Origin of the sequence: Flavihumibacter solisilvae, from assembly GCF_000814475.1 — a bacterium.
Lineage (GTDB): Bacteria > Bacteroidota > Bacteroidia > Chitinophagales > Chitinophagaceae > Flavihumibacter > Flavihumibacter solisilvae.
On sequence record NZ_JSVC01000012.1, the window covers coordinates 1 to 57,671 of the forward strand.

Here is a 57,671-nt window from a genome sequence, read left to right on the forward strand (position 1 = left end):
GACAAATTTGTCCTTATTAGATATATTTGTCCCGTTAATACTGCTTTATGGCAAAATGGGACTTTATAACCTACCTCCTGAATCCACGTAACTGGGGCCTGCCCCTGCTGGTCATTTTTGTGATCAGCATCGCCGGGGTTACATTCACCGGCGTTCATACTTATACAGAAGCGCCTCCAATCCCCTCTTTCATTGCAGCAAACAATGAAACCATTTTTTCAAAGGAAGAGATCCTGGACGGACAGGCTGTTTTCCAGCGATATGCGCTGATGGAATATGGCAGCATGTTCGGGGATGGCGCCAATCGCGGCCCGGACTTCACTGCTGAAGCATTGCACTTTGTTACCGAAAGGATGAACGATTATTACAGGGCACGGATCAATAGAAATGTCAACTCCAGCCTGGTGGAGAAAGGAATACCTGAACAGGTAAAAGCGGAAATCAAGCTTAACAACTTTAAAGAATCAGCTAACACGGTAACCCTCTCCGATGCGCAGACCTTTGCTGCAAAGGAGCTTGTTGCATATTACCACCAGAAATTCACGGATTCCTCGTTCCCGGGAGCGTTCAGTCCAGCCGGATATATAACCGACTCTGCATCTCTAAGATCATTGTCAGCCTTCTTTTACTGGGGTTCCTGGGTGTGCGGAGTATCAAGGCCGGGAGAAAAATACAGCTATACGCACAACTGGCCCTATGATCCGGAAGCGGGCAACACGCCTGGTTCCGCAATCATTCTCTGGAGCATCATCGGATCGCTCGCATTGATCTTTGGACTGGGCATCGTACTTTATTATTATGGCAAACTGGAAAAGCTGGAAGACAGCTCCTACACCAAAAAGGCACAGCCTTTCATGTCGCGGGATGACGTCCGGAACTTCCGGCCCGCTGCCATCCAGAAAGCCACCTATAAATTCTTCTATACGGCCATCCTACTATTTACAGTGCAGGTGCTTGCTGGCGTACTGACTGTACATGATTTTGTTGGCTTTGTCAGGTTTTTCGGAGTGGATATTTCAGAGACGCTCCCCATCACCGTTACGCGCAGCTGGCATGTACAGTTATCCCTGTTATGGATCTCCGCGTGCTGGATAGGCGCTTCATTTTTTATGATGTCACTTATTTCCCCAAACCAGTCCAGGTCGCAGGTGACGCTGGTCAATACCGTTTTCTGGCTCACCGTTCTTCTTGTCGCGGGCTCATTTGCAGGTATGCTGCTGGGTCCCAATGGCGTGCTTGGGAACTACTGGTACTGGCTTGGAAACCAAGGGTGGGAATATGTGGAGCCGGGCAAACTCTGGCAGGTAATTTTGGGTATAGTATTCGTAATCTGGGCAATAATCATTTACCGCGGCATCCGGCCGGTAATGAAACTGAAACAACCCTGGGCCTTACCTAACTGGCTGGTATATGCGACCTTCAGCATCATCCTGTTGCTGGTTTCCGGTTTTATTGCAACACCGAAAACTAATTTCGTAATCGCTGATTTCTGGCGCTGGATGGTAGTGCATATGTGGGCTGAAGCATTCTTCGAAGTATTTACAACCGTGCTGATAGGATATTTCATGGTGGTAATGGGGCTCGTCAGCAGGAATGCCGCCATTCGCGTTATATACCTGGCCACGTTGTTGTTCCTGGGTTCGGGATTGCTGGGCATCTCCCACAACTTCTACTGGAACGCGAAACCGGTATTTACTATGGCACTTGGGTCCGTGTTCTCGACTTTGCAGGTTATCCCGTTGATTTTACTTACCGTGGAAGCCTGGCGATTCAGCAAGCTGCCGCGAACGCTCGAAAACGGGAACGGGACCAACGGTAATCCGACCAAAAAATTCGGTTTCCAGGAGGTGATCCTGTTTCTTGTAGCAGTCAATTTCTGGAACTTTTTCGGTGCCGGCGTACTTGGCTTCATCATCAATCTCCCCATTGCCAATTACTATGAACATGGCACTTATCTCACTGTTAATCATGGGCACGCCGCACTGATGGGCGTGTACGGCAACCTCGCCCTCGCCGCAATTTTATTTTGTTGCCAGTTACTGTTCAAAGCCGAAACGTGGAAGCCTAAACTGGTCAGGACCGCTTTCTGGTCTATCAATATAGGGCTGGTGCTGATGGTCCTGCTTGATCTCTTCCCTGCTGGCATCTGGCAATTCAACACAGTTACAGAACATGGATTATGGTATGCGAGGAGTCACAATTTTATTGAAAGCACCGGCTTCCAGGCACTAACCTGGCTGCGCATCATAGGTGGCTCACTGTTTACTGTTGGCGGGGTGATCCCATTGACATGGTTCATAGTCAGCAATAGAAAGGGCCTGAAAAAAGATGAGGCCCCTGTAGTTACACCACAGGCCGGCAAACCACTGGTTTACTCATGTTCCGGCTGTTCCAGCGCTGCGCAGATGGCCAATCATTTAGCCATCCAGATGGACCGCGACGGCATTGCAGAAATGTCGTGTATTGCCGGGGTTGGAGGCAATGTGAAGAAACTGGTGCGCACTGCGACTTCAGGCAGAAGGATCATCGTGATAGATGGTTGTCCGCTCGCCTGCTCCAAAGCCTGCCTTGCCAATCACAATATTGTTCCGGACCAGCATTTTGAGCTCACGGGCTTCGGAGTAAGTAAAAAACAACAGGAGGACTTTGATCCAGTACAGGCAGCTGAAATTTCAATATTGATACGGGAGAAACTAAAAACCTATGACAACAGTCTATAAACTTCCATCAGATTCTGCAACGATCAAAACAGAGGTGGTTTGTCCTACCGATGCCAATCCAATGGGTATGCTACTTGGGGGGCGGCTGGTGGAATGGATGGACATAGCCGCAGCAATTACTTCCCAGACACATTCAGGAAGGGTTTGTGTAACGGCATCGATCAACAAGGTCGATTTCATAGCTGCGGCGAATATCGGGGATATCATTTCTATCCAGGCGAAGGTGACAAGGGCTTTTGTTACCTCGATGGAAGTTGTAGTATATGCATACTCAAAAAAAGTACTGACGGGACAAAAGTACCTGGTCAGTGAAGCGTACTTCACTTTCGTCGCACTCGATGATTCAGGCAAAGCTACTGCAGTCATTCCGCTGAAGCCGGTAACCCAGGAAGAGAAAACAGATTACCATGAGGCATTGAAAAGAAAGCAGAGATGAACACAACGATAATTGGTTTCCTGGAACAGCAGACCTGTGCAACGATCTGCTGCATTGATGAACATAACGCGCCCTACTGCTTCAATTGTTTTTATGTATTTGAACCGGCAGAGGGCCTGATCTATTTCAAGTCTTCGGAGCACGCATACCATACTACATTAATTGAAGCCAACCCGGTTGTCGCCGGAACCATACTTCCGGACAAACTGAATAAGCTGGCGACCAAAGGAGTTCAGTGGCAGGGAGAAATCCTGGATGTCACTAATGCATTGGCGCTGGATGCTGATACTATTTACCATCGCCGTATCCAGATAGCACGCGCCATCAAGGGAAAAGTTTACACTATCCAGCTCAATGAAATCAAAATGACAGACAGCCACCTCGGGTTAACCAGGAAACACATGTGGACGAGGGACAAAGTAAAATAATCAACATGCATACATTTCATATCCCGGTAATGGGATTGGCTTACACGGTCGACAGCCCTATCAAGGTAGCCCGTTTCGGAATCTCTTCAGTGATCTCAATAGTTGAGGACAGGCTGCTCGAAATGATGAGAAAGCACTACTATCCTACTATCGGACAGGAGTATACTCCAATAACAGTGCTGGAAGAAAACTACAGGGAGAAAAGGATCACCGACTATCTCAACCTGGTGAATACCATTGTGGCATCACAGGTTGAGAAGCTGAGGAATGCCGCTTTTGAGAAAGGTTCAGAAATAGTAAAGTATTTCGAAATGCTGCCGGAGGGTAGCCTGGTGAAGAACCTATACCGGAAAATGATCAATACAACAAATGCCATTGAGAAACTTGACCTGCAGGCTTTCCTGCGGAAACAGGTAAAGCCCGGCAGCATTGATGTGAACATCATGACAAAAACGGTGGACCCGATTACTGCGCTGAAGGGCTATGTGAACTGCAACTTAAACTGTTCGTCCCTGGTATTTTCTGCGGGTATGGATCCAAAGCTTTACAATTACCTCGAGAGCTGCAACCAGTTTGATGCTGATGATGAAGGCAACTTCAACAAGAAAGTGATCGTAAAGGTCAGTGACTATCGGTCTGCGTTGGTACAGGGAAAATACCTGGCGAAAAAAGGGATCTGGGTGAGTGAGTTCAGAATTGAATCAGGATTGAATTGTGGTGGACACGCATTTGCAACAGAAGGATACCTTTTAGGGCCCATTCTTGAAGAATTCAAGCGCAACAGGAAAGAACTGGTAGCTGCTTTGTTTGAATTGTACAAAGCTGCTGTTTTGAGAAAGCAGGGAAGGGAACTTACCAATCCGCCGCTACTCAGGTATTCTGTACAGGGCGGTATTGGTACAACCGAAGAAGATAAGTTACTACGCAACCATTACCAGTTCAAAGGCACTGGTTGGGGTACTCCTTTCCTGCTGGTACCGGAAGCTACAACCGTAGATGAAACTACCTTGAAGCAATTGTGCAATGCGACACAAAAAGAAATAGTGCTTAGCAACAGTTCTCCCCTGGGCGCAAGGTTTCACTACCTGAAAGGCACCAGTGGTGAAGCCGAAAGATTGTCGCGCATCGCGAAAGACAGACCCGGTAGTCCATGCACAGAAAAACACCTTGCTTTCAATACTGAGTTTACTACAGAGCCGATCTGTACTGCTTCACACAAATACCAAAAATTAAAACTGGCACAATTGCAATCACTCAATTTGCCCGAAGCAGAATATGAAAGGCAGCGAAGCAGCGTGGTGGAAAAGGAATGTTTGTGTGTGGGACTTAGCAATTCAGCTGCAATCAAATATGAGGAAAAATTCGTCAGGACATTAACTGCGGTAACTATTTGTCCTGGTCCGAATATTGTCAACTTTTCCCGGGTCGTCTCGCTTCAAACGATGACAGATCATATCTATGGCCGCACTGATATCCTGACCAATTCCGGCAGGCCGCACATGTTCATTGCTGAGCTGCGCCTATATATCGCATACCTGAAGGAACAACTGGAGAATGATAGTTACTCGGACCAACTTTCAAAAAGAATGAAGTATTATTCAGCTTTTATCCAGAACCTGAGAGAAGGGATTGAGTATTACAGGAAAATGTCGAATACAATCACTGAGTCGCAGGAAAAGTTTATGGATGATCTGCGGGAAGCGTCAGTGGAGCTGGATCTTCTTTCTCTGAAAGAACTTCAATAGTCTTCCTTGCTTTAGCCAATCTGGCTTTCCGGTTTTTCTCGACAAGAGTATCGCTTGTCCATTTTTCCAACTTGTGATGCAGGGGCACCAGCATTGACGCAATGGCAGCCAGTGCCAGTAACATCAGGACAGGGGAATGCTGCGTCATTTTGTCAAGGTAAGGATGAAGCAGCAGGTTAATAAATTCAAATACAAGCAATAGTCCAACAACACCAAGAAACTTTATAACCGCTGCACTCGTAATAAAACTACGGCTTAACAAAAGAAAGAGGACAGTACCTGTAACCAACACAACTGCTATCAACAGGTACTGAATATTGCGATCCCTCGCGGCCGCATTCTCTGCCATTTCAGCTTTGACCTGTTGTTGCCGCAACTGTTCGTTCAGGGAAAGCATTTGCATGCGGCTGATTCTTTCACTGTTGAATAGGCTGTCCTGCAGAATCACCATTTTCTTCTGGTATTTGTAAGCACTATCGGAGTTCCGTTTACTGTCATACAGTGCCGAGAGCAGTTTGCTTGCTGCAATCTGGTATACAAGGAAGTTGTTCGCCTGGTCGAGATTATATCCTTTGGTGGCATAATAAATTGCAGAGTCTGATTCATTGTAACGATCGAAATGCTCAGCATATTCCAAATAACTTCTTGCCAGCAGTCTGAAGTTTTTTGCTTCCGTATTGAGCTGGAACGCCTTCCTGAAGTATTCAGTTGCCAGGGCTTCTTCTCCCCGCTTCGAATAAACAATGGCCAGTGTGGCTTCACCACCCCCGCTTCCATCCGGCCTGGTGAAAGGGTCGGGTGTTTTTTCCATCGCCATTTTTGCTGTAAGCCACTTTTGAACATAGTCATATGCAGAATCAAGGATATCTAGTTGTTCATACGATTTGCCTTTGTCCATAACCGCGCTGAAATATTCACTCCTGTCGGGTAAATCTTTTGACACTTCCTCCGCTCTGGTAAAATAACCGATTGCCTCCCGGTATTGGCCCTGGTTGCGATAAACCATTGCAATACCATTGTATGCCCTGGCCATCCAAAACGGATCATTCAACTTTTCCGCCTTCGCCAAAGCTTTAAAATTTGTCTCCAGGGAAGAAGGATAGTCGCCTGCCCACCACAGAAGGTAAGCCAGGTTGACCATGTCAAGAATCAGAATGTCTTCAGGAAACTGTCCCATATTCATGCGCGTAAGTCGTAACCCTTCGCGACCATAGTACAACATGGAATCGAGCATGCCCCCCTGCTTTGCCTTGTCTGCCCTTGCCCAGCAATCCTGCACCTGGAACAACTGCGTAGTTATGGCTTCGTACCTGCTTTCCTGCCGGATATTGTTTAACCCTTCATCGAACCTCAAACTGTCCCAGATAAATCCTGACCGCAGGGCCTTATCCAGGTAGTCCAAAGCGACTTTTTTACTATTCTTAAGTGAAAAAATACGACTGAGATCGTACAGGAAATAGGCATTACTGGTTTCGAACAAAGTCCGGTATTTCGGTTTGTCGGCAGCTTTCAGATGCTGGTATGTCCGTTCAAAGTCCTGGAGGATAGCAGCATATTTATCGGAATTTTGCGACTTTGAGACTTCCTCTAGCAGGGCGGCCTGTTGAAGAAAATAAGTTTTGAAATCAGGTTCTTCCTGGGCATTTGTGATGAACCCACAAATCAGTAGGCCGAAAATGAATATGACTTTGAAGAGCATGAGGCTTCCGGATAGCAGCTTGGTATAAATTTAATCATAATGGACTTCTTTAACAATACATTAGCCGCGAATCCTTTAAAATGACCGAACGGTCATTTATCTTTGTGCAAGATTAGTGAAGGCGGAGAAAGAATTAACAGGCAGGCAAAGGACTAAAAGTATTCAACAAAATCTGCCGCTCTTCACTATTTTTCTATCCAATATATGACCGAACGGTCTGTTATGCAGAATCTCCCGCCCGCAGTTCTTTTTCTCGTTTAATACATAAAATATTTTCAAAATGGAAAACAATAATAGAATTGAGGTCCTGCTGTTCTCAAATGTTTACCTCTCTTACTCTTACAAACAGGAATTTATCAACTGGTTTAGTGAAACCGTACAGGTGGTCTTAGGGCAACAGGAGAAAACCACTCCGAAGCTAACTGTTCCTCTATTACAGGAACTGCCCGGCATTTATATGTCATAATGAGCAGAAAAATCCGAACTTCCTTCTTTCAGGGTTAGGCTCCGTGATTGTTTCAGATAATACTATTATATGAAAACAATAATTGTTGCCGTTGCCATCGTGTTGGCCAGTAGTTATAAGCCTGCCAAACCCGAACCGTCCTTAAAGGGCGCGTCTGGATGGATCAATTCACAACCGCTGCAGCTAAAAGATCTGCGGGGGAAAGTGGTGCTGGTTGACTTCTGGACTTTTACCTGCATCAACTGGCGGCGTACAATGCCGTACATCCGCGAATGGGAGGCAAAGTACCGGAAGGCAGGACTTGTAGTAATAGGTGTACACACACCTGAATTTAACTTTGAATACGATACAGGAAATGTTAGCAAGGCAGTCAGGGAAATTAACATTGTTTACCCCGTTGCTCTTGACAACAACTACGAGATCTGGAATTCGTTTTCCAATCAATATTGGCCTGCCTTGTACCTTCTGGACGCGAAGGGAAAGCTCAGGTACCAGAATTTCGGGGAAAGTGATTACCTGGAAGCTGAAAGGATGATTCAACGGCTCTTAAAAGAAGTATCGAAAACCGACGCGTTCGAAGAACCAAAGGAAGTGCAGGGCACGGGCATTGAAGTTGCTGCCGATTGGGCCAACCTTGCCTCACCAGAAAACTTTCTTGGCTATGAACGCACCCAGGGATTTGCATCGCCGGGAGGAATACGCGCGGATAAGGCTGCACAATATATGTTTCCCCGTATGCTTAATCTTAATTATTGGGCGCTGTCGGGCCAATGGATCATCGGAAAGGAACATGCGCGTTCTGTCAATGCACATGGAGTAGTGAAGTATCGCTTTCATGCGCGTGACCTGCATATGATCATGGCACCATCTGCACCTGGTTCAACTGTCCGCTTTCGCATTCTGATAAACGGTAAGCCTCCCGGAGAAGCGCATGGTCTGGATACAGATGCCGATGGCAATGGAGTAGTAACCGGCCAGGGTATGTACCAACTGATCCGTCAGCCAGGCGCCATCTCCGACGCAGAATTTGAAATTGAATTTGAAGATGCCGGTGTGGATGTTTTCGATTTCACATTTGGTTAAGGCAATACGATTGTGACACAGGTCACACAGTTCAGCCCTTTCAACGTTCCATCTTTGTGAAGCATTTGAGCAATAACACAATCAAAAAAAACTTCACAATGAAACAGAACAAAACCGCATTTGTAAATGCAATATGGTTGAGTGCCATGGTCTTGCTTGGCGCTACCACCTACGGACAGACTTCATCCCAGCCGGTGCCAGGACTTCCATATTCCAACATGCCGCAAATTCCGACAATCGGACAGCGGATTTCCAAATACCAGCCAATAAATGAATCAGCCAAAGGACCTGCACTTGAACCCAACAAAGGCTATCGGCTGCAGAAACTGGGCCGCGATCTTTACATGATCACTGACAATGTGTACCAGTCGATGTTCATGGTTTATGACAAAGGCGTTGTTGTAGTGGATGCTCCCCCACCTTACGAGCAGTACATTAAAAAAGCCATAGCTGAAGTGACAGATAAACCAATAACCCACGTTGTATATAGTCATTCGCACACTGACCATATCGGTGGAACGAAGAACCTGGAACTGGGTAAAGACGTGGCCATCATTGCCCACGACGAGACAAAACGATTACTGCAACGGGCGAAGGATCCGAACCGTCCTGTTCCGACCATCACATTCAGCGATAAATATCTCCTGAAAGCCGGCAACCAGACACTGGAGTTGTCATACCATGGGAATGGGCACGAACCCGGGAATATATTCATCTACGCCCCTGAACAAAAAACGCTGATGGTTGTAGATGTCGTTTTCCCTGGCTGGATGCCCTGGCGCAGGTTTGCGGTATCACAGGATGTTCCCGGATACTTCGCGCAGGTTGAAGAGATCAATTCAATGAAATGGGAAACACTGGTATCCGGTCACGTGCAACGAACTGGTTCGCACGCTGACGTCGCTCTTCAACTTGAGTTCATGAATGACCTGAAACGTGAAGCGCTCAAAGCATTACAATCAACGAAACCAGGTGAAGAAATAGATGAAGCTGATAAAAATAACGCCTGGGCGCTCTTCGACAATTACATCGACCGGGTTGCCATCCAGATCGTAAATGCGCTGACACCAAAGTGGTCTACAAAGCTCGCTGCCTTTGATGTCTACATCTGGGACCAGGCTTATGCAATGGAACAGAGTCTACGGATCGATCAACAATAATTTTAAGAAAGCAGGATTTAACATCCTGCTTTTTTAATAACTATCAACTTCGATCACGGCATCAGCAAAGGCTTTCGGAGCTTCCTGCGGCAGGTTGTGGCCAATACCACCTGTGATTGTTTTGTGATTATACTTCCCGGTAAATTTCTTTGCATATGAACCTTCAGGCGGATGCGGGGCTCCGTTCGCATCACCTTCAAGGGTAATACTGGGCACGGTGATCAACGGAGTTTCTGCCAAGCGCGCTTCCAGTTCATCATATTTCTTCTCCCCTTCTGCCAGTCCAAGCCGCCAACGATAATTATGAATCACAATGCTGACATGATCCGGATTGTTAAATGCAGCAGCACTACGTGTAAACGTGCTGTCATCGAAATTCCATTTTGGTGAGGCGATCTGCCAGATGAGTTTAGCAAATTCGCCTGTATACTTTTCATAACCGGCTTTTCCTCTTTCAGTTGCAAAATAGTACTGGTACCACCATTGCAATTCTGCAGAAGGCACCAAAGGAATATTGGCTTGTTTCCTGTTGGCAACCAGGTAACCACTTACGGACACCATGGCCTTTACCCTTTCCGGCCAAAGGATGGCAATTATGTTTGCGGTGCGGGCACCCCAGTCACAACCACCAACAATCGCTTTCCTGATTTTGAGTGCATCCATCAAAGCGATAATATCGGCAGCCAGCGCCGATTGTTGGCCATTGCGAATTGTTTCACTGGAAAGAAAACCGGTACTGCCATATCCCCGCAGGTAGGGTACAATTACCCTGTACCCTTTCGACACCAAAACAGGAGTAACATCAACATAAGTATGAATATCGTAGGGCCAGCCATGTAAGAGTAACACAACCGGGCCGTTAGCAGGTCCTTCCTCGGCGTAACCGACATTCAATACACCTGCATTAACCTGTTTGATTGCGGAGAACGAATTTTTTGTTGTTTCCGTAGACGGTTTTGTTTCGGAATTCGAATCGTGGTCAGGCAACGGATCAAGGCTGATCAATGCCAGTTCGGAGCCCGCAAGCAACTTAGCCGAGTTCAGCAAAAAATTGCGTCTGCCATATTTGGGATGTGCCGCCATATCTTTCTTGCTTAATGATTAAAGGAAGAATCCTGCGGCAAAGTTAACCCATACAATTTCAGTGATCCCCGACTTATTGCAGCGGAACAAAAGTAAACATCCATTTCACCGGATTCTGCCAGTCGCGGCCCTTGAAAGATCCAATTGGCAGCTTTATCCTCACGGTGTTCCATCCTTTCCTGAAAGGTACCAGTGCAGGATCCCGGTATTCATAACCTTCATCAATAAGTGGTGTTTCGGGGTTCCCTTTCATTCCACCCTGTTTCCAGTTTGGAGCGTTAACCGGGTTGTCATTCACCCAGATGGCAGAGTTTTTCTCATCCCATTGTCCAAGGGGTGGAGAATCGGTAGCTGGTGAACGGGAAAGATTATTGAAGCCGATCCAACAGGGCATAATTTTAGCCTCGTCGGACCAGAATCTTGAAGTTGCGTACCAGGTTGTATTTTCCTTCGCACAAGACAGCTGTCCCTGGACCAGCGGTGCCCACCAATGGCGCAGGATGATTGTACCTCCATAAACAGTGGAATCTTTACAACCGGCTTCATGCGGGCCCTCCAATTTCCATTCAATTGCAGCCTGCTGCCGGTATGGGAATGGCACATTTTTGAAGTAGGTCTCCTGGTGATCGGCCAGGCGTTTCTCGAAAGCTGCAAATTCCTGATACTCGCGACTACCTGGATTGCCTATTACCGTTGTCCATTGTCGCGAGCCACCGCCCCGCCAGCTTCTTTCAGCGAAAGCGAGAAGTCCCGGATAAACCGGATTCATGGTAAGAATATCCTGTTCCCTGTTCACCCTGCGATCGTGCCACACGCACAATATGGCGCCTTTATGACGGCTGTCGCCAGATTGCTTTCCCGCGAGCTCCCGGTGAAATATGGTGACCACAGATTCAAGCGGATCCATATGATTGAGATACAGGTGGCGGGAATCAATAAGAGTTGCATTCGTATCTGCAGGCTCTTCAGCCATCCACAATTGCCTGTACGTTTGGGCATCAAGGTTACCCCCGGGACTCCAGCCAATAGTTTCTATTCCCTTTGAATGAATGTAGGACGAAAGGGTTGGAATAAAATCCGGATTAACGATTTTCACCTCATCGCCACCAATGTGAATGAATTCAAGGTCGTAAGTATCTATGATCTCCCCCATTATCTCTTTCATGATCCGGATACCATCTTCCGTCTGCATATCAGTTTTCATGGCCCGGCGAAAAGCTCCGCTGTGTCCCGGCATATCAATCTCAGGTACCAGTGTTATATATCTTTCTTTACAATACTGAATGAGATCCTTCATTTCATCGGTGGAATAAAATAATCCCTTGTCGCGCTCCATATTTCCGGGTGCGGTCAGCTGCGGATACTTTTTTATCTGCAAACGCCAGGCAATGTCTTCCGTCAGGTGAAAATGAAAGATGTTCATTTTATAAGCAGCCATCACATCGATCTGCTGTTTGAGCATGCTTACTGATTGGAAATTTCTTGCGGCGTCTGTCATGAATCCACGCCATTCGAAAGCGGGGTAATCAGCGATCTCACAGGCGCTGGCGGACTTACCATCGACTAACAATTGCAATAGTGTACGGGTGCCATTGAAAATACCATGTTGATTCTCCGCTGTCACCACAATACCATTTTTATCTACACGCAACATGTATGCTTCCTCTACAGAAGGAAGACCCGTAGTTTGTTTCTGTAAAGTGATGAACTTTCCGCTGCGTTCTCCAGGCATGACTAATGGCAGCTTGTGACCGAACTTCCCGATTTCCGACTGAAGGCGTTTTGCTTCTTTCAGCAAAATCGTATCTGTGACCGCAATGCCTTTACAATGTTCCAGTGAAAAAGAATCCTGGTGCCACTGGATACTGCGAGGATAAGGTATCAATGAAACCTGTGCTGTACTCATCAAAAAACTACAAATACCGGCGATAAAAAAGAGTACTCTCATTTCCACTTTATGTTTTTGAAGACGATCTTACTGTAGTTGTCATTTTCGAACAGAACGCCTATTTCATTTTTGGAAATGCTGATGATATCTGAGTATGCGGCGTAATCTTTCGCACCAGTTGGCGACTTTGCAACGGTGATGTTTTTCTTCCAGGTGTTGCCATCGTCATAGCTGATCCGCAGGGTGAGGTTGTCCCTTTTCTTTTCATCTGCAGCGTTACAAAAAGCGAGAACACTTTTCCTTTTGCCATTGTCTATATTCAGGATACTTCCCTGGCAAACAGGATCCGGAAGATTCCGGTCGAAGTAAGTCGTGTCCCAACTTTGTCCGCCATTGGAACTCGTGGCCACGATCCGCGACCGCACATCACCTTTCTGGTTACGGATATTCATGATGAGACGACCATCAGAAGCAACTGCAGCCATAGCTTCATTACCGCCTTCAAATGAAACATCTTCTGAAAGCTGGAATGTTTTACCATGGTCGTCGGTGTAAAAACCATGCGCCTTGTAATCGGAAAATTGTTTCTGCGGATCTCCCGCATTATGATTGGCGGCTACATAGATCCGGCCCTTGTATTTCCCGGAACTGAACTGGAGGGCATGACCCGGAGTATTGGCATAACTGCGCCAGTCCTTAGCACTATTATATGCGGAATTGAATGAAGGTTGTTTGGGATGGTGAACCTGTGTAGTAATGTTCACTGGATCTGACCAGGTGTTACCGCCATCAGTGGAAGTCTTGTACCATACTTCCCGCACGCCACGTCCTTTGCGCACTTCACCTTCATGATTGTTGCCGGTGTTGTAAAACAGGAAGATCCGCCCGGATGGATACAAAGGGTCAGTGTAATCAACGACAGGTGCAGGGTTGCCCGCCTGTAATGTATCGTAGTCCACAACAGTCTCCATCCTTCCCCAGGTCCTGCCTTTATCGGTTGATTTTTTCAGCACAATATTAATATCGCCGAAATCGCCGGCGCCATGCACGCGACCTTCACAGAAGGCAAGCAGGGTTCCGTTCCTGAGTCCAATGACAGCCGGGATCCGGTAACTTTTATGTCCTTCGTTACCGGAAACAAATACAGCAGTTCCTTCCTGCTGGGAGTGGGCAGCAAATACAGTTGCGACAAGCATCAAAATCAATACGGCACGCTTCATCATCATAATAGTGAATTTATTGGTTGCTATTGAGGTAATCAATTTTTAGTTTGAAGGTGGAAGCAGGCAGCATTTCGTCATTGCATAAGTTAGCAGTGGTGAATGGCGACCAGCCATAACACACATATCCTGGTTTGCCGGTAAGCGGCATTTCGATCGTAGTGCCTTTGATGATGGCGGGCACATCTTTGCCTTCTACGGAAAAACCCCGGGGGAGTTGTGTATCGGTTGTGGTAAGTTGTCTACCCGCATAATTGAAAGTAATTCTAAGCATGCCATTCCGGGCTTCTGCTTTAACCGGCAGGGGACCAGAAGGAATGATATCCCTTCCATAAACATCGTGCAATGTCCATCTTGCGAGCCTTTGGCCGATATCACGTTTGTTGGTGGGATGCACGTCATTCTTAGCCCCGAGGTCTGAACTTACGGCCATCCCGACATTGGATAGCTCATTGAGCAGCAGGCGTTGTTCATTCCTGAATTCCGGCCAAAACTGCGACTGGTACTTTACTGTGTCGATTGACGAAAGCTGTACCCAATAAAAAGGCAGGTCTTGTTGCTTCCATAACTTGCGATAATCAGCGATAAGAACCGTCATCAGTTTCCTGTATTCCATTACGCGAGGAAGTTCGAGCGAATTGGATTCACCCTGGTAGAAAATAACACCCTTCACCTTATGTGATTGCAACAGTTCTATCCCGGCTTTATATGCAAAACCTGGTTTGTAGGCATGGTCAGGTCCTGAGCTATCCGAACCGTTATATTTGTCACCCAGGTTCTCCTTGCCCCTTTGCCTGGTCCACTCCGGCAGCTCATCATTTTCAAGCCAGTTGCCCCGCGTCTTTGATACAAATTCGTGTTGAAGCGATTCGTACGAGATAAATGTTTCAATGGGAGCGCCACCGATGGAGAGGTTGATGAGTCCAACAGGAATGTCCTCGCTTGCTGCAATTGCCTTGCCGAAATAATATGCCACCGCACTCATCGGGCGGACAGTATTGCTGTCGCATTGCTGCCAGGTTCCGCGGTAAAAGTCGTCTTTATTCAATCGCTTCTTAACAGAATCAGTATATAAGCTTTTATAAACGTATTTGCCTGCAAAATCAGCATTGAAGAACCGGAGCAGTGGCTGGTTGGTGAGTTGCTGTTCTTCACGGAAATGCATTTCGCGGGAGAAAGCCCATTCCATATTAGATTGCCCTGTGCAGATCCATACATCACCGATCAATACATTGTTCAATTCGATCCTTTCCCTGCCAGATGTAATGACAACCTGTTGCGGCTGCCTGTCAGCTTTCCTTTTTTTGAACAAAACATTCCAGCTTCCGTCGGGTTTTGCTGTTGTGCGTCGATGTTCCCTACCAAATGAAACATTAACACTATTACCGGGAATGCCAGTTCCACCGAAGCTGATGGCCTGGTCGCGTTGAAGCACCATGTTGTCACTAAAAAAACGATGCACCTGCAATTGTGCTTTCACCACAAGCGGGAACAAGAGTGCCAGCAATATTTTTATTCTCATGTTGTTCAAGATGATCTTTCAGGATTTGCATACAAAACCACTCCTGCCTCGGCAGGTGAAAGGGGCCTTTAAATAAATTTCCTTTTGCGCGTTGCGTAACAGAGCCGTCACGGTTCAGGTAACCAAACCATTCACCGTTTTTCATGTCGTGAAAATGGGCATAGGAATAATCATGTACCAGCTTGTGGCGTACGGCATATTTTTCATCGCCTGTAAGCAGGTAGGCAAGCAGTGTCGCAATTATCGTTTCATTATGGGGCCACCAGAATTTCATGTCGTGCCAGTATTCCTGTACAGGTTTGTTGTATACATCGCGGAAGTATAGGATACCGCCATATTGGTTGTCCCATCCCCGCTCCCACATATAATCAAGCATTTTGCAACCGATGGAAATAAGTTCCGGGTCATTGTCACGGTACCTTGCTTCTTCCAGGATAAACCAGGCGCCTTCAATCGCATGGCCAGGATTAAGCGTCCTGCCATCGATATGATCTATGATAGAACCATCGGGCGCTACCTGTTCCATTACGCAACGGATCTCATCCTTCACAAAATTGTCACGAATCTGGTGGATCCAACGCATTATCCATTCGTCGCATAATTCATCACCAATTGTTGCGCGAAGTTGTTGCGCCGTATTCATCATGATCATGGGAACACCAATTCCAATCGATGGACGGGTGTCCGTATATTTTGGATCCAGCAATCCAGGTTCGGTTGCATAGCGGATGCATTTCCTGAAGAGTTCAGTTGCCCTGCATGCTGCTTCCTTATCACCACTCGCCTTTGCATATGCGCCCATGGCAATCACGGCAAAGGTCTCGGAAAAGAAATAACGACGTTTCCGGATCGGACGACCGTCACGAGTTACGTGAAAGAACATCCTGCCATCCGTATCGAAACAATGATCAGTAAGGAACTTGTATCCAAGGCGCGCCCCTTCAAGCCACTCCGGTTTTTGTTCTACCGTATTATATAAAGTAGCCAGCAGCCAGGTTGCCCTGCCCTGGATCCATACAGCCTTGTCATCATCGATCAGGCTGCCATCTTCATCGCGCATCAGCAGGAAACCTCCGTGCTCGTGATCGAACGACCTCGGGAACCAGAATGGGATGGTATCGTTGAGCAACTGGCCTGAATAAAATTTCAGCAATGCTTCCAGTTCTTGAGTTGTATATGTCATGGTTGGAAATAAAAGGTTGGTTAATTGGTGTCTGCATATTCTTTTACAGAGGGACGGAGAAAATAGAGTTGAATGACCAGTGCGACAAGCACGATGGCAGCAAGCATGGAAAATCCTTTACCCAGTTCACCCATGTCGGTTGATTTTCCCAACAGGTTGGTGATAAATGCCCCTGAGAATACACCGGTCATATTCATGATTCCATACGCTGTGGCACGATAGCGTGGAGAAACGAACTGGCAAAGGATAGGCATATTGTTGGCATCGAACATGCCGAAGCCGATCCCGAAACAGCAGGCCGCGGTAATAATGTGAAACAGCGAATGGCCATAGCCGATCAGCACAAGGGATGGAATGGTCAGTGCTAGCCCGATAGCGCTGGTGTAGATCCGGCCACGCAGGTTCGATTGCACCCATTTGTCAGAGATTATTCCTCCTGCTATAACGCCAATGAAAGACGATGCAGCAACGGTAATGGTAGAAATCGGGCCAGCCATTGACATTTCGATTCCCAGGTTCTGGGCGAATAAAGTGGGAAGCCAGTTTTTCGTTGCCCAGCCAGGCAGACTTGGAATAGCGAAGTACAGCAGGATGATCCAGAAGTACAGGTTAGAAAAGAGGAATACGATGCCGTTGACCAGCGAGGGTTTTTCCTGGCTGATAGCCGATGCCTGTGTTGTTTCAGGCTCCTTTTTCTCTTTCAGAAAAAATACCAGCACCGCAGCATAACAGATGCCTGCCAGTCCGAATAGCTGGAAAGTATGCTGCCAGGAAAACTTATCGGCGATTGTCGCACCAAATCCTCCCAGTGCCTGGCCCATGTACAGGCCTGTCATGTGAATCCCGATCGCCAGCGATTTTGTACGGGCAGAGTGAAAATCAGCAATCAATGACAATGCCGCAGGAATGTAAATCGCCTCACTAACGCCCATGATTGCACGAAGCAAGTAGAGCGAACGGAAGCTATGAACATAGCCCATGGCAAACGTTACACCCGACCAGACGAACAGGCTGATAACGATCAGCCATTTCCTGTTCAACCGATCAGCAAGTACACCGGCCACGGGACTCATGAATCCGTAGATCCAAAGAAAGATGGCCATCAGGTATCCGAAGTTGGTGGCGGATTGCAGTTCAGCAATATCTGCCTGCATGGATGGCCTCATGGTGGCGAGCATTTGCCTGTCCAGGTAATTGAGCAAAGCCACGACCCATAACAGTGCTACCACCACCCAGGGATATCTTTTTGATTGCTGCATAACTCAGGATTATTTTTCAGTGATGGTTCCGAGGTAAATAGTTGGTGTTCTTACTCCCGCCCTTATTTCGCCACCGGGAATGATCACCTGGTTGCCTGTTAGTACTGCTGTAGTAGTTACCGGCGTCGGAAATTCGAGCGTGTCCGCACATGACCATTGCCCGGTGACGGCATCATAGATCTTCACCTGCCTGTTAAAGCCAGGATGGGTGGATTGCAACCTGTTTTTTTCAATGGCAAGCGATTCCCGCCTGGCCGAATCCGTTTCTTTAGTGATGGCAATAATCAGTTTTTCAGTCTTTGCGAAAGTATTTCCCTGGTCGCCGCCAAACAAAAACAGATAGCGTTCATTGATAACAGTACCGCAGCCGGCAGCCAATGCCTCCGGCATGTCGGATTTCTTTGACCACTTTCCTTTGACGGGGTCATAACTGATCAACGATTGATAAAAAGTACTCGTATTTCCCGCGTTACGTTTCCGGCCACCAGCAACAAAGAAGCAAAGCCTGCCATTTTCACGGACCATGCCACTGACTGCGTGTGACACTTCATAGGGAAGTGGCGCTTCCTGTTTCCAGCCGGCAGCCGGATTATTAAGGTCGAGCATGAGCAACCTGGCAGATACGGAAGTTGGCGTTTCACCCCCGGCCAGGTAAACCCGGGAACCTGTGCAACTGATGGCAGCATTGGCTAATGCTTCCGGCAATTGGGGTAGCTTACTGGTAAGCAATGAATCACCTGCCTTGTCCCATTTAACCAGCCAAACGTCTTTACTCAGGCCTTCGCCGGTTTCACCGCCGGCATAAATAATTCCGCCTGGTGTCGAACATGAAGCGCCATACGCTAGTGCGACCGGGAGCACGCCTTTCTTATGTAATACAAAACCTTCACCGCGTTTTGCATAAACGTAATAGTCCGCATGGTAAGCCTTCTTCCCTCCTTCCCATGGCATGCCAGCGGGAAAATTGGCCCCGCCGGCGATCACCAGGTGATCATTGTGCATACCAGACAAAGCGCCTGCCAGTCCAACCGCAACAGCATCACCTGCTGCCGGAGGCAGACCGGGCCCTTCCTTCCATTCAACAGCAGGCATCTTTTCACTACTGCCGCACATCTCCAGTTGCGAAGTCATTGAGATCATCATCATAAGTATCAGTATTCGTTGCATGGTATCATGCGTTTACCAGGGATGCCGGTTTGGAACAGTAGTCTTTGAAGCCAAGACTGGTTACATCCTTTTTGAAATTTTCAAATTCGGCGTCGCTCATATTTTTTACAGGAAGCCGGAATTTTCCGCAATCCAGGTTCACCAGTTTCATATATGCCTTCCCGGTTGCGATTCCGCCATATTTTCCCAACAGCCTGATCATATCGATCGCCTGTTGCTGTAATGTACGCGCCTGTGGCTGGTCGTTGGACTGATAAGCCGCGATGAGCCGGTTATACAAAGGCGCAGCATAATTGAAGGTGCTGCCGACAGCACCTCTTGTTCCCAGCGACAATGCCGCGAGCATATTTTCATCGCGTCCCCAAAGCATGTCGTACCGGCCATTTTCAAAATTCATACACGACAGGAAATCCATGAAGTCTTCGTGCGTGTATTTGATGCCTGCAAAGTTTTCCAACCTGCCATGCAAAGTCTTTAGCAGGTCGATCATTGGGAATCCAACACCTGTAAGGACGGGAATATGATAGTAATAGAATGGCATGTCCGGCACTTTCGACGCAACTTCAATACAACAAGCTGCAAGCATTTCAACCGATGCAGGTTTGAAATAAAATGGCGCGGTCATGGATACACCATAAAGTCCAACCGACCTTGCATGCACCGCCAGTTCACAGCAATCAGTAATGCTTGTGCCACCAACAAGTGTCATCACCTTAAACGCTTTGTCATGCCTGCTGCATTCAGCCCAGGCTTCTGCGACCTGCTTTTTTTCTTCGGTTGACAAAGACGCACCTTCGCCGGTTGAACCGCAGATGAAGGCTCCCTTGACGCCGTTTAATTTCAGTAGTTTATAGTAGTCGGGTATAACGCCGAGATTAAGGCTTCCATCAGGATGCATAGGCGTGAATGGTGCAGCTATCAATCCTTCCAGGTGTTGAAATTCCATTTGATCGTGAATTAGTATAGTAAAATAAATGGGGTACGGAAATAGTAATCAGAATAAAGGATACCCGGGCGTTTGTTTGAGTTCCCTGTTATTGGTAAGAGTGTTTCTATCAACGGGCCAGAGTAATTTGTACGACTCGGATGCAGGTACGGTTGTATTCGCATATACAAAATTGTCACCCATTCTTCTCAGGTCATGCCATCTCTTCCCTTCGAATACAAATTCGAAAAACCGTTCTTCCAGGATCGCTTCCAAAGGGTTTGCATCAATTGCCTTGTTGGGAAATCCATGCAGGTTCACATTGTAATTTACGCCGTATGCACGTTGCCTGACCTGGTTGATTTCAGCCGAAGGATCCTCGCCGAGTAACACTTTTGCTTCAGCAAGCAACAGTAAGAGATCCGCGTAACGATAAACCGGGAAGTCATTTGTGTATGCACGTGAGCCTGCATTCTGTTCGCCTTCAAATTTCTTAACGAATGCACCTGCGATCTGGTAAGTACCTGCAGCTGTTTTGTTATAGGCCGGCTGGATACTCGCCCACTTCCTTGTGTCCAGGTCATTGAAGCGCCTGAAAGTGGCGATCTTGATCGGGGCACGGAGAAGACCGTTCCAGTTGTCTGTGGTTGACGTGAATTTGCGGTTGCCTACAGAATCGTAATATGATGCCAGCAGTGAGGACTGTGGCAGGAACGTTCCTGAGATTGGCAGGGTGGCTTCATCCAGTTTGTTCCTAGCTGCAAAGATCATTTCGAGGTTGTCCTTGTTGCCGGATGTGAATACATTGCTGTAAACAGGTAGTAGACCTAAGGCCGCGTTAGACTGGATTTCAATAAGCGCATTTTTTGCAGTCGTGGCATCAGCAACCCCTCCACTCCTGTGGGCAGTCCACAGGCTCAGTTCTGCTTTCAGCATAAGTGTCGCGGGCTTTGACCAGAAGGCCTTGCTCCTGTTCCGGAAGCTATAATCAATTCCGAAGGCTGATTCCGATTTTGCAAGATCATCTTTCACCAGCTGCAAAACTTCCGCTTCAGGTGAGGCTGCTTTTGCAAGATTGGAAATATCGAAAGATGTGGAAGGCGTTGTCTGGATGATCACACTTCCCCATGAACGCAGCATCTGGAAATAATAGAATGCCCTCAGGCCGTGTGCCTGTCCCAGGAAATAATTCTTATCGGTCTCAGAAACGATATTAGTAGTGTTCAGTTTATCGATGAGCAGGTTAATCTGGTTGATATTGAAATAGAACCCGCCATAGTTGCTTACACCCGGGGCATCCATATCGAGATTGTTCAGCCAAAGCCTTTCCACACCTTGTGTTGCTTCACCGGTAAACACCGAGCTGGAACCCGGGTCCGTACCGAAGATATCTGCCCGCATTTCGCCGAGATAAATAAAAGACGTGGTTCCACTACGGAATGAGGCATGGATCCCGTTTACAAAGGCCTGGACCTGTTCCGGCGACTGCCAGTAACCAGATTCACCGATGGAACTGATGGGAGCAAGATCCAGTTTTTTGCTGCATGCACCTAAAGACGCGGCGAGCCAGCAACCTGCTACTATATTTAATATTCTGTTGTTCATTATAACTGAGTTTGTTTGTTAGAAAGTAACCTGTGCACCGAATACAAAAGTTTTAGGTGTAGGATATGTGCCGGTATACACCCCGGAGATCCTGCCATTGCTGATCGGTGGTTCAGGTGTAGGGCCAGTGAAATCCGTGACGTAGAAAAGGTTGTTACCGCTTACGAATAACCTTGCCTGTGACAGCACTTTGGTCCTGCCGAGCAATTGGCGCGGGAAATCATAAGAAAGCGTGATCTCCCTGCAGGCCAGGTAATCGCCTTTTTCGTAGAACCGGGAGTTATTACTGTTGAGGTTTGCATTCGCATTATTACTACGCGTGTAGTTCTTTTTCCCGAGTGGTGCAGAAACCTGGTCTGCATAATATACTTTCGGAATGTCCGTATCGGTGTTTTCGGGTGACCAGGCAGATTTCTGCAGGTCGAAATAATTGAACGTACCCTGGTAGTTGCCGAGCGTTCTTGCTACGAGGTCATTGTAGATGGTATGACCAAGTGCAAACTCGAAACGTGAGTAAAGCGAAAATCCTTTATATGAAACATTCGCAGTAAAACCACCGGTCCATTTTGGATTAATGTTGCCGATATACACCTGGTCCCTTGAATCGATGGTATCATTCCTGTCCACATCCATCCAGTTCACATCACCGGGGGTGATCTTTCCGGTACCATGCGTGCTGTTGGGGCCACTGATATTTGCTACCATGTCAACGCGGGAAGAAGCGAACTTGGCTATGTCTTCTTCGTTTTTAAAGATGCCAACCTGTTTGTAAGCATAGATGGCTCCTATCGGTTGTCCTTCCTGTAATCCACCAACCCATTCCACCCTGCCGGTTTTAGGGTCGTACACCTGAAGGCCGCCCTGGCGGTTATTCTGCTGGCCATTGTAAGGAAGCTCAAGGATCCTGTTCTTCACGAAGGAAGCATTTGCGCCAAGGTCCAGTTTAACACCATTCTGGTTATTCAATACATTGGCGGTTACAGTAACCTCATAACCCTTGTTCTGCAGCGTGCCGAGGTTTGTTTTAAATGTATTGAAACCGGTATAACCAGGAAGTGCAAGGTCAGTCAGGAGGTCAGAGTTTTTCCTGTCGTAATAATCGAACATGATGGTGATCCTGTTCTGAAGGAATGCCAGGTCGAGGCCAAGATCAATGGTCTTGCTTTTTTCCCAACGGAGGTCACCGTTAATCGGCGAAGTGTAAGAGATCGCGCCTGCACCGTTGTATAGACCGGGTGAGCTGTAGATCCCCTGTACATCATACCTGCCGATCACAGACACGTTCCCGTTCTCTCCATAGCTGAACCTGGGTTTGAAAGTGGTGATGACCCGGTCCAGTCCAAGGTTCTCAAAGAATTTTTCGCGGTGAAGGTTCCAGCCGGCTGACATGCCCGGGAAGAAACCGGCCCGGTTTTCTTTGGCCAGGCTGGAAACTGCATCCTGCCGGAAAACCAGTGACAACAGGTATTTCTGTGCATAGTCATAATTGAGGCGACCGAACGCAGAGATGATCCTGTATTCAGATTTATAACTGAAGTTATTATTCGGATTGTATGGATTGGTTGAGGTGTTAGGTGCAAAAACCGTTGACGCATTTACTGTAGTGATGTCGTCAGTAGGCGCCTTTGTTCCCATCACTTGCATATTTCTTTCGTTGGTTCCGAAATATTCTGTTCCAGCCATTACACTGATGTTGTGATCATCGCCGATGGTCTTCGTGTAATTGGCAATTGCATTATACTGTTGCTGGAAATCGCGGAACATATTTGAATAAGCCGGCCTGCTAACATCATTGAATGATGGCTGGGTGGCAGAAAAAATATTGATATAGGTCTGGTTCGCCCTGGAGAATGACTCGTTTAACTCTTCTGCCATATAAGCATTGGCGCTTGCTTTAATGAAAAGACCGGGCAAAAGGTCCCACTTCACCGATGCGTTGGCGGTAACCCTGTTGACCTGGTTGTTCCGGTCAACTTTTCCCAGCCAGTAAAGCGGGTTTCCATCGCTTGAGCTTAGACCCGGGTTGGGTTGGGTTTTCGCCGCATCGAGCCAGGGGTTGAAGGTCGGCCAGATTGCCATGCTGCGGTACAAAGTGTTCACTTCAGACCCGTTGACGCCGAGGCGTGACGAAGTGGACAGGATAACACCTGTGCTGAGTTCAATATTCGGTTTGATCTTATAGGAACCATTCAGTGTTCCTGAGTAACGCTTATAGCTTGATCCCACGATCACTCCATCTTCCTTATAGTAATCGAAGCTGGCGAAGTATTTTCCTTTTTCATTTCCGCCGGAAACATTGATGTAATGATCCTGGGTGAAGGTGTTCCGGAAAACAATGTCTTCGACCTCGCCACCATGGTCTTTGAAGATGATGGTGCCGCCATAAGGATCTCCAATGGTATCCCAACCTTGTGACAACAGGTGGCCATTGGTTGCAGCATCATACCTGCGGATATCGAAGGAGGATAAATTGGCGGAATCAGTATTCAATCCATATCCCCTGGAGGAGTTAACCTGGGCAAGTGTTCTGCCTGAATTGAAGTTGCCAAGACGGTTGTAATAAATATAGTCTTTGGCGCCCAAGTAATCGTAGCCGTCACGACGCTGGTTGTAGCCGCCGGTGAATTTGTAGGACACCTGTGCATTGCCGGACTTACCCTGTTTCGTCGTGATCAGGATAACACCGTTGTTTGCCCTGGCGCCATAGATCGCCGTGGCGGAAGCGTCTTTCAGGATCTCCATTGATGCGATATCTTCTGCTACGATATCGTTGAGGGAACGGATGATACCGTCAACTACTACGAGCGGAGCACCGGGACTATTAATATTCGCTCCACCCCTTAAGAGAATGTAGGGTGATGCGCCTGGCTGCCCGGATGAATTCACCACCTGAACACCTGAGACGGTTCCCTGCAGGGCTGTTCCCACGTTGGCCCGGGGGGCGGTTGCCAATACATCCTTGTCAAGTTTGGCAATGGAGCTGGTTACATTCTTCCTTGACTGCGTACCATAACCGACAACGACAACTTCGTCCATTTTTTTCTCGGAGCGCAGAAGAACCACGGTAATGTTCACTGCTTCGCCGACGGTGACAGTTTTAGATTCAAATCCGAGGTAACTGAAAACAAGCTGGTCCGGCGCCGAGGCATGGATGGTAAAAGTTCCATCCTGGGCGGTCTGGGTACCGGCATTTTTTCCCTTCACGGACACTGAAACCCCGGCAAGGGGTGAGTTGTCCGTTCCGTTGGTCACGGTCCCGGTAATCGGGCGGACCTGGGCCCTGGTACCTGACCAGGCAAGCAGGCCGGCAAGACAAATAACTAGTTGCAGGCAAGAAATCAAGTTTCGCATAACAGTTTAATTGAGGTATTATGTATGACATAATAAAAGTACAACCTAGAAGGATTCAACCAAAATTAATTTTTGAACTTGCCCGATTTCCTGATTTCGCGATTAAATAGTAGTTTTACAGAAGAATAAGTAATACATAATATTGTATGGGAATCAACGATTTAATGGAGGATTTCAAAGCGGTGGATACCAGTTCCCTGGTGGATAAAGTGGAGGCAAAGCTGGTTCACCTGCTCCAGCAGCAGAAGCTCTCGGTGGGTGATCCCATTCCCAAAGAGGTAGAACTGGCCGATACACTTGGGGTGAGCCGGACCGTGATCAGGGAGGCTTTACTGCGCCTGCGGGTAATGGGACTGATTGAATCCAGGAAGAAAAAGGGTGCAGTAATTACCAGCCCGGATATTTTCGGGATTATTGGCAAGAGTATGAATCCGCACATTCTTGACCAGGAAACCCTGAAAGGAATGTTTGAGCTGCGACTGGTGCTGGAGATCGGGATGGCTGATTTTATCTTCCAGCGGATCACACCTGAGGACCTGGAAGAACTTAAGCAGATCGTCAACAACGAACCGGATTCCACGCAGGATCACCTGTTCAATATAGAACACGAGATCGCCTTTCACGGAAAGTTATACGAGATTACAGGCAACGAGACATTGAAGAAATTCCAGAAAATGCTCTTGCCTGTTTTTGATTATGTACACCACAGCGGCCTGCTTAAAAAGCCGGTCAATAAAAAACGATTCGTATCGCACAAGGGGCTTGTAGACATCATCGAAAACGGTTCACCGGAAATGTTCCGCAACGCCATGCGCAATCACCTCGAAAATCATTTCGCGCGGCTGTTTGATTGAAACATGTATCAGCCAATCTGCAGGCTGTGATTTCCTGCCCCGAGCCGGAGCGGCTTGCTCCCGTCAACCGGCTTTCCATTCAGCAACACTTTCTTTGAAGTTAACCTGATAGTCGCTGTAGAATTTGCCGGAATGCTGATCTCCCACTTGATCACTGTGCCGGACCTTTTCCATGCAGAACGAATGTTTCCAAACGGACCGTTGTGTGTTGCTTCAAATTCATCCAGTCCCCCGATGAACTGCGGTTCCAGCAAAACATTCTTAAAGCCGGGGGCAGATTCATCGGGTTTGATCCCACCCAATCCTTTATAAAACCACGCTGCCACTTCCCCGAACATTACATGGTTAAGGGATACATCATTTGCAGCATTTATATTCCAGTTTTCATACAGCGTGGTTGCCCCGTTTTTGATCCACCAGCCCCAGGAAGGATATTCTTCACGGACCGCCAGCCGGTAAGCGAGGTCCGCATGGCCATTCTCACTAAGTGCATTCAGGATTGCCTTTGCTCCCAAAATACCTACATCCAGTTGCACCCCATCTTTCACCACACGCTCCGCAAGTGTGCCGGCAACTTTGGCCTTATGGGAACCGGGCACGAGACCCGCATGCAATGCCACGCTCAGTTCGGTTTGTAGTCCGGTTCCATACAGGGAAGACGCGGAGTTGAAATATTTTTGATTGAAGGCAGTCTTGATTTTTTCCGCCAGCCTGGAATACTTTTCCGCATCAGCTTTTTTGCCGAATAAAGCTGCGGCCTTCGATAGGATCGTTACATCTGTGAAGTAATATGCAGTGGAAGTAAACTCAACCGGTGATACGGATTTAACCGGCACCCAGTCACCCAGTCCCCAGGTCGTGAGTCCGGATGGATACAACTCGTTAATGTGGTCAACATATTTGCTGATTGCCTCGTAATTATCAGACAAGGCGCGGCTATCACCGTAGAACAGGTATAGGTTCCAGGGAATAATGGCAACCGTACTGGTCCAGTCAGGTCCATTGCCCCACTCATATCCCCAACCGCCGGTTGGAATGATAGAAGGCAATACGCCATTAGGTTGTTGTTCATCCCGGTGGTCTGCCATCCACTTCTCGTAAACTGTAATCCCGTCAAAGCCGTACAAGCCGGTCTCGCTGGCGATATGTGCGTCGCCTGTCCACCCGTTCTTTTCGCGTTGCGGACAATCCGTCGGGTAACCGAAGAGGTTAGAAAGGTAAGAGTTGTTATTAGCCTTCCAGATCTTTTCAATAATCGGGTTGGATGATTTGATGGTACCAACTGCAGGAACATCGCTGTGCATGAAATAGCCTTTGAGGTTGTTAACCGTAAGCGTTACAGGATTACTTGCGGTGACTTCCACAAACTGGAATCCCTTGTAGTTAAACCGGGGCATGAATTTCTCTTCGCCATTCCCGCTTAAGATGAAAATATCCGTCTGGAAAGGATCGGTATCATCTGTTGGGCGGTAGTGTACATCGATGTTTGACTGGTCTACCCTGCCATTATTCAATAGTCTTTCACCATGTTTTAACCGGATGATGGTTCCTTTTGCGCCACTTACGCTGATAGAACTTACACCCGAAATATTCCGGCCCAGGTCATATACCCAGGTGAGGCTGTCAAGCCTTTTAAGCGATTTCGGAACGATCTCTTCCACATTCCGGATGGGCTGAAGTGCCTGGGCAACAACCTGTGGAGAAGGAATCGAACGCAGGGTCACCGGTTTCCAGGTTGAATCGGCAAATCCCGGTTCACTCCATCCTTTTTGTTCAAGGTTTGCATTGTAGTGTTCAGCAGTATAGATACTGTTGAAAATGATCGGGCCAGTCGCAGTTTTCCAGTCCTTTCCTGAACGGATGGTTTCAACAGTCCCATCGGTATAGGTTATGCGAAGGTCGAGACAGAAAGCCGGTCTTGCCCGCCAGGGAGCGCGGTGGAAATTCCACACCGCAGTTGACTGGTGGTTATACCATCCGTTCCCAAGCAACACGCCTATTGCATTCTCCCCCGTCTGCAATGCAGCCGTGACATCATGGGTAACATACAGGTTCCGCCGGTCAAAGCGGGTATACATAGGGTTTAACCGTTGATCGCCGATCGGCTTCCCGTTGATATATAGTTCGTATAAACCGGCAGCTGCAACATACGCCCTGGCACTGGTAATTTTCTTCGATGTGCGGAATGCACTGCGAAACATGGGAGCAGGCTTTACGTTGATATCATTATCATCGCTGATCCATGCGCCCTTCCAGTTTTTGCTCTCCATCATACCGGTTTCAAAGTGTGCCACTTCAGCGCCTGGTGCTGCAATACCATTCTGATCCCATAAGATCACCCGCCAGTAATATTTCGTGAATGGTTGTAAAGGCTTTCCATTGTAAACGTGCAGGTTCAATGAAGAAACCGTTTTTACACTCTCCCAAAAAACAGGCTTCCCTGAAGCTACATCTGCAGAATCCATACCCAGGATTATTTTATAAGCAGTCTGCCGTGCGCCATTCCGGTTGTCTTTCATCATCCAGGTGAAGCGCGGTTCTGATGCATCAATTCCGAGAGGATTAACCAGGTGTTCGCACTTCAATCCGTACGCACCATTGGGTGCCGGCTCGTCGCAAAAAGCTCTACCTGAAAAACTCAAACAGGAAATAATGATTACAAAGGAGGTTATAGCTCTCAATCTCATGGAAGCAAATTATAAATAGATATCTACTTAGTTGTGATTTCATACCATGGAATTTCAAACCTGCCCTGCATCAGGTATACTGTCACCGGGTCGCTGATTTCCGTGGCATCATACATTTCCTTTGACACTGTCACCTCGTCGGCCTCAGTCTGTTTGCCCCACCTTGAGAGTTGCAGGTAATACATTGTCGATTTACCTGAGCTCACCCGCTTACCTTTTACTTCTGCAGAATAGGCTTCAGGTGAGGATTGATCAAGTAAACAATTTAAGGTTACTACCGAACCATAGGAATAACTCATTATGAACAGTACAACCCCAACAAACGTGAATATTTCCGATTTGCTCCTGAATTCAAACTCTTTGTTTCGTACCAACAACACACCAAGGTAAATGACAGACACTGTCAACGCAAGCATCCATGCGTTTGAATATTCATAGATATTGAAATCCAGGACTGACCTTAAAACCAGGGACATACTACAGATCAGGATCGACCAAAAAAGGGATGGATAGGCGCTGTCTTTTCTTTCGTCGACGCGGATAAGTCCACGAAATGATTTTATCACCTGAAGGCTTACCAATGGAATAGCGACTGCTGCAATAACAAGATAAAAATAAGGCTTGGGGTAAAATATCAGCCAAAGCCCGGTTATGCCGGCCGTTATATTGATCACTTTGGAAATTCTTCGGGCGGCAAGCAATTTCTGCTCCCTTTCTTCCAACGTAAAGCCATAATCATCGCTGCTTAGAATTTCTTCCCTTTCTTCATCTCCTGCCTGGACGTCGAGATCTGGGTATTTTTCTGCCAGCCAATCACAGATCTCAGCTGTATTGGACAGGTATGTACTGATCTTTATCCGCTTTTTTCCTGCAACATTCGGTTCAACAATAATATACTTATCTGCGATCCTGTAACCGCTGATCTCATTAAATTTCAGTTCACGGGTCGATAGTGCGCTAACCGAATAGATCCTGTCTGTATCAATGACAAATTTTGCCTTACTGACTTCCAGTAATCCAAATACGAAAAATCCAATCATCAACAGCCATAAGGGCATCAGGAACCAATGAGAATTATTTGGGGACTCATTTTCAAAACCCGGCACGAAGGGCATGATCAATAACCACGCAAAAAGGCCGATTAATAGTGGAGAAAAAAGCCAAATAAAGATCTTCCAGCCTTTTGCCAATTTGAATTCGCGCATAAACACCTGCTTTAATACAATCAACAATTAAATGCTGCGAAGAAAAAGGCAATTTCCGATAGTTGCAAATCCGTCCGCCCCAAAAACTTACAGCTTTACAAACTTGGCTGCAGCCGATGCGGAGGAGTTTTCCATCTTAAGGATGTACTGCCCGCTTTTGAGGGAGGAGATGTCGAGCTGCACCTGCGATTTGGCGGCTTCAACGGTCATCATCACCTGGCCGGTCATGTTGTAAACGACCATGCGCTTATTGCGGTCGAGGGGACCATGAATATCAACCCGAAGCTCCCTTGTGGCAGGAACGGGAAATACGGTAAGTGATTTTTCAGGTGCGGCAACAGTCTGTTGTCCCCAGGCAGGATCGATGGGTTTGCCGTCGGTGAGCAGCGCACCGCTATTCAGTAATACAGCACGTGGTGAACCAGGAGCAAAGACAGACAACATCTTTCTTTTCTGCCCTTCGGTGAACATAAACATGCAGGCATCATCGGTCATGTCCATGAAGTTCATGTACATATCGCCGTTGCTGCCACTGCCGCAGGAAACGCGGTTGCCGGAGGGACAGCCACGGTTATAGCTTTTCTGCTGGGGAGTATCGTCAATGTCATCGTCACCACAATAGTTATCGCCCCAGATATGTTTAAGTCCAAGCCAGTGACCAAGCTCATGAACTGCGATCCGGCCTTTGCTGTAACTGCCACGCTTGTTAAGGGTACCGAATACTTCGCTGTTGATCACCACACCATCTATTTCCGGTGCTGAACCCGGCTGGCTTGAATAACCATGAATGGCACTCAGCATCGGTCCTACCCAGATGTTCAGGTAATGGTCCCTTGGCCAGGCATCATCGCCGCCTTTTGACCGGAACTTAATGCGGTCGTCAAGGGTAAATGTTTGGATGGAAGTCTCGCGTCTTACAATACCCGTTGTGGGTTTGCCGGAAGGATCAACTTTTGCGAGAACAAAACGGATCCCGACCCTGGCAGCAACACGTTTGAAATAAATGGGAATATTTGCAAGGTCTGCATTCTGCGCGTTAAAGTCGCGGTTCAATGCATCAATCTGCGATTGTACCTGCTCGTCAGTAACCGGGGCCCCCTTTCCATTGGAAAGAATATGTACCACCACAGGAACCTGGATGCCTTCTGCAGACGCAGTAACCGGAACCGGTGCATTGGTGGAAGCAACAGGCGATGCTACAGCAGTTATGCGGGAATTATATATAGATTGGCTGCATTCCTTCTGGGAATGGGATACCAGTGAAGTAAACAAAAACAGGAATACAGCAATGATCCGTCTCATTAAAATTTTCTTTTTGTGGACGGCCATTCATAGCGTGGATCAATAGCGATTCATTGGGTAGATTTCCCGTTCGCAAAGGATATTGCACAATACTTTTAAAGAAGACGGTCAAGGGAGATGCTTAATCGGTGAAGAGCCCAACAAGAAGGAAGGATATTGAGAATGGATTGGTTTTCATCCGGTAAGTGCAGTAAAAAAACACATTTTTGCTTACATTTCAAAGAGTTGTAACATTTTTTTTGTTTTTTCGATCTCCGGGGACTACCCCCCGATTGTAAATTTGCTACAGAAGAACCACTATGAATCATCTTAAATTCGCTGCCTCCCTTTTTGTACTTTCCTTGCTGGGCGTAGCCTGCAACAATGCTGACAACACATCTGGCTCAGAAGAATCCACGTCCGCTACGGCTGGCTCACTTCCGGCACCACCCGCCCTCCGGTTTAACGTATTGAATGTATTTCCCCACGACACATCCTCCTTTACGCAGGGCCTGTTATTTTATAAAGGGCAGCTGATGGAGAGTACGGGCGGACAACCAGGCGTTAATGCCTACCGGTCATGGGTAGGCAAAGTTGACCTGCAAACAGGCAAGGCGGATAAAAAGATCTTCCTCGACACTGCATATTTTGGTGAAGGGATTGCCACCCTCAACGACAAGCTTTACCAGCTTACATGGTCAGGTAAGAAGGGGTTTGTGTACGACGCCGCCACGCTGAAAAAAGAACAGGAGTTTCCGCTTAAGACTGAAGGCTGGGGAGTGACGACAGACAGCACCTATCTTATTGTTTCCGACGGAAGCAGCAACCTGTATTATCTCGATCCCAAGGATTTCTCTACCAAGCGCGTACTTGGCGTAACAGATAACAATGGCCCGGTCAACAACCTGAACGAACTTGAATACATCAACGGGCATATCTATGCGAATAAGTGGCAGACCAACTATATCCTCAAAATTGACCCGTCAAACGGGCAGGTAATAGGAAGAGCAGACCTCACCGGCTTGTTGCTGCAATATGGAAAAGGAAATATTTCCCGCGAAAAGTATAATGATGCGAATGGCGAGGCGGTGTTAAATGGAATCGCTTACGACCCCGGAACTAAAAAGTTGTACGTGACAGGTAAGTTATGGCCCAATTTATTTGAGATTGACCTGCAGTAATTCTGTCTATTACTTCTGCGCCAAATAGATTAATGAGCTCGCGCTTTCCTTATTGGAGAGCGCATTTTTGTTGGAGGTTAGTCCTTTAATAAATGCGGAGACATGGCCAGGCTTACCGTGCAGGTATTGTTCACTAAGCATGCTGATATAGAAACTGTCGAACCACATGGGCCGGCCCTCCCTGTAGGTCAATCCGTTTCTTTGCAGCAGCTGCTTCACAGACTCAGGCGAAAAATGATAGAGGTGACGGGGTACATCATATGCTGCCCATGCTTCACCATAATGCATGGCATCAAGTGACGTGTAGTTCGGCAGGGCAATAATGAACCAGCCACCGGGCTTAAGCAACTCTTTCACCCTTTTGATGTAATCCTGCAAAGTATGTACATGCTCCAGCACATGCCACATGGTAATGGCATCAAAAGAGCCGGTTTCAAGCTGGAATAGCGTGGAAGGTTCCAACAGGTTAAGGCTATAACGTTCTGCAGCAACCGCACGGGCTCCTGCATCTGGTTCCAGCCCTGTTACCCGCCAGCCAGCCTGTTTCATTTCATTGAGAAAGGCGCCTGTTCCTGCGCCGATGTCGAGGATAGCCCCGGTCCTTTTTTTGGTTGAACGGACCAGCAGCTTTCGTTTCTGCCTGAGGGTATGGTTACGTACCAGGTGGTACAGGCGATTAACCATTCCCTTGCTGGTATCGCTATGAGAAATATAGTTTTCTGATTTATAGTATGGACCGATCGAATCACTATCCGGGACATCCTGCGTGAACCGCAACCTGCAGTCTGCACATTCCCAGATGATGAAGGTTTCCCCGCTCACAGTGTGATCCTTCGCTTTGGTAACCGGTGAAATATTGGTACTGTCGCAGACAGGACAAGTCGTGTAATGTATAACGGCCATGTTCGGGGTAAATTAACGGCTGATTACGGGCATTTGATAAGCAGGAACGGTTTGCTGGTTACCGGAAGAAAAGAACCGGAACCCGTTGCGCATAAACCCTACAGCACAAAGGCTCAGGGCAATAGCCGCAATTACTATTGCGTAAATCCACCATGAATCCTTTTTACTTTCAGTATGCGTGAGCAGTTCGGGCATTTCACCGGTTGTACGCTCGCGATCGCCTACCAGCAGGTGGTGTTCCATATTTTCACGGATCACGCGCTCTGCGGTAACCGGTCCAAGGGCAAGTTCATAACGCCGGTCAGCCTCAAAATAGATTTCACCATTATCGTCGGAATGGAATGTTCCGAGTCCTTCCCAGACTGCCTGCTCGCGGTTACGGATCCGGCTCCTGAGCTCATAGGCGAACTCGTTGTACCATTTAATTGCGTCGTAGTCGGTGAGATGCTTTACGGATGAAATATAACTGAAGAAATCCTTCCCCGGGGCATCAAAGTACTTATCGAAACGGAAAGTATAACCAGGCGGCAGGAGCTGCCGGTTCACGAAATCCGTACGCGCGGGGATCCGCTCCATATGCAGCGTTCCGAGTCCGGGGATGCTGATACTTTTATTCTGATAGAGATAGTTGTTTAAAGACTGCACGGTTGCAAATTAAACATTAAAAACTACGACTATTTTAATTTTGAGTTTTTACTTTTTAATTGGCTTCATATCACCGAAGCGGAATGCCACGCCACCGAGGAAGTTAAATCCATAAACCTCGTACTGGTTCCAACGCTGGTAACGATTATTGAATATGTTATTCATTTGTAGCCAGAGGTTCAGTCCACGTGTAATCCGGAATTCGACACCTGCATTCAGGTCAAACGCCTTATCACCCTTGCGGTCGTCGCCTTCTTTGGATCTGTAGGCTGCTCCATCCCAGGCATAGAGGTCGGTCTTGAAATAAAGATCTTTCAGGATCTTCCAGCGCAGGGTACCGTTAAGTTCAACGGGCAGCAATCCCCAGGCTTTGGCCTGCCCTTCCACATTGGTAAAATTGTTGAAGGTGATGCCACTGCTGAAACTGAAATCTTCCCCTCTCATATAACCGATCTCACCATGAAACTGGAGTACATCCATCGAGTTGGCATATACTGTTTCGAAAGTCTTTCCGTCAACCTGGTCGTTCACGAAAAGGGGCACATGATGCTCCTTGAAGAACGCTGCCTTTGCACTATAGGTGAAATGGTTGGCCAGTGAGCCCTTGAAGCCTGCATACAACTGGGTTTGGCGATGGTTCTGAAGGTCTGCCGGGGGTGCAATCCACGGATTGATCGTGGAGAATCGCTGGTAACTTCCTTTATTATAATATCCTATCCATCCTGCCTGCAACGTAAAGCGCTGGTCATTGGTTGTCATCTCTCCCATCAGGTTCGGAAGCATATTGAAACTGCCGTTATCCCAAGAAGGCGTTACACCGAGGTTCAAAAACACATTCGGAGTTTTCAACAGCAGTGCGGGGGAAATAAACATCAGGTCGTTATTCTGCCTCGACTTTCCATCCGGTGTGTAGCGGGTAAGGTCACCTGTAAAGCCAAGATTGAACCCAAAGCTTTTGCCCACATATTTCTGCAACGGAAGATTGAAAACGAGGTTCTCTTCCTTATTCTCCATGCTGTTGTTGGTGCCGCTGAACACGGTTACTTTAGCATTGGGATTGTAAGTGAGTCCGAATTCAGATGGACTTGTATTCCTGAAATTCACGGCCGCTTCAACAGTGCGGAAACGTTGTCTCAGCTCAGACTTGGAGAACTCCAGGGTGTCGGGACGGTAACCATAATAGTAGAATTCCTGCCCCTTGAAACCGAGTCGTGCCGAAAGCTCATGATCCTTCGCCACTTTAAATGTACCACGGAGCATAAAGTCAGCCAGGTTATTCTTCTGGTGATCGAGTTTCCCTTTGGACGCATATACCTCACCGTAAGCGTTGAAGAACGAGGTAGTGCCATTGCCGAAGCTGAATGCTCCCTGTGCATATGGCAGGTGCGCATTACCCACACCCACTTTCAGGTAGTGACTGTTTGACCAGGGAAGCAGTGAATCGACCTGCAGGGCAACCGGGTTCAGTGTTCCGGGTGAAAACGGAACCTTCACCTGTTGCTGGGGAATATTATAGTTCAGCAGGGGACGTGATGTATCAGTTGCCGGCAGCGAAGCGGAGAAGTTCTGTTTTACCGCATCCCGCAGTACCGGTTTGAAAGTGGAAGTAATGTCGATGGTTTTCCGTTTGCTGGTATCCTGTGCCAGTGCACAATTAACCGTGGTCATTGCAATCAGCAGGGCACCTGAACAGCTTATATATCGGATGGTTTTCATGAATGCCAGTTCTTTTGTTTGATCAATTGTTTGAAACTTTTACCTGTTTTCTTTCCGCCTCTGTGGCCTGGTTCAACTTGCGCTGTGCCTCCTCCTTCAATTCCGGTATCGAAGCATTTTCAACCACGCTCTGGAAAGTTGCTTTGGCATTGAAGTAGTCTTCCTGCTTCATATAAATATCACCGAGCAGGATATAAGCTTTGGTGACCCACATTTCGTACGAACCGCTTTTGTTGATCACGTCGAAAGCAGCCTTCTCGGCTTCTTTCACCTTCGACTGCTGGAACAATCCGTAGGCAACACCATAACGCGCTTCCGCACTCATTGCGCCTTTACCTGAAGCAGCAGCCTTAAAGTAAGAGATGGCAAGATCGTATTGGCCCTGCTCCTGTGCGGATCTGCCGAGTACCATGTTGGCCAGCAGTTTGTCGTCAGCGCTCGCACCTTTGAATGTCAGGAGGTCCTTAGCGTTCTCACTTGCAGCAGTCCAGTTCGCAAGCTGGTACTGGCTGCGCAGCAATCCGCGCATCGATTCCAGTTTATTTTCTTCAGTGGTGGCAAACTCTTTCAGTCTTTCGTAGAGAGTTGCCGCCTTGTCATATTTTTTCAGGTCGAAGAAATTGAGGCGGGCGGCGTGCAGCAATGATTTTTCACCAAACTTGTTGGGAACCCTGTCCGCAACCGCTTCATACGCTTCCGCTGCTTTCGCTACTTCCTTCCGGCTGTTATGGATCTCGGCCTTATAATAATTGGCTTCAATGATATACCGGCCTTCGGGATAGTTGCTGATATACGATTCAAAACGCTGGAGGGCATTGGTGAAGTTTGCATTGTTCATCTGCACTTCTGCTTCGGCGTATGCCAGAGAATCCTGCTGGGAGGTAGAGACATCGCGACCCATCTTCTTGGCAAAGTTCACATAATCGCTGGTCTTACCTTCCTCAATATAAATGACCTTGGCGTTGTCGAGGGCATCGTCTGCTTCCTGCGAATTCGGGTATTGCTGCAGCAACGTATTATATTGTTTCAACGCCTCGGCATTATTGTTCATATTATAATAAGCGATGCCTGCCTTGAGGTATGCCTTCGGCTTCAGCGCCTCGCTCCTGCCGTCCTTGAGAACCGCGGACAGGTATGGGATGGCTTCCCGGAAACTTTCGTCAGCCAGGTAAGTATTGGCGATCTCCATATTTGCATCGGGGATCAATGACGACGCCGGGTAAGTACGCTGCAACTGGTTCAGCTGGCGGATCTTTTCAGGGCTGTTCGTGATACCCGCGATCATCCCTTTCTGGAATGCCGCATAATCGCTCCCGGCGAGGGCATTTTTGATCACGTTGTCATATACGACAGCGGCACGTTTGTAATCGCGCTGCATATAGTAACAGTCGCCGGTACGCAGGTACGCATCCATTTCAATTGCTGAAGACGTAGGTGATGGAACCTTAACCACCTGCTCAAAAAATCCCTGCGCCTGCGGGTACATTTCTTTTTTCAGGTAAGCATACCCCAGGTTATAACGGGCGTGCTGAGGCGTAACCTCATTGCTGATCTTTGGCTTTGCGAGATATTCGGAGTAATTGCGGACAGACTCATCCGTACGACCGGTACGGAAAGAAATTTCCCCTTTCCAGAAATAAACGAGGGGTAAAACGGTCTGGTTGTAAGGAACGGTGATTGCTTTATCAAGCAACTGTTCCGCCTGGGTCAGCATGCCGTCGTTCACCAGTTCGGTTGCCCGTCCGTAGAGGATGCCCGGGTAGAATTGCTTAGCCTGCTCGCTGGGATTTTTCAATCCTTCCAGCAGGACAAGCGCGTCTTTATAATTGCTGGTCCGCGCCATCACACCAACCAGTACTTCGCGGGCTTCGTTGGCATAAGCGGAATTAGGATACTTAATGAGGAACTGCTGCAACTCCAACAACGCGGCATCATGGAATCCAAGTTCGTATGAGAGCTTTCCGTAATTGAATTTGGAAATTTCCTGCTGGGTTGGATTGCTGCTGTTGATGGAACAGAAGAGGAATGCATTACGTGCATTGGCTTTCTGATTGGTCTTCAGGTAAGAGTCCCCGAGCAGGTACATGGCATTCTGCGCGAGTGAATCCTCTTTGCCGCTCAATTGTTTGAAACCGTCTATGGCCTTGCGGTAGTTGCCGGCAAAATAATATGAATAGGAAAGTTCATAAAGGTCATTCCGCGGAAGCGGCGGCTTTGTTTTGGCTGCATAGGTTTCCAGGTAGGGAAGCGCTTTGCTGAAATCACCTTTCTCGAACCAGCCGTGGCCAACGAGCCTGCGCATTTCGAGGTCGTAATGCCCGCCACCCTGCTTGAGCTTCTCGGAAGCATAGGTGAGGGCTTTATCTTTTTCTCCCGTGATGTTATAAATGGTCGCGATATAATAAGGAACTACATCTTTAAACTCTTCATCGTTCTCCACAACTTTAAAGGAAGCAAGCGCCTCACGGTATTGTTTGTCGCGGAAGAGAATGAACCCGTAATAATAATTGGCGGCAGCGTAGTTGGGATTATCCTTTGCCTGGCGAACCGCATCCAGCAGGGGTTTCGCCTGGTCGAAGCGTTGCAGGTGGAAGTAGCTGTACCCCTGGTGAAACTTCAGGTCGGCAACTTCCTTATTGTTGAGGTGTTCAACCGAAGTTTTTTCATACTGGGTTACCGCCTGGTAATAATCTTTATGACGGAAGTAATATTCGCCAAGATGAAAACTCATGAGCTCGACACGACTCTGATTATCATCCAGGTCAACAAATTCTGTTGCCTGCACAACGGCACCCTGCTCGTTCTGGCGAAGACCACAAACGATAGTATAGAAACGAATTTCCTGGTAATTAAGGGATTGCCCGCTTCTGTCGGCTTCCCTCAACTGCATGCTTAACTCCTTGAATAACGGGAAGGCCAGGCTGTATTGTTCCCGTTGGTAGTACTCTTTTGCCTGCTTGAAACCAGCCTGGGGATCAGTAAAAATGGCGGTTTGCTGCGCATGAACCATCTGAAGCACAGAACAACTGATAATCGTTGCAACGATTCTTCTCACTTGTATTGTTTTTTATTTTCAAAGGCCTAAAATTGGAACGAAGTAAAGGTTTCAATTATTTTCTGTGTCACCAAATTAGGTTCCAAACACCTGTGGATAATTGAAATCCTTAACAATTCTTTGCATCCAACCTTTAAATTTGCGAAAATGATGCCAATGAAAAAACTACTTTCTACTTCGTACCAGGAATGGGCTTTCGACACGATGATGTTTATCATCAGGATCACTACGGGCGGACTTATCCTCGTGAATCACGGATTCCAAAAACTTGTTAAGTACTCCAGCCTGCAACATAAATTCGGCGATCCGTTAGGCATCGGCACGAGGTGGTCTTTGCTGCTGGTGATCTTTGCAGAAGTGTTCTGTGCTATTCTCATTATTGCCGGATTATTCACGCGGATTGCGGCGGTTCCGCTGGTAATAGCGATGGGGGTTGCATTTTTTATTGCACATAATCATAATATCAATGAAGGTGAAAAAGCCGCTCTGTTCCTCGCTGGCTTCCTCGCCATACTTTTATGCGGACCAGGCAGGGCAAGCATTGACCGACTGACCGGAAATTAACCAGCCATGTACCAATCAGAAACGAAAGTGCGTGTCCGTTATGCCGAAACGGACCAGATGAATGTCGTATATCACGGCAATTATGCCCAGTATTTTGAGGTGGCACGGGTGGAAGCCATCCGTGAACTTGGGCTGTCTTACAAGGATATGGAAGCCATGGGAATTATTATGCCGCTGGTTGAACTGCATGTTAAATACCTTCGACCGGCGCATTATGACGACCTGCTCACGATTCGTACCATCCTGAAAGAACTACCGGCAGACCACCGGATCGAGTTTCACCAGGAGGTGTATAATGAGCAGGGCAAACTGCTCACAATAGGTCGTGTGGTGCTGTATTTTATTAAAGCTTCAAATAAAGAGAAGACCACCATGCCTAAGGATTTGTATGATAAGCTGGCGGCATTCTTTGAGTGAGGAAATGTCTTATTTCAGGTTGTCGAGCAGGGTAAAGATTTTTTTCACCATGGCAGCGGAACTACCGGAATAATTGTTGACGATAATTGCAATGACATAGGTAGTTCCACCGGCAGTATGATAACCCGCGAATGCCCTCGAACCGTTTATGGATCCGCTTTTCAGTTTCATCCCGTTGTAAAGGGGAAGGGATTCATAAAAGGAAGGGAACCAGGTTTTGCTTCGTGCATACTGCAGGGCAGTAACCAGTGAACGGGTCGTTACCCTGTTCTGGGGTGATAGTCCGCTCCCATCTGTTATCTGGAGGGCCGCTTCGTCGATTCCGCGTTGCTTCCAGAAATCCCTTACGAACCGGATGCCGTTTTCTCTTGTCCCCTTTCCTGTTTGTTTAGCCGCCATTGTTTTAAGGAAAGCCTCACCATATAGATTAATGCTTTTGCGCATAAACCAATAATTCAGGGAATCGAAAGAAGGTGATCGATGCTGGTAAACCACCTTTACCGAGCCCGACGACAAGAGATGGGCGGGAAGGTCAATTACCGGTTGGCCCAGTTCTGCATTGAATTGTTTCAACGGATCGTGGATGGATCCGGAAATAGTGAAGCTGTTCTCATTAACAGGAATTGTACCTCTAACCAAAACAGTACTGCTGCCGGGTGCATGGTAAATGTAGGCGTTATCGCCGGTGCCTTTGGCGGCTGCAGTTATGAGGGATGTAAACCGGAGACCCTGCATTACAGGCTTTGTTGTGTTGATACTAACCGCTGATCCGATTGTACTTCCGGACCGGAGGAGGATATCGTACTGGTTTTCCCGCCAGTTAAACTGACGGGCACCTGCACCATAATAGTTCCCGATATCTTGCCAGATCCAGCCATCCGGAATGGATTCATCATCCCAGTTGGAAGTATCCGGTGAAATGGATCCTGCTGACTGGGTGGCGCCACCCTGGGCGATCCCCTTCCTCACCTTTTCCAGTATCACTTCAGGCTTTGTATCGGTATAACGCCAGCTTCCAAAACTGGGATCACCAGCCGCCTGGATAAACAACTCTTTCCCATCGGTTCCAATAAATGTGGAATACCGGAAATCCTTTCCGAGTGTTTCAAATGCCGTAATACTAGTGATCACTTTCTGCGTACTTGCCGGCGCCAGTCCCGTTTCACTATTATGGTCAAAGATTGTTTTGCCGGTTGAGGCATCGGTTACCAGCACCGACCAGGTGGCGTGCTTCAGTTGCTCATCATTGGAAAATGTGGCAGCTGCCTGTTGCAGTTTTGATGAGACCTGGGCCTCCAGTGAGGTAACGGAAAATATTATACCGATAATTTGAATGGCTATTTTTTTCATGGAAGTCAAAAATAAAGATCAAACTTTGCTTTTATGGAACCAGTTAAAGCGAGCATTATAACAATCGGCGATGAATTACTGATCGGGCAGGTCGTGGATACCAACAGCGCCTGGATGGCGCAGGAGCTGAATAAGATAGGCGTAACCGTTAGCAGGCGGGTTGCTGTAGGTGACGAATGGACAGCGATCTGGCAGGCATTGAATGAGGAGTTGGCTGTGTCGCATGTTGTTCTGATTACAGGTGGCCTGGGTCCGACCGCCGATGACATCACCAAACCTTTACTGTGCGAATATTTTGGCGGAAAGCTGGTAGTTGACGAGAAAGTGCTGGCACATGTGCATTACCTGTTTGAAGAAGTCTACCGCCGGCCGATGATCGACCGCAATGCAAAACAGGCAGAGGTTCCCGATGTAGCAACTGTTTTGCATAACGCATATGGCACTGCGCCAGGCCTGTTGTTCGAAAAGAATAATAAACTGGTGATCGCCATGCCTGGAGTGCCTTTTGAAATGAAAGGCATCATGACGGATGAAGTCATTCCGTTATTGCAGAAAAGATCTAAACTCCCGGTGATCCTTCACCGCACGCTTATCACTGCTGGTATTGGTGAATCCTTTCTTGCAGAGCGGATCAGTGAATTTGAAACTGCCCTCCCCTCCTATATCAAGCTCGCCTACCTGCCGCATTACGGGATGGTAAGATTAAGGCTGAGCGCGACCGGTTTCGACACCGAATCGATGACCCATGAAATAGAAGCCCGGTTTGAAGAGTTGCAGCGGCTGCTGCCCGACGTGATGGTAACGAATCGCGATGAGCCGATTGAACAGGTGATCGGAAGATTGCTGCTTGAACGCGGGCAATCAATTTCGACGGCGGAGAGTTGTACAGGTGGTTATATCGCGCATCTTATTACGCGCCATCCCGGTTCCAGTAAATATTATAAAGGAAGCATAGTCAGCTATGACAACCAGGTGAAGGAAGATCTGCTGGGAGTGACACCCGGGACGCTGGCTGAAAAAGGTGCGGTGAGTGAAGAGACGGTACGACAAATGGCATTGGGTGCATTGTCATCATTAAAAACAGATTTCGCCCTGGCGGTATCAGGCATAATGGGACCGGATGGCGGGTCGGATGAAAAACCGGTTGGCACTGTGTGGATGGCGGTAGCAAATAAAGATGAAGTGATCACGCAGAAGCTGCGTCTGCGGACAGAACGAAGCAGGAACATCGAACTGACTGCGACGAATGGCCTTAACCTGTTGAGGAAATTCATACTGGAACGGGTTCCGGAACCAAAAAACTAACAGTCATTAACTTTTGTGCTGAATCCTTACCTTTGGCACCAAATCTAACTGAATATTATATGGCAGTTGTTGACCTGGTAATGCCTAAGATGGGTGAAAGTATAATGGAAGCTACCATCCTGAAATGGCTGAAAAATCCCGGTGATACGGTGAAGCAGGATGAAACTGTGCTGGAGATTGCTACAGATAAAGTTGACAGTGAAGTACCCAGCACATCGGAAGGTGTGATCGAGGAATTATTATATAAAGTGAATGATGTGGTTCCGGTTGGTGCGGTGATCGCAAAGATCCGTACCGGCACTGCTGAACCCGCCGCTGCAAAGCCGGCACCTGTTGCGCCGGAAGAAACGGCCGCTCCCGTGCAGTCACAGGCTTCTGCGCCCTCTCCTGTTGCAGCCCCTGTTGCAGCAGCAGTTCCCGCTCCTGTACCGCTGGCAAACGGCAACAAATTCTATTCCCCGCTGGTATTGAATATTGCAGCAAGCGAAGGTGTATCCATGACGGAACTGGAAACCATTCCAGGCACCGGCAATGAAGGACGCGTGACGAAGAAAGACATACTGCAGTTTGTGCAGGATAAACGTGCCGGAATTGTTCCGCAGGTTAAAGCGGCCCCTGCTGCTCCGGCGGCGCCGGTTCACCAGCCTGCCATGCACCCGGTTCAGCAGGCAAATATGCAGCCTTCCGCAGTGGAAGGTGATACGACACCGGCACGTGCGGCTGCTTATGGTCCCAATGTCGAGATCATCGAAATGGACCGCATGCGCAAGCTCATCGCCGACCACATGGTGAAGAGCAAGCATACCAGTCCACACGTAACCAGCTTTACCGAAGCTGATGTGACCAACCTGGTATTGTGGCGCGACAGGATCAAGAACCAGTTTGCAAAGCAGGAAGGTACTAAGATCACATTCACCCCGCTCTTTATTGAAGCGATCGTTCGTTGCATTAAGAAGTATCCGCTGATCAACAGCAGTCTCGAAGGCAACAACATTATTCTAAAGAAAGATATCAATATCGGGATGGCAGCTGCGCTTCCCAATGGTAACCTGATCGTACCTGTTATCAAGAATGCAGACCAGCTGAACCTGGTCGGGCTTGCAAAGCAGGTGAATACACTGGCAGACAATGCACGCAATGGCAAATTGAAGCCGGAGGATACCCAGTCGGGGACCTTTACGCTCACTAACGTGGGCACATTCGGCAGCCTGATGGGCACGCCGATTATCAACCAGCCACAGGTAGCCATACTCGCCGTTGGCGCGATCAAGAAGCGCCCTGTAGTGATTGAAACGGCACAGGGAGATTCCATTGCAATCCGCCACATGATGTACCTGAGCATGAGCTACGATCACCGGATTGTCGATGGAAGCCTGGGGGCGACCTTCCTTTCAGCGGTTGCGCGTGAGTTGGAGAACTTCGATCCGGAGCGCGAGATCTAAAAAAGTAAAAACAAAAAATAACGGCAGGCCCCCTAAGATTTAGGGGGCCTGGTATTTTTACAGGGGTTCGCGCAACCGTATTAAATTATTGTATATTTCATACCACATTCGCCAGCTGCAATAAGCAACGCTCGTAATGAGTAAAACACCTAAACACTATGATTTTAGAAGTAGCCATATTAACCGTTAAAGAAGGACAGGAAAAGCAATTTGAAGCAGACTTTGCAATTGCAGGTGAATATATCAGCTCGATTAAAGGATATATAAAACATTCGTTAAGGAAATGCCTGGAACAAAAAAACCAATACCTCCTGCTTGTTGATTGGGAAAAACTGGAAGATCACACTATTGGGTTCAGGCAATCTTCCCAGTATTTAGAATGGAAGAGACTCCTGCATCATTATTATGATCCATTTCCGACAGTCGAACACTACGAAACAATAATTGAAAATATTAACGAATGATCAAAAAACACCTGGTACTGATCTGCATTGCTATTTCTGTGATCTTAGTGGTGATAGCAAGCCTTGTTTATCCGGGAGGTTCATTGGCGGACAAAAATTCCATCGGATTTGACTGGTCAAAAAATTTCTTCAGCAACCTGTTTGCAGCAAAGGCTTTAAATGGTTCAGATAACACATCCAGGGTCTGGGCAATCACCGGGATGGCATTCCATTCGATTGGCTATGGAATATTTTTTATCAATACATCCAGAAAGATTTCTCAAAGACATGCTGCCAATGTGCTGAAATATACAGGGGCGATCAACATAGCATTTAACTTCCTGATCGCAACACCCATGCATGACTTAATGGTAACAATTTCGAGCACTTTGTCTTTGCTTGGTTTATTTTACATTACTGTATTTATCCTGAAGTCAAAGCTTCATTTCTTTAAATTCGCCTGCATCGCCAGCCTATTGACTTTTTACTATACACTATACTTATATGGCTCAGGAAATTGGGGATTACTGGCTATAATGCAGAAAGTATCTGCTATCTGTTCAATGGCATTGATCTTGGGAATAGAATACTTTACCAAACAGGAAGACTTCAAACAAATTAAACCCGGCGAACAAAAAATACAGGCAACGAACCCCTAAGCAAATCAAAAAGTAATTACCACTTTCCCAAAATGGCCAGCTTTATCAAAAAGCCGGAACGCCTCCTGATAGTCACTTATGCTGTAAGGTCCTTCGATAACCGGTTTGATTTTGTCGGAAATAAATAGCCCGTTGATATACTCTAAATCCTTGTTAGGTTTTAAAGCTACGAGCCGGAAATGCTTCTTCCTGAATCGAGCCATCCATGGCCCAGATAGATAGACCTGCAAAAGGCGTACAAGGGAACCACCGACAGTGACGTAAGACCCGCCTGGCGCAATCGATCCTGAATATGCTGATACTGGGCGATTCGTTTTTACGTCAAGAACCAGGTCATACCTTTGGCCATTCTTTGTAAAGTCTTCGCGGGTATAGTCAATTACATGGTCAAAGCCTAACGAGTGGAGCTTGTCCAGTTTAGCAGTACTATCCACCCCGGTAACGTTTGCACCATTCAGTTTCGCAAGCTGGATCCCGAACGTGCCTACACCACCACCTGCACCATTGATTAGCAGCTTCATTCCTGGCTGGATTTTCCCGGTATCTATTAGTCCCTGCACTGCAAGCATCGCAGCCTGTGGTATGGCTGCCGCTTCAACAAAACTCATTCCTGCAGGTTTTAACACCAGCGCTTTTTCAGGCGCACAGCAATATTCTGCGAAGCCACCCCAGCGGCCGCTTAAATCACCATATACGTCATCACCAACTTTGAACCGGGCCACTTTCTTTCCTACCGCTTCTATCCTTCCTGCAACATCGGATCCGAGTATTTGCCGTTTTGGTTTGCGAAGGCCATTGAGCAGACGATTTACGGCATCACCCTGGAGCAATCCAAAGTCCCAGTCATTTAATGAAACTGCATGATTCCTGATGAGTACTTCGTCTTCCGCGGGAACAGGCTTGTCTACGTCGCTAAGACGCAGGACATCGATATTGCCGTATTCATGATAAACTATCGCTTTCAAAACATAGTGATAGCTATGAAGATACGCAGAAGTGAATACTCAGTCAGACGTAGCTGTTATACCCACGTTGCTTGACCAATACCTGGTCAAAAAACTCAGGGTTCAGTAACTCCCGGATAGAAGGAATGATGAAATCCGGGGAATAGCCAAACTGCACCAGGTCTTCTTCCCTGGTAACTCCCGACAGCGTCAGCACGGTGGTGAATCCCATTGATCCGGCACCGAGGATATCTGTGCCCATGGTATCGCCGATCATAATGGTTTCATCTGTAGATAGGTCGAGAAGTTTACGCGCCATTCTCATCATCACGGGACTGGGTTTACCGACACTGAATGCTTTCCGGCCTGTTGCGCATTCCAGCATCGCCACAAATGCACCACAACCAGCACGAAAACTCCCATTTCCAACCGGGCAATTGGGATCGAGGTTAGTAGCGATAAGCTTCGCTCCATTCATGATCATATTGATGGCCTTATCCACAGATTCAAGCATGATGGTCCTGCCCTCCCCAATGATCACAAAATCAGGATGATCATCGACAATGGAATATCCGACATTATGCAATTCCGTCAGCAGGCCACCTTCGCCGATCACATATGCTGTGCCGTACTCTTTTCGTGAAGCAAGGTATTTAGCTGTGGCCATTCCGCAGGTGAAAATATCTCCATCCGCAACATCGAAACCCATTTTCTGCAGTTTATAACATACATCCCTATTCGTCCTTTGGCTGTTATTGGTTAGAAACAGGAAAGGAAGATTTTTCTCCCGCAACATGTTAATAAAATCAATGGCACCGGGAATAGGCTCACTGCCTTTGTAAATAACGCCATCCATGTCTATCAAAAATCCTCTCTTATCCATAGTAGTACATTTTTAGTGTTGATCATACAGCTATGGCTAATCGTTGACAAAAAGTATATGGCATAAAAAAACCTGCAGGACGCAGGCAACCGTAAGTGGATCTAAAGATACATATTTTTCTATTGTTCCGGCTGACTGGTCTTTTTCTTTTTGGGATTTTTGCCGATTGGAATACCTGCAGTTATATAAAGCACCCTGTTATACTGTCCGGATGTTGCATCATCGATGACAATATCAACAAGCCCATAATAATATTGGATCCCGAGGTTCATCCCATTACCTTTCATAAACCGGTAACCCAGTCCAGCTGCCAGTCCGGCATCCAGAGGATGAATTTGGTCTTTGATTTTTAATTTATACTTCAGGTCTTCGTCCTCACTCACCGAGTTTACAAATTCATCGTAAGCCTGGTAGCGCAACCCAAGCTGAATTCCGGCCTTTACGTAAATATGATTTTTGAAGGTATACTTCATGAGGACCGGCACATTAAAGTAACTGATTCTCCGTTCAATCTTCCCACCGGTGAAAGCATTGTCGAGATCCGCATCCCCAAGTGCATAAACAGGCAATCCATCAGCACCCATCGTGGATTTGACAATCACACCCGTATTCAGCATCCAGGATTTTTTTAGTTTGATGTCGAAGTAAAACCCAAGGTTAAACGTACCAAGCATTTTTGATTGCTTCAGGCCTTTAAGATCCGACCAGTTCCAGCCCCCGTCCAATCCAAATTCTATCTGGCCGGTGTTCAGCTTATCGCCAAGCAAAATTGAAATCAGCACCTGGGCATAACTGGCATGAATATAAAAGATGCAACCGGCAAGAAGTATAAGTTTCTTCATGGAAAAATATAGCGGTATCGCAGACTGATATAAAGTTAGGTTGAGGTAATGGGCAGGCTAATATTTTACCGTTAAATAGTGCTTCGCTTGGTCGATAAGTGAATAGGTGAACAAGTCAATAAGTGAATAAGATGGTGAAGGAGCTTCGATCCCGGGTCATTTTTTGTATATTTCAAGATACTCAACATGTGGCAAGTCTATGCTAATCAAAAAGATCTTCCTGCTCTTCTGCTTTGCCGGAATCACCTCCACAACCAGTGCACAAACCATAACCAGGCTTGACAATACAAAGGTTACTGCTGCCGCCCTTGATCAGAAAATCCAGGCTTTAATGAATGCTGCTAATGTGCAGGGATTAGAGATTGCCATTTTCAACAACAATGAACCAGTTTATAAAAAGGCATTTGGATATAAACGTATCGATACTAAAGAGCCTATAAAAACAAATACCAATATTTATGGTGCATCCCTGAGCAAGGCGGTATTTGCAGTTTTGGTGATGAAACTGGTGGAAGAAGGTGTACTGGACCTGGATAAACCCTTACAGGATTATTTACCAAAACCAATTTACGAATACACTCCAAACAAAAAATGGCATGACAACTATAGTAACCTCAAAGGTGACAGCCTGTATAAGAAAATAACGGCTAGAATGTGTCTTGATCATACATCAGGATTTCCAAACTGGAGATGGTTTGAGAGTGATCAAAAAATAAGGGTGAAGTTCGCGCCCGGGTCAAAGTATCTCTACTCTGGCGAAGGGATGGTTTACCTGCAGGTCGTACTCGAGCATATGCTTGGCAGGACTTTGGTTGACTTAATGAATTCAAAAATCTTTACTCCTTTACACATGGACAGGTCTTCGTATGCATGGGAACCAGCGTATGAAAATGACTATTGTTTTGGACACAACGCGAAAGGGGAACTATATGAAAAGGACAAGGATAATGAACCCAGGTCCGCGAGCACCTTGGAAACAACACTGGATGATTACTCGAAGTTCATAACAGCTGTACTGCGAAACAGTTTGTTGAAGCCCGTATCAACGAAAGAAATGTTTACGCCGCAGGTAAGATTAAGGTCTGTCCAGCAATTCGGGCAACTAAGCATGGTTGACTCAACTACCAATGACGCAATCCGGTTAAGTTATGGTTTGGGCTGGGGACTGCTGCAATCGCCGTATGGTGTTGGTGCTTTCAAGGAAGGTCATGGCGATGGTTTCCAGCATTACACCATTCTATTCCCACAGAAAAAAACAGGCATTTTAATCATGAGCAACAGTGACAATGCAGAAAGCATTTTTAAGGAGTTGCTGGAAGTTACCATCGGAGATAAGTTTACGCCCTGGTATTGGGAAAATTATATTCCCTATAATTACAAAATGAACTGAGAGCACAATGGCTTACAACGAAAAAATAAGTAACCGGATCCGCGAGGCACTGGAGAACATTCCAAATGTAGAAGAAAAGGAGATGTTCGGCGGCATCTGCTATATGGTAAACGACAAAATGTGCATAGGAGTGATTAAGGATGAAATGATGTGTCGCATCGGCGAAGAGAAATATGAGGAAGCGCTGGAAAGACCTGGCTGCCGGGAGATGGATTTTGCCTCAAAACCAATGAAAGGATATGTTTACGTCAGTGAAGACGGCATGAAGAGTAAAGTCGATTTCAATTACTGGATCAATCTATGCCTGTCTTTCAACCCAAAAGCAAAAGCTTCAAAGAAGAAAAAGTCCCCCTGAGTTGCAGGAGGACCTTTTACATTTTGAATTGGCTTTTCAAATTCCTATCAATAGCCTGGGTTCTGGTACATCTTCTCCGGGTTCAGCTTGTATTCGTCTAAGGGAATGGGATAGTACCGGTCTTTCACACTGATATTGGACAAACGGGGATTACCATAGTCGGCCTGCTGTTTTACCTTGAAGTAATTGACCAACTCCTGAGCTGTAAATGTGCGCAGCAGGTCGTAAAGGCGGTGGCCTTCGAAAGCAAGTTCGACGCGGCGCTCATGAAGAATAGCCAGTTTAAGGTCGGGGTATTTAGTGCTATATGTGGGATCAAGTTTAGCAACCGCATAGGAAGGCAATCCTGCCCTTTCACGGATCATGTCGAGGTATTGGATGGCAGTGGCTTCATCACCGAGATAGTTATTCACTTCGGCGAGCATCAGGATGATGTCGGCGAAACGCATCAGGATCCAGTCATTGCCACCATAACCATTTACACCGGCCGTGGTGCTGGCATCACGGAACTTGGTGATGAACCAGTCCTGTACGGCTGTAGCAGCGGCATATTTTACCGAATAGTCCTTGCGCGCGTCACCGGTTTCATAATCCTTCACAAGGTCGAGCGTTACCCTTCCACCGGCACCGGTGTTGGGACGTTGTGAGTTGATGGTCTCCCCTCTCGCCTGGTTATTGTAAGCAATTGATGAGTAGTAGTTCAGGTCGCCCTGCTTGTACTCGATCACGAAGATCGCTTCCTTGTTGTTAGCCTCCAGGTCCACATTAAACACATCAGCATAAGCAATGTCTTTGATATTGGCGAACTGGCGTTTCTCGTATGCACTGGTCAGCCAGGTCTTTGCAAGCTGCAGGTTTTCAGTGCGACGTGACTGATCCTGAGTAAGTGCCATGGTCAGGTAGACCTGTCCCAACAGCGCATTTACATAAGTTTTGGAAATACGTCCGCGGGATGCCGCAGGCTGAATATCAGGAAGTGTACTTTCTGCGGCTTCTTTCAGGTCAGAAATGATCTGCTCGTACACCCGGGATTCTTTTTCGCGGAAAGTAAGTGCAGCAGATTCGTCAGCAGATACCAGGGTGCGTGTTACCATTGGAATATCGCCCCATTTGCGCACGAGGTGGAAATAGGTCATCGCACGCAGTGCCTTTGCTTCCGCCTTGTATTGCTCTTTTGTTTCGGCATTCGAGAAAGCCACCCCATCGATATAGGTGAGCACGTAATTGGCACGGGTGATCATTTCATACATCGCGCTCCAGTGCGACTTAAGGTAAGAATTACTGGGCACGAGGGAGAAATCGGGAAACTGGAAAGGCTCCCCGGCATTTGACTGGTTATCATTGGTACCTGCGTTGTCGGAACGCTGTTCGCTGAACAGGCTGCTGTTCTCACCCAGGCTATTCGAGCTCCTGAGCGCCTGGTAAACACCATTCAGCGCCAGCAATGCATCGCCTTCTGATTTCATAAACTGGTGAGAAGGAATAGAATTCGGATCAGATTTCTCAATGAAATCCTTAGAGCAGGAACTGAATACGATCATCATTCCTGCGAATATTATGAGATTCTTTTTCATCGTAATTGTTTTACAGGTCAGAAACTGATTTTTGCGCCGAGGTTGAAAGAACGCACGAGGGGATATTTTCCATAATCCACACCCGGAGTCAGGTTGGCGCCATTGTTATAATCCACTTCAGGGTTGTAACCCAGGTAGTTTGTTATGGTAAACAGGTTATTCACACCGCCGTAAACCCGAATGCCTGATATGGCTTCGTTCGTCAACCTGTCGATGCCATTGATGGTATAACCAAGCATCATGTTCGTACAGCGGAAATAAGAACCATCCTGCAGGTAAAAAGAAGAAAGCCTGGTGCTGTTACTTTGTGTGCCACCTCTTGATGCACGATAAACCCATCCATTGCCGGGGTTGGCTTCATTGCGATAGCGATCATTTACCACGCTGTACTGGTTTCCGGAAGCTTCCATGTTGAAGAGATAATAATCCTGTCCATCCAGTACATCGTTACCCTGGGTACCATTGAAGGATGCAGAGAAATCAAGATTCCGCCAGTTCAGTGAAATATTGAATCCATAGATGAAATCTGGGTATGGATTTCCAATTACTGTTTTGTCGTTATCATTGATAATTCCATCGCCATTGATGTCCGTGAAATAGAGGTCACCAGGACGTAGCGGATTTGTGGAATAAGAAGAACGCGGGGGACCGGCAAGCACATAACCTTCGGGGAATGACTTGGTAGTTGGATTGTAATTAGCGTTGTCGATCGCTATATTCTTCATGTCTGACTCGCGCACCATACCGGCCACTTTCAACCCGTAGAACATGCCTACCGGCTGACCCGCAGCAGTAATGTGTGTGATGTACGAGCGTTCTGCACCGATACTGAAGATAGTGCTGGCTCCACCCATGTCAAGTACTTTGTTCTTGTTGAACGAGATGTTTCCGCTAAGGTTCAGGTTGAAATCCTTGCGAGAGATCAGGCGGCTATCGACCTGGAAGTCAAAACCGCGGTTGCGGATCTTTGAATTGCGCAGGTTGGTCAGCACGGAAGTCGCACCGGAAACTGCGGAGAGAGACTGGTTGAACAGGAGGTCAAAAGAGCGGCTGTCATAGTAGTTAAGAATGAATGACAGGCGGCCATTAAAGAGTCCGAGGTCGGCACCGAAGTTATATTGCGATGTAGATTCCCAACCAAGGTTCTGGTCCTTGAGATCGTCTGACCAGATAGCAGTGCTGATGGCGTTGTTACCAAGCACAACACCACCGGGATTTCCCATTACCTGTTCAAAGTTGTAGTTACCGATGTTATTGTTACCAGTCAGACCCCAGCTGGCACGCAACTTCAGGGATGTACGCGAGCCAAAAAGGTCCTGGTAAAAATCTTCTCCCGATACGTTCCAGCCAGCAGATACCGACGGGAAATTACCCCAGCGGTTATTGGGACCGAACCTGGAAGAACCATCGGTACGGAAGGTTCCCATCAGGTAATAGCGGTTGTCAAAATTGTATGATACCCTTGCGAGGTATGACAGCAGTGACCACCTGTCCTTTCCCGTTACGCCATTAAGGGAGAAATTGCTGGGGTCTGCGCCGCCTGCAGTGATCTCTTCGATCCGGTCATTCTGGAAACCCGAAGCAGTAACATAGATCCTGTCAGTTTCAGTTTCCTGTGCGGTATAACCTGCGAGGACATCGATGTTGTGATCACCAAAGGAATTGCGGTAATTCAGGGTATATTCAGCAAGCCTGTCGACCAGTGAATAGCTTTGCGCGTTTGCACGGGCTGCTGCCTGTGCCTGTGGCGAACCCGGAGGATTGTTGCCACTGCTCAGGCTGGTGGGAATATAGTATTCGTATTTTTCATTGTAAGTCTGCACTCCCAGGTTGGCTTTGAAGACAAGACCTTTAAGTAGTTCCAGGCTCGCGTAGCCATTATACGAGCCACGGATCCCATTGCGTGAGATCTTCGTTTCTGTTGCCAGCGCTACAGGGTTTTCGATGGTCTGGTAACCATACAATGCCTGTTTGGAAGCTGATTCATTTTTTGCGAGCGAACCATCATCATTATATGCCCTGAAGATGGGAGCATAGATCAATGCGCCCAGGATAGGGCCCTGGTGAAAACGACCTTCCAGCACTTCGCGGTTCTGCGTGGTTGTCAGTGCGATATTGGCACCCATTTTCAGTCTCCTGCTCACTTCACCATCGATATTGGCGCGAAGGTTGATCCTTTTCTGGCCGGTTGATTTAATAATACCTTCCTGGTCCTGGTAGCCGCCACTTAAGAAATAGCGCGCGCTTTTATTACCACCTGAAAAGCTCAGCGTGTGGCGTTGCATCATCGCATTCCGGTAGAGTTCGTCCTGCCAGTCGGTGTTATACTTCGGCCGGATCATTTTTTGTGTTGCGAAATCGTAAAACTCTTCCGGGATACTGACACTGCCTGCATTGCCTACGTTTGCAACACGTGTAGCGTTGGAGTGAGAGTACATATCATCGGACCAGGCACGGCCTGAATTGACCATCAGGTCACGATATGTTCCATTACGGGCGTCGATCAGGAGATCAACAAACTGGTCAGAATTGAGCAGGTCAACTTTCTTGCTCAGCTGGTTAAGTCCGCCCTGGAAATCGTATTCAAATTTTCCTTTCCCTTCTTTGCCACGCTTCGTAGTGATGAGTACGACGCCACCGGAAGCGCGTGAACCGTAGATAGCAGCAGAAGCTGCGTCTTTAAGGATCTCTATGGATTCGATATCATTGGGATTGATGAATACATCGTTGCTTGCAGCAGGATAGCCGTCAATCACATACAAGGGATCAGAGCTGGCATTGATGGACCCGATACCGCGCACCCTCACCTTAGCACCTTCGTACGGAGCACCGCTCACCTGGGAGATCTGCACGCCCGCTACTTTACCAATGAGGCTTTGTCCCACTGTTGGGGCAGAAGTATTCAGCTCTTTTGCTTTAACACTGGAAATGGCGCCGGTAACGTCTGATTTGCGCAAACGCTGGTAGCCCACTGCCACCACCTCTTCCAGTTCGTCACTGGACTGGTCCAGCCGCACCATCAGCATACCGCCGACAGGCACTTTCATTTCTTTACGCTTTAATCCTACCCCGGAAAATAAAAGGTTCGAGCCCTGCGGTGCCATCAGCACGAAATTTCCGGTAGAATCGGTAATTGTAGCCCTGGAGCTACCATTCACAGCTACGGTCACACTTTGAATCGGGTTCCCCTTTGCGTCTGTTACGACTCCCGATACCCGAACCTCTGTTTGCTGGAAATACCCGTAAAGGCCGACGGGAGATCCTGCCCGGACCACTACGGGCATATAACAGGTGGCCAGGGCCAATCCTGCCGAAATGGTCAGTTTACGGGCACGAAGTGCCGCGCCAATCTTTGGCGTTGATTTTGGTTTCATATTGTAATTGCTATAGTCTGCTAAGGATTGAATTGCAGCAGGTGAACATTTTCTTTCCGGGAAGACGTTACCGCGATCCCGGATCTTTTTTCATCCATGATGAAGCCTTCGAGCTCATCCTGTTTATCAAAATCATATTGGCGAATGATATGCTGTTCTCCTGCATTGATGGATTTTTCCAGGTCCAGGAAGCTAAGTCGCCATTGTCTTCCTTCTATTTTATTTTGTACGAGTACAAGGACATTTTTGTTTGGGATCCAGTACAGGTTCTGAACCCAGGGACCGCACTTGAATTTCTTGAACAGTACCCCGGGAGATGAAGACTTCGACGATTTCTTCAACATAACAGGGTCGTACAGCCGAACCTCGTTTTCCCTGTTGCCATAGTCTGCTGTGGCAACAAACCATTTGTCTTTAAACCTGATGGCCTCGGGCCTGCTGCCCTGGATGCAGGCATCGTCATCGATCGTATTGATGATGTTTCCATCCAGTGTACCAGTGGCCAGGAGTCCCTTCCAGTTAACACAGAAGATCTCTGCTTTCCAGAGGGTTCCCTCTTTGTTCAGGCGTGTACTGTTTCCGATAAAAACGGTATCGTTACCCGGTTGGTGGGCGATACCTGTGGGATGGTTTATGATGTCTTTCCCCTCAATTGTCAGCTTCAATTCTTTGCCTGTCCATCGCAATGAATCTTTTGTTCGATGAAACTCACGGATCATACCGATCTCGCGATCGCCGTACAGGTAGGTTTTGCCATTGATAAAAGACAGGCCCTGGCAAGCTCCCAGTGAATCGATGGTAAAAGACCGCTTAACAGTTGCTTCCGGTATATCCGGTGTGGGTTTTTTACCTGCGACCAGTGAAATGACGAAAAGTAGGGCAACGAAAATATTGATGATCGTTTTCATGTTATGGATCGAGCGGTTCGGTTGGATTAATGTGAAGAGCTTCAAGGAGTGGGTAGAATACTGTAGTTGTAGAAGACAGTCGCTCCGCATTCCGGAATGGAACCATGCCCAGCTCCTTCTGGCAACGCTTATCAAGACCTTTGTCCGTTATGTAATAACTCTGTGAACTGGCCGTAGCAACCAGTCCCGGTTTTTCAAACGGCATGCCATAATGATAGATCAGCCGGGCTGCATTGCGCATATTGGTAGTCGTGTGCCGCGCATGTGGCTCCAAGATGATGGCGTTTTCCGGGATGTTCAGCTTTTCTATAAGGTAGCGTTTCATCTCCAGTGCCTCACTAAACTTGGTTTTATAAGGGTGTACGCGACCGCCTGAAACAATGATAAATGGGGCCATCCCCTCGCGGTAGCGCGCTGCTGCTATCCGGCAACGGATCATCCCACCGGCGCTGAGTTCTGTTTCCCTGTCGTCGGGACCAGCGCCTGGTACCAGGATGACAGAATACTTAAATTTCTTCCAATCGATCGTTTTGATCTTTTGAATGGCAGGCCTGTTAACTGTTTCCGTCATAGGTTCAAAGTCAGCCATTTCATTTCTACCGTTCACTTCGAGATATAACAATGCCCCTGACATTGAAGGCTGGAAAAATGATACTTGGTCTGCTGATTCCTCCTTAATAGTTTCCAGTACTTCGTAATAAAGACGCGAAGTGCTTTTCTTTGAAAGATCAAAACTGATAGAATCAATCAGCGGGTAGTTGGGTTTGTTACCACGGCCGTAGACACCGAGAACGAAGTTGATGCCGTTCGCATCCTGTTCCCATGCTTTAACTATGAGATCACGTGGCGACATTGAAGAATACAGGTAGTATGCTCCGGAGGGAATGAGATGAATCCGCACCAGGTCTCCAATCGCGTTATTGTCAGCGTAAAGAGCTGACAACCGTTCGCCGGCAAGTTTAATTTCAGCCGGCGTAAAGACTAGCGAAGATGGGTAACAACGTGCGGAATCGCCACATTGTGCCAGGCTGGTTTTGATTGCGTTTATCCGATCTTTGGCCAGAGAAGCAAGAACCTCATCCGCAGCCAGCATTCTCCTGACAGCAGGATCATGTTGTAACAGGCTTAGGAAATAGTAGTTCTTGATTTGAGCAACATCAGCATTGATTGATTGATATGTTGCGGATGGTCCAACAGCTTTGACTGTTGCATACTTTGGCTGTGAGTATGCGATAAGACAGAGCGGGAAAACGAACAACACCAGGAAGAGCCTCGCACGCATAGAACAGTTGTTTGATTCGGGTGCAAAGTGAAAGATTGAATGTTAACAGATCATTACGGCAATATTAATTGTTGAGTTGACCTTTATTAATAAAATAATAATTTCAGATTTCAAAACTTTCAACAATATGACTTCGGCTCCTTTCAGAATTGAAACCCTCAACAAGAAAATATTGCTCGGGATTAAACTTGAAATGTCGCTGGCCCAGAACCAGACGGGCGAGTTATGGCGGAGTTTCATGCTCAGGCGCAAAGAGATCAATAATGCAGTGGGAAAAGATTTGTATTCATTGCAGGAGTATGGTGCGGATTATTTTAAGGCCTTCAGGCTTGAGAACCAGTTTGTAAAATGGGCAGCGGTGGAAGTGAGTGATGCCACTGCAATACCGGAAGCTATGGAAGCACTTCAGCTACAAGGCGGCTTGTACGCTGTATTCACGTATATAGGATCATCTAACGACACGCAAATTTTTCAATATATTTATTCTGAATGGCTGCCCACATCTGGCTACGACCTGGATGACAGGCCTCACTTCGAAGTGCTGGGAGAAAAATATAAAAATAATAGCCCGGATTCGGAGGAAGAGATCTGGATTCCCATAAAACACAAACATGGCGTACAGGAATAAATCCATAAGCAATAAACCTGCAGGAGTAGACATCAACTTTCTGCAAACATCCAAAGACACAAATGGTGCGTTGCTTGAGGTGCAGGCTACTTACCACCCGCGGTCTAAGGAACCGGTTGTCCATTATCATCCCGTTCAAACCGAATTATTTACAGTCATTTCAGGAGAACTGACGGTCAGGCTTAGTGGGAAACCGGTCATTCTTAAGCAAGGCGAGCAGCTGGAAATAAAGCCGAAAACTGTTCATTCAATGTGGAATAACTCCTGTGAACAAACCGTGGTAAACTGGAAAGTACAGCCCGCTATGAATACGGAATATTTCATGGAGACAACAGCGGGATTAGCAACTGAAGGGAAGACAGACCCGGAAGGAATGCCGGGAATATTGCAATCCGCCCTGATGGCCAACCATTTCTCCCGTGAGTTCCGGATGGCGACACTCCCATTCCCTATCCAGCAGATTGCTTTTATTTTCCTTGTTCCATTGGCCATTTTGTTTGGCTATAAGGCCGTATACAGTAAGTATGTGGATTGATTTACCGTTTCTGTTTAATTTCATCAAACTCACACAACGTTTATAATATGGTTGAAATGGAAAAACGGCCATTCCTGACTGCTGAGTGGCGCAAGCTAGCAATGGCCAATTATGTTATCGACCCCAGCCTGCTCGCTCCTTACCTGCCGTATAAAACGGAACCAGATCTATGGAATGGGAAATGTTATGTAAGCCTTGTAGGTTTCAGATTTTTGAATACGAGATTGAAGGGTTACAGTATTCCCTTTCACCAAAACTTCGAGGAAATCAACCTGCGTTTTTATGTGACTTATAAATCGGGCAATGAAC

Annotated in this window: 46 protein-coding genes (1 of these 46 running past the window's edge); 20 read left to right on the forward strand and 26 right to left on the reverse strand. The window is 47.3% G+C overall.

Features of this window, described 5'->3' with window-relative positions:
* The first annotated feature begins 47 nt into the window (after window positions 1-47).
* The 4 genes from OI18_RS25145 to OI18_RS11330 are packed head-to-tail and all read left to right on the forward strand — an operon-like array spanning window position 48 to window position 5,329.
* A complete protein-coding gene (locus OI18_RS25145; protein WP_072038989.1) occupies window positions 48-2,720 on the forward strand; it encodes a cbb3-type cytochrome c oxidase subunit I in 2,673 nt (890 codons plus the stop codon).
* Window positions 2,704-3,156 (forward strand): acyl-CoA thioesterase, encoded by a 453-nt coding sequence (locus OI18_RS11320; RefSeq protein ID WP_039140007.1) that lies wholly within the window; start codon window positions 2,704-2,706, stop codon window positions 3,154-3,156. The genes OI18_RS25145 and OI18_RS11320 overlap by 17 nt, the downstream gene beginning before the upstream one ends.
* Window positions 3,153-3,584 carry a PNPOx family protein gene (locus tag OI18_RS11325; RefSeq protein ID WP_039139967.1) on the forward strand — a complete coding sequence of 144 codons (432 nt, stop codon included), beginning with the start codon at window positions 3,153-3,155 and terminating at the stop codon, window positions 3,582-3,584. Before OI18_RS11320 ends, OI18_RS11325 begins: the two co-directional genes overlap by 4 nt.
* A 5-nt stretch (window positions 3,585-3,589) precedes the next feature.
* Window positions 3,590-5,329 (forward strand): hypothetical protein, encoded by a 1,740-nt coding sequence (locus OI18_RS11330; RefSeq protein ID WP_039139969.1) that lies wholly within the window; start codon window positions 3,590-3,592, stop codon window positions 5,327-5,329.
* Here OI18_RS11330 and OI18_RS11335 read toward each other — a convergent pair.
* On the reverse strand, window positions 5,265-7,028 hold the full coding sequence (locus tag OI18_RS11335; RefSeq protein WP_039139970.1) for a tetratricopeptide repeat protein: 1,764 nt from the start codon (window positions 7,026-7,028) through the stop codon (window positions 5,265-5,267). The genes OI18_RS11330 and OI18_RS11335 overlap by 65 nt on opposite strands.
* A gap of 280 nt (window positions 7,029-7,308) precedes the next feature.
* Here OI18_RS11335 and OI18_RS11340 point away from each other — a divergent pair, with 280 nt between their 5' ends.
* The 3 genes from OI18_RS11340 (at window position 7,309) to OI18_RS11350 (ending at window position 9,737) form a co-directional block, all read left to right on the forward strand.
* Window positions 7,309-7,494 (forward strand): hypothetical protein, encoded by a 186-nt coding sequence (locus tag OI18_RS11340; protein ID WP_039139971.1) that lies wholly within the window; start codon window positions 7,309-7,311, stop codon window positions 7,492-7,494.
* A 69-nt stretch (window positions 7,495-7,563) separates the two neighbouring features.
* The gene (locus tag OI18_RS11345) at window positions 7,564-8,577 is read left to right on the forward strand and encodes a redoxin domain-containing protein (RefSeq protein WP_052273116.1); all 1,014 of its coding nucleotides are present in this window, start codon (window positions 7,564-7,566) and stop codon (window positions 8,575-8,577) included.
* Window positions 8,578-8,675: 98 nt separating this feature from the next.
* Entirely contained in the window at window positions 8,676-9,737 is a 1,062-nt protein-coding gene (locus OI18_RS11350; RefSeq protein ID WP_205410033.1) for an MBL fold metallo-hydrolase, read from the forward strand.
* A gap of 33 nt (window positions 9,738-9,770) precedes the next feature.
* On the opposite strand, the gene OI18_RS11355 is transcribed toward OI18_RS11350, so the two are convergent.
* From OI18_RS11355 to OI18_RS11400, 10 genes are all read right to left on the reverse strand, one after another.
* Window positions 9,771-10,820 (reverse strand): alpha/beta fold hydrolase, encoded by a 1,050-nt coding sequence (locus OI18_RS11355; RefSeq protein ID WP_039139972.1) that lies wholly within the window; start codon window positions 10,818-10,820, stop codon window positions 9,771-9,773.
* A gap of 73 nt (window positions 10,821-10,893) precedes the next feature.
* The gene (locus OI18_RS11360; protein WP_039139973.1) at window positions 10,894-12,768 is read right to left on the reverse strand and encodes a family 20 glycosylhydrolase; all 1,875 of its coding nucleotides are present in this window, start codon (window positions 12,766-12,768) and stop codon (window positions 10,894-10,896) included.
* A complete protein-coding gene (locus OI18_RS11365) occupies window positions 12,765-13,934 on the reverse strand; it encodes a sialidase family protein (RefSeq protein ID WP_205410034.1) in 1,170 nt (389 codons plus the stop codon). Before OI18_RS11365 ends, OI18_RS11360 begins: the two co-directional genes overlap by 4 nt.
* Window positions 13,935-13,944: 10 nt before the next feature.
* Window positions 13,945-15,450 carry a sialate O-acetylesterase gene (locus OI18_RS11370; RefSeq protein ID WP_039139975.1) on the reverse strand — a complete coding sequence of 502 codons (1,506 nt, stop codon included), beginning with the start codon at window positions 15,448-15,450 and terminating at the stop codon, window positions 13,945-13,947.
* Window positions 15,374-16,633, reverse strand: coding sequence for an AGE family epimerase/isomerase (locus tag OI18_RS11375; RefSeq protein WP_052273118.1), 1,260 nt, complete (start codon window positions 16,631-16,633; stop codon window positions 15,374-15,376). Before OI18_RS11375 ends, OI18_RS11370 begins: the two co-directional genes overlap by 77 nt.
* A 20-nt stretch (window positions 16,634-16,653) precedes the next feature.
* Window positions 16,654-17,892 (reverse strand): MFS transporter, encoded by a 1,239-nt coding sequence (locus tag OI18_RS11380; RefSeq protein ID WP_039139976.1) that lies wholly within the window; start codon window positions 17,890-17,892, stop codon window positions 16,654-16,656.
* Between the two features lie 9 nt (window positions 17,893-17,901).
* The gene (locus tag OI18_RS11385) at window positions 17,902-19,059 is read right to left on the reverse strand and encodes a hypothetical protein (RefSeq protein WP_152616800.1); all 1,158 of its coding nucleotides are present in this window, start codon (window positions 19,057-19,059) and stop codon (window positions 17,902-17,904) included.
* Window positions 19,060-19,063: 4 nt separating this feature from the next.
* Complete coding sequence (locus OI18_RS11390; RefSeq protein WP_039139978.1) at window positions 19,064-20,005, reverse strand: dihydrodipicolinate synthase family protein; 942 nt, start codon at window positions 20,003-20,005, stop codon at window positions 19,064-19,066.
* Between the two features lie 48 nt (window positions 20,006-20,053).
* On the reverse strand, window positions 20,054-21,589 hold the full coding sequence (gene nanU / locus OI18_RS11395) for a SusD family outer membrane lipoprotein NanU (RefSeq protein ID WP_039139979.1): 1,536 nt from the start codon (window positions 21,587-21,589) through the stop codon (window positions 20,054-20,056).
* A gap of 18 nt (window positions 21,590-21,607) precedes the next feature.
* Window positions 21,608-24,940, reverse strand: coding sequence for a SusC/RagA family TonB-linked outer membrane protein (locus tag OI18_RS11400; RefSeq protein WP_052273120.1), 3,333 nt, complete (start codon window positions 24,938-24,940; stop codon window positions 21,608-21,610).
* Between the two features lie 146 nt (window positions 24,941-25,086).
* On the opposite strand from OI18_RS11400, the gene OI18_RS11405 reads away from it, so the two are divergent.
* Window positions 25,087-25,794, forward strand: coding sequence for a FadR/GntR family transcriptional regulator (locus tag OI18_RS11405; protein ID WP_039139980.1), 708 nt, complete (start codon window positions 25,087-25,089; stop codon window positions 25,792-25,794).
* An 8-nt stretch (window positions 25,795-25,802) separates the two neighbouring features.
* On the opposite strand, the gene OI18_RS11410 is transcribed toward OI18_RS11405, so the two are convergent.
* From OI18_RS11410 to OI18_RS23770, 3 genes are all read right to left on the reverse strand, one after another.
* Window positions 25,803-28,481, reverse strand: a complete 2,679-nt coding sequence (locus OI18_RS11410; RefSeq protein ID WP_039139981.1) for an alpha-L-rhamnosidase — start codon at window positions 28,479-28,481, stop codon at window positions 25,803-25,805.
* Between the two features lie 23 nt (window positions 28,482-28,504).
* Complete coding sequence (locus tag OI18_RS11415) at window positions 28,505-29,686, reverse strand: hypothetical protein (protein WP_039139982.1); 1,182 nt, start codon at window positions 29,684-29,686, stop codon at window positions 28,505-28,507.
* An 87-nt stretch (window positions 29,687-29,773) separates the two neighbouring features.
* On the reverse strand, window positions 29,774-30,988 hold the full coding sequence (locus tag OI18_RS23770) for a T9SS type A sorting domain-containing protein (protein ID WP_052273121.1): 1,215 nt from the start codon (window positions 30,986-30,988) through the stop codon (window positions 29,774-29,776).
* Window positions 30,989-31,287: 299 nt separating this feature from the next.
* Between OI18_RS23770 and OI18_RS11425 the strand changes: the two genes are divergently transcribed.
* Window positions 31,288-32,148, forward strand: a complete 861-nt coding sequence (locus tag OI18_RS11425) for a glutaminyl-peptide cyclotransferase (RefSeq protein WP_039139984.1) — start codon at window positions 31,288-31,290, stop codon at window positions 32,146-32,148.
* 9 nt (window positions 32,149-32,157) lie between these two features.
* Here OI18_RS11425 and OI18_RS11430 read toward each other — a convergent pair whose 3' ends face one another.
* Genes OI18_RS11430 through OI18_RS11445 form a run of 4 tightly spaced genes read right to left on the reverse strand, consistent with a single transcriptional unit; the run spans window position 32,158 to window position 38,467 of the window.
* Window positions 32,158-33,051: a class I SAM-dependent methyltransferase gene (locus tag OI18_RS11430; RefSeq protein ID WP_039139985.1), complete on the reverse strand. Its 894-nt coding sequence runs from the start codon at window positions 33,049-33,051 to the stop codon at window positions 32,158-32,160.
* Between the two features lie 12 nt (window positions 33,052-33,063).
* Window positions 33,064-33,696, reverse strand: coding sequence for a hypothetical protein (locus tag OI18_RS11435; protein WP_039139986.1), 633 nt, complete (start codon window positions 33,694-33,696; stop codon window positions 33,064-33,066).
* A gap of 48 nt (window positions 33,697-33,744) precedes the next feature.
* A complete protein-coding gene (locus OI18_RS11440) occupies window positions 33,745-35,412 on the reverse strand; it encodes a TonB-dependent receptor (protein ID WP_039139988.1) in 1,668 nt (555 codons plus the stop codon).
* Window positions 35,413-35,434: 22 nt separating this feature from the next.
* Window positions 35,435-38,467 carry a tetratricopeptide repeat protein gene (locus tag OI18_RS11445; protein ID WP_240312760.1) on the reverse strand — a complete coding sequence of 1,011 codons (3,033 nt, stop codon included), beginning with the start codon at window positions 38,465-38,467 and terminating at the stop codon, window positions 35,435-35,437.
* A gap of 156 nt (window positions 38,468-38,623) precedes the next feature.
* Here OI18_RS11445 and OI18_RS11450 point away from each other — a divergent pair, with 156 nt between their 5' ends.
* The gene (locus OI18_RS11450) at window positions 38,624-39,031 is read left to right on the forward strand and encodes a DoxX family protein (protein ID WP_039140018.1); all 408 of its coding nucleotides are present in this window, start codon (window positions 38,624-38,626) and stop codon (window positions 39,029-39,031) included.
* Between the two features lie 6 nt (window positions 39,032-39,037).
* Window positions 39,038-39,448 (forward strand): acyl-CoA thioesterase, encoded by a 411-nt coding sequence (locus OI18_RS11455; RefSeq protein WP_039139989.1) that lies wholly within the window; start codon window positions 39,038-39,040, stop codon window positions 39,446-39,448.
* A gap of 9 nt (window positions 39,449-39,457) precedes the next feature.
* Here the strand turns inward: OI18_RS11455 and dacB are convergent, their stop codons facing one another.
* On the reverse strand, window positions 39,458-40,798 hold the full coding sequence (dacB, locus tag OI18_RS11460; RefSeq protein ID WP_039139990.1) for a D-alanyl-D-alanine carboxypeptidase/D-alanyl-D-alanine endopeptidase: 1,341 nt from the start codon (window positions 40,796-40,798) through the stop codon (window positions 39,458-39,460).
* 33 nt (window positions 40,799-40,831) lie between these two features.
* On the opposite strand from dacB, the gene OI18_RS11465 reads away from it, so the two are divergent.
* From OI18_RS11465 to OI18_RS11480, 4 genes are all read left to right on the forward strand, one after another.
* Window positions 40,832-42,103, forward strand: a complete 1,272-nt coding sequence (locus OI18_RS11465) for a competence/damage-inducible protein A (RefSeq protein WP_039139992.1) — start codon at window positions 40,832-40,834, stop codon at window positions 42,101-42,103.
* Window positions 42,104-42,162: 59 nt separating this feature from the next.
* The gene (locus OI18_RS11470; protein WP_039139993.1) at window positions 42,163-43,545 is read left to right on the forward strand and encodes a dihydrolipoamide acetyltransferase family protein; all 1,383 of its coding nucleotides are present in this window, start codon (window positions 42,163-42,165) and stop codon (window positions 43,543-43,545) included.
* 158 nt (window positions 43,546-43,703) lie between these two features.
* Entirely contained in the window at window positions 43,704-44,009 is a 306-nt protein-coding gene (locus OI18_RS11475; RefSeq protein WP_039139994.1) for an antibiotic biosynthesis monooxygenase family protein, read from the forward strand.
* Window positions 44,006-44,647, forward strand: a complete 642-nt coding sequence (locus tag OI18_RS11480) for a hypothetical protein (RefSeq protein WP_072038990.1) — start codon at window positions 44,006-44,008, stop codon at window positions 44,645-44,647. Before OI18_RS11475 ends, OI18_RS11480 begins: the two co-directional genes overlap by 4 nt.
* A 5-nt stretch (window positions 44,648-44,652) precedes the next feature.
* Here OI18_RS11480 and OI18_RS11485 read toward each other — a convergent pair whose 3' ends face one another.
* The 3 genes from OI18_RS11485 to OI18_RS11495 all read right to left on the reverse strand — a co-directional run bounded on the left by OI18_RS11485 (window position 44,653) and on the right by OI18_RS11495 (window position 47,316).
* Window positions 44,653-45,612, reverse strand: a complete 960-nt coding sequence (locus tag OI18_RS11485; RefSeq protein WP_039139995.1) for an NAD(P)-dependent alcohol dehydrogenase — start codon at window positions 45,610-45,612, stop codon at window positions 44,653-44,655.
* Window positions 45,613-45,655: 43 nt separating this feature from the next.
* Window positions 45,656-46,474, reverse strand: a complete 819-nt coding sequence (locus tag OI18_RS11490) for an HAD-IIA family hydrolase (RefSeq protein WP_039139997.1) — start codon at window positions 46,472-46,474, stop codon at window positions 45,656-45,658.
* 119 nt (window positions 46,475-46,593) lie between these two features.
* A complete protein-coding gene (locus OI18_RS11495; protein WP_039139998.1) occupies window positions 46,594-47,316 on the reverse strand; it encodes a porin family protein in 723 nt (240 codons plus the stop codon).
* A gap of 199 nt (window positions 47,317-47,515) precedes the next feature.
* Between OI18_RS11495 and OI18_RS11500 the strand changes: the two genes are divergently transcribed.
* Window positions 47,516-48,706: a serine hydrolase domain-containing protein gene (locus tag OI18_RS11500; RefSeq protein ID WP_152616801.1), complete on the forward strand. Its 1,191-nt coding sequence runs from the start codon at window positions 47,516-47,518 to the stop codon at window positions 48,704-48,706.
* Between the two features lie 7 nt (window positions 48,707-48,713).
* On the forward strand, window positions 48,714-49,061 hold the full coding sequence (locus OI18_RS11505; RefSeq protein ID WP_039140000.1) for a TfoX/Sxy family protein: 348 nt from the start codon (window positions 48,714-48,716) through the stop codon (window positions 49,059-49,061).
* Between the two features lie 47 nt (window positions 49,062-49,108).
* Here the strand turns inward: OI18_RS11505 and OI18_RS11510 are convergent, their stop codons facing one another.
* Genes OI18_RS11510 through OI18_RS11525 form a run of 4 tightly spaced genes read right to left on the reverse strand, consistent with a single transcriptional unit; the run spans window position 49,109 to window position 56,199 of the window.
* Complete coding sequence (locus OI18_RS11510) at window positions 49,109-50,635, reverse strand: RagB/SusD family nutrient uptake outer membrane protein (RefSeq protein ID WP_039140001.1); 1,527 nt, start codon at window positions 50,633-50,635, stop codon at window positions 49,109-49,111.
* 17 nt (window positions 50,636-50,652) lie between these two features.
* The gene (locus OI18_RS11515) at window positions 50,653-54,009 is read right to left on the reverse strand and encodes a SusC/RagA family TonB-linked outer membrane protein (RefSeq protein ID WP_072038991.1); all 3,357 of its coding nucleotides are present in this window, start codon (window positions 54,007-54,009) and stop codon (window positions 50,653-50,655) included.
* Between the two features lie 20 nt (window positions 54,010-54,029).
* Window positions 54,030-54,917 (reverse strand): hypothetical protein, encoded by an 888-nt coding sequence (locus OI18_RS11520; protein WP_039140002.1) that lies wholly within the window; start codon window positions 54,915-54,917, stop codon window positions 54,030-54,032.
* A 1-nt stretch (window position 54,918) separates the two neighbouring features.
* Window positions 54,919-56,199 (reverse strand): YdcF family protein, encoded by a 1,281-nt coding sequence (locus OI18_RS11525; RefSeq protein ID WP_072038992.1) that lies wholly within the window; start codon window positions 56,197-56,199, stop codon window positions 54,919-54,921.
* 127 nt (window positions 56,200-56,326) lie between these two features.
* On the opposite strand from OI18_RS11525, the gene OI18_RS11530 reads away from it, so the two are divergent.
* The 3 genes in view from OI18_RS11530 to OI18_RS11540 are tightly spaced (at most 56 nt apart) and all read left to right on the forward strand, a layout consistent with a single transcriptional unit that may run on beyond the window.
* Window positions 56,327-56,827 carry a GyrI-like domain-containing protein gene (locus tag OI18_RS11530; protein WP_039140023.1) on the forward strand — a complete coding sequence of 167 codons (501 nt, stop codon included), beginning with the start codon at window positions 56,327-56,329 and terminating at the stop codon, window positions 56,825-56,827.
* Window positions 56,811-57,362 (forward strand): cupin domain-containing protein, encoded by a 552-nt coding sequence (locus tag OI18_RS11535; RefSeq protein WP_052273123.1) that lies wholly within the window; start codon window positions 56,811-56,813, stop codon window positions 57,360-57,362. The genes OI18_RS11530 and OI18_RS11535 overlap by 17 nt, the downstream gene beginning before the upstream one ends.
* A gap of 56 nt (window positions 57,363-57,418) precedes the next feature.
* Window positions 57,419-57,671 carry the start of a YqjF family protein gene (locus OI18_RS11540; RefSeq protein WP_039140025.1) on the forward strand. The gene runs 464 nt beyond the window's last position, so only the first 253 of its 717 coding nucleotides appear in the window; the start codon lies at window positions 57,419-57,421; the stop codon falls past the right edge of the window.

Bases quoted from the DNA above. Each gene is read 5' to 3' on its own strand.
- OI18_RS23770 (WP_052273121.1), bottom strand. From the start codon at position 30,988: ATGAGACGGATCATTGCTGTATTCCTGTTTTTGTTTACTTCACTGGTA.
- OI18_RS11430 (WP_039139985.1), bottom strand. From the start codon at position 33,051: ATGGCCGTTATACATTACACGACTTGTCCTGTCTGCGACAGTACCAAT.
- OI18_RS11490 (WP_039139997.1), bottom strand. From the start codon at position 46,474: ATGGATAAGAGAGGATTTTTGATAGACATGGATGGCGTTATTTACAAA.
- OI18_RS11535 (WP_052273123.1), top strand. From the start codon at position 56,811: ATGGCGTACAGGAATAAATCCATAAGCAATAAACCTGCAGGAGTAGAC.
- OI18_RS11455 (WP_039139989.1), top strand. From the start codon at position 39,038: ATGTACCAATCAGAAACGAAAGTGCGTGTCCGTTATGCCGAAACGGAC.
- OI18_RS11340 (WP_039139971.1), top strand. From the start codon at position 7,309: ATGGAAAACAATAATAGAATTGAGGTCCTGCTGTTCTCAAATGTTTAC.
- OI18_RS11425 (WP_039139984.1), top strand. From the start codon at position 31,288: ATGAATCATCTTAAATTCGCTGCCTCCCTTTTTGTACTTTCCTTGCTG.
- OI18_RS11465 (WP_039139992.1), top strand. From the start codon at position 40,832: ATGGAACCAGTTAAAGCGAGCATTATAACAATCGGCGATGAATTACTG.
- OI18_RS11345 (WP_052273116.1), top strand. From the start codon at position 7,564: ATGAAAACAATAATTGTTGCCGTTGCCATCGTGTTGGCCAGTAGTTAT.
- OI18_RS11325 (WP_039139967.1), top strand. From the start codon at position 3,153: ATGAACACAACGATAATTGGTTTCCTGGAACAGCAGACCTGTGCAACG.
- OI18_RS11400 (WP_052273120.1), bottom strand. From the start codon at position 24,940: ATGCGAAACTTGATTTCTTGCCTGCAACTAGTTATTTGTCTTGCCGGC.
- OI18_RS11360 (WP_039139973.1), bottom strand. From the start codon at position 12,768: ATGAGAGTACTCTTTTTTATCGCCGGTATTTGTAGTTTTTTGATGAGT.
- OI18_RS11370 (WP_039139975.1), bottom strand. From the start codon at position 15,450: ATGAGAATAAAAATATTGCTGGCACTCTTGTTCCCGCTTGTGGTGAAA.
- OI18_RS11510 (WP_039140001.1), bottom strand. From the start codon at position 50,635: ATGAAAAAGAATCTCATAATATTCGCAGGAATGATGATCGTATTCAGT.
- OI18_RS11385 (WP_152616800.1), bottom strand. From the start codon at position 19,059: ATGCAACGAATACTGATACTTATGATGATGATCTCAATGACTTCGCAA.
- OI18_RS11450 (WP_039140018.1), top strand. From the start codon at position 38,624: ATGAAAAAACTACTTTCTACTTCGTACCAGGAATGGGCTTTCGACACG.
- OI18_RS11335 (WP_039139970.1), bottom strand. From the start codon at position 7,028: ATGCTCTTCAAAGTCATATTCATTTTCGGCCTACTGATTTGTGGGTTC.
- OI18_RS11530 (WP_039140023.1), top strand. From the start codon at position 56,327: ATGACTTCGGCTCCTTTCAGAATTGAAACCCTCAACAAGAAAATATTG.
- OI18_RS11410 (WP_039139981.1), bottom strand. From the start codon at position 28,481: ATGAGATTGAGAGCTATAACCTCCTTTGTAATCATTATTTCCTGTTTG.
- OI18_RS11495 (WP_039139998.1), bottom strand. From the start codon at position 47,316: ATGAAGAAACTTATACTTCTTGCCGGTTGCATCTTTTATATTCATGCC.
- OI18_RS11390 (WP_039139978.1), bottom strand. From the start codon at position 20,005: ATGGAATTTCAACACCTGGAAGGATTGATAGCTGCACCATTCACGCCT.
- OI18_RS11355 (WP_039139972.1), bottom strand. From the start codon at position 10,820: ATGGCGGCACATCCCAAATATGGCAGACGCAATTTTTTGCTGAACTCG.
- OI18_RS11520 (WP_039140002.1), bottom strand. From the start codon at position 54,917: ATGAAAACGATCATCAATATTTTCGTTGCCCTACTTTTCGTCATTTCA.
- OI18_RS11440 (WP_039139988.1), bottom strand. From the start codon at position 35,412: ATGAAAACCATCCGATATATAAGCTGTTCAGGTGCCCTGCTGATTGCA.
- OI18_RS11405 (WP_039139980.1), top strand. From the start codon at position 25,087: ATGGGAATCAACGATTTAATGGAGGATTTCAAAGCGGTGGATACCAGT.
- OI18_RS25145 (WP_072038989.1), top strand. From the start codon at position 48: ATGGCAAAATGGGACTTTATAACCTACCTCCTGAATCCACGTAACTGG.
- OI18_RS11375 (WP_052273118.1), bottom strand. From the start codon at position 16,633: ATGACATATACAACTCAAGAACTGGAAGCATTGCTGAAATTTTATTCA.
- dacB (WP_039139990.1), bottom strand. From the start codon at position 40,798: ATGAAAAAAATAGCCATTCAAATTATCGGTATAATATTTTCCGTTACC.
- nanU (WP_039139979.1), bottom strand. From the start codon at position 21,589: ATGAACAACAGAATATTAAATATAGTAGCAGGTTGCTGGCTCGCCGCG.
- OI18_RS11415 (WP_039139982.1), bottom strand. From the start codon at position 29,686: ATGCGCGAATTCAAATTGGCAAAAGGCTGGAAGATCTTTATTTGGCTT.
- OI18_RS11470 (WP_039139993.1), top strand. From the start codon at position 42,163: ATGGCAGTTGTTGACCTGGTAATGCCTAAGATGGGTGAAAGTATAATG.
- OI18_RS11330 (WP_039139969.1), top strand. From the start codon at position 3,590: ATGCATACATTTCATATCCCGGTAATGGGATTGGCTTACACGGTCGAC.
- OI18_RS11525 (WP_072038992.1), bottom strand. From the start codon at position 56,199: ATGCGTGCGAGGCTCTTCCTGGTGTTGTTCGTTTTCCCGCTCTGTCTT.
- OI18_RS11505 (WP_039140000.1), top strand. From the start codon at position 48,714: ATGGCTTACAACGAAAAAATAAGTAACCGGATCCGCGAGGCACTGGAG.
- OI18_RS11320 (WP_039140007.1), top strand. From the start codon at position 2,704: ATGACAACAGTCTATAAACTTCCATCAGATTCTGCAACGATCAAAACA.
- OI18_RS11365 (WP_205410034.1), bottom strand. From the start codon at position 13,934: ATGATGATGAAGCGTGCCGTATTGATTTTGATGCTTGTCGCAACTGTA.
- OI18_RS11350 (WP_205410033.1), top strand. From the start codon at position 8,676: ATGAAACAGAACAAAACCGCATTTGTAAATGCAATATGGTTGAGTGCC.
- OI18_RS11515 (WP_072038991.1), bottom strand. From the start codon at position 54,009: ATGAAACCAAAATCAACGCCAAAGATTGGCGCGGCACTTCGTGCCCGT.
- OI18_RS11500 (WP_152616801.1), top strand. From the start codon at position 47,516: ATGCTAATCAAAAAGATCTTCCTGCTCTTCTGCTTTGCCGGAATCACC.
- OI18_RS11475 (WP_039139994.1), top strand. From the start codon at position 43,704: ATGATTTTAGAAGTAGCCATATTAACCGTTAAAGAAGGACAGGAAAAG.
- OI18_RS11380 (WP_039139976.1), bottom strand. From the start codon at position 17,892: ATGCAGCAATCAAAAAGATATCCCTGGGTGGTGGTAGCACTGTTATGG.
- OI18_RS11480 (WP_072038990.1), top strand. From the start codon at position 44,006: ATGATCAAAAAACACCTGGTACTGATCTGCATTGCTATTTCTGTGATC.